The organism is Mycolicibacterium phocaicum (genome assembly GCF_010731115.1).
In the GTDB taxonomy this organism is placed as follows: domain Bacteria; phylum Actinomycetota; class Actinomycetes; order Mycobacteriales; family Mycobacteriaceae; genus Mycobacterium; species Mycobacterium phocaicum.
On the sequence record NZ_AP022616.1, the window covers coordinates 5583285 to 5640955 of the forward strand.

Annotated in this window: 55 protein-coding genes (2 of these 55 cut by a window edge); 36 read left to right on the forward strand and 19 right to left on the reverse strand. The window is 66.2% G+C overall.

Annotated elements, in window-relative coordinates; genetic code table 11:
- Positions 1-940 carry the 5' portion of a 2-phospho-L-lactate transferase gene (gene cofD / locus G6N46_RS26890; protein ID WP_061009600.1) on the reverse strand. Its footprint begins 53 nt before the window's first position, so 940 of the gene's 993 nt are visible here — the first part of the coding sequence; it begins with the start codon at positions 938-940; the stop codon falls past the left edge of the window.
- Positions 941-1476: 536 nt separating this feature from the next.
- Between cofD and G6N46_RS26895 the strand changes: the two genes are divergently transcribed.
- Positions 1477-1740, forward strand: a complete 264-nt coding sequence (locus G6N46_RS26895) for a WhiB family transcriptional regulator (protein ID WP_174557686.1) — start codon at positions 1477-1479, stop codon at positions 1738-1740.
- A 23-nt stretch (positions 1741-1763) separates the two neighbouring features.
- Here the strand turns inward: G6N46_RS26895 and G6N46_RS26900 are convergent, their stop codons facing one another.
- On the reverse strand, positions 1764-2186 hold the full coding sequence (locus G6N46_RS26900; RefSeq protein WP_061000795.1) for a metallopeptidase family protein: 423 nt from the start codon (positions 2184-2186) through the stop codon (positions 1764-1766).
- A gap of 119 nt (positions 2187-2305) precedes the next feature.
- Here G6N46_RS26900 and G6N46_RS26905 point away from each other — a divergent pair, with 119 nt between their 5' ends.
- The 12 genes from G6N46_RS26905 to G6N46_RS26960 all read left to right on the forward strand — a co-directional run bounded on the left by G6N46_RS26905 (position 2306) and on the right by G6N46_RS26960 (position 14036).
- A complete protein-coding gene (locus G6N46_RS26905) occupies positions 2306-2737 on the forward strand; it encodes a DUF3499 domain-containing protein (protein WP_061000741.1) in 432 nt (143 codons plus the stop codon).
- 118 nt (positions 2738-2855) lie between these two features.
- Positions 2856-4235 carry a phosphomannomutase/phosphoglucomutase gene (locus G6N46_RS26910; protein WP_138250079.1) on the forward strand — a complete coding sequence of 460 codons (1380 nt, stop codon included), beginning with the start codon at positions 2856-2858 and terminating at the stop codon, positions 4233-4235.
- On the forward strand, positions 4232-5323 hold the full coding sequence (locus tag G6N46_RS26915; RefSeq protein ID WP_061000736.1) for a hypothetical protein: 1092 nt from the start codon (positions 4232-4234) through the stop codon (positions 5321-5323). Before G6N46_RS26910 ends, G6N46_RS26915 begins: the two co-directional genes overlap by 4 nt.
- Positions 5324-5328: 5 nt before the next feature.
- Positions 5329-6555 (forward strand): mannose-6-phosphate isomerase, class I, encoded by a 1227-nt coding sequence (gene manA / locus G6N46_RS26920; RefSeq protein WP_138250078.1) that lies wholly within the window; start codon positions 5329-5331, stop codon positions 6553-6555.
- A 23-nt stretch (positions 6556-6578) separates the two neighbouring features.
- Positions 6579-7490: a cation diffusion facilitator family transporter gene (locus G6N46_RS26925; protein WP_061000732.1), complete on the forward strand. Its 912-nt coding sequence runs from the start codon at positions 6579-6581 to the stop codon at positions 7488-7490.
- Positions 7491-7634: 144 nt separating this feature from the next.
- Complete coding sequence (locus tag G6N46_RS26930) at positions 7635-8861, forward strand: alkane 1-monooxygenase (protein ID WP_064858205.1); 1227 nt, start codon at positions 7635-7637, stop codon at positions 8859-8861.
- A gap of 2 nt (positions 8862-8863) precedes the next feature.
- On the forward strand, positions 8864-9037 hold the full coding sequence (locus G6N46_RS26935; protein ID WP_082761797.1) for a rubredoxin: 174 nt from the start codon (positions 8864-8866) through the stop codon (positions 9035-9037).
- The gene (locus G6N46_RS26940) at positions 9034-9219 is read left to right on the forward strand and encodes a rubredoxin (RefSeq protein ID WP_061004460.1); all 186 of its coding nucleotides are present in this window, start codon (positions 9034-9036) and stop codon (positions 9217-9219) included. Before G6N46_RS26935 ends, G6N46_RS26940 begins: the two co-directional genes overlap by 4 nt.
- Positions 9216-9836, forward strand: coding sequence for a TetR family transcriptional regulator AlkX (gene alkX / locus G6N46_RS26945; protein ID WP_138250077.1), 621 nt, complete (start codon positions 9216-9218; stop codon positions 9834-9836). The genes G6N46_RS26940 and alkX overlap by 4 nt, the downstream gene beginning before the upstream one ends.
- Before the next feature lie 99 nt (positions 9837-9935).
- Entirely contained in the window at positions 9936-11396 is a 1461-nt protein-coding gene (gene ahcY / locus G6N46_RS26950; RefSeq protein ID WP_138250076.1) for an adenosylhomocysteinase, read from the forward strand.
- A 256-nt stretch (positions 11397-11652) separates the two neighbouring features.
- Positions 11653-12174, forward strand: a complete 522-nt coding sequence (locus tag G6N46_RS26955) for a hypothetical protein (RefSeq protein WP_138250075.1) — start codon at positions 11653-11655, stop codon at positions 12172-12174.
- Between the two features lie 17 nt (positions 12175-12191).
- Positions 12192-14036: a CocE/NonD family hydrolase gene (locus tag G6N46_RS26960; protein ID WP_138250074.1), complete on the forward strand. Its 1845-nt coding sequence runs from the start codon at positions 12192-12194 to the stop codon at positions 14034-14036.
- Positions 14037-14046: 10 nt separating this feature from the next.
- Here the strand turns inward: G6N46_RS26960 and G6N46_RS26965 are convergent, their stop codons facing one another.
- The gene (locus G6N46_RS26965) at positions 14047-14346 is read right to left on the reverse strand and encodes a hypothetical protein (protein WP_064858202.1); all 300 of its coding nucleotides are present in this window, start codon (positions 14344-14346) and stop codon (positions 14047-14049) included.
- 366 nt (positions 14347-14712) lie between these two features.
- Between G6N46_RS26965 and G6N46_RS26970 the strand changes: the two genes are divergently transcribed.
- On the forward strand, positions 14713-16605 hold the full coding sequence (locus tag G6N46_RS26970) for an HNH endonuclease signature motif containing protein (RefSeq protein ID WP_138250073.1): 1893 nt from the start codon (positions 14713-14715) through the stop codon (positions 16603-16605).
- Between the two features lie 94 nt (positions 16606-16699).
- Positions 16700-17131, forward strand: a complete 432-nt coding sequence (locus tag G6N46_RS26975) for a hypothetical protein (protein WP_138250072.1) — start codon at positions 16700-16702, stop codon at positions 17129-17131.
- Positions 17132-17134: 3 nt separating this feature from the next.
- On the opposite strand, the gene G6N46_RS26980 is transcribed toward G6N46_RS26975, so the two are convergent.
- The 7 genes from G6N46_RS26980 to dctA form a co-directional block, all read right to left on the reverse strand.
- Positions 17135-17443, reverse strand: a complete 309-nt coding sequence (locus G6N46_RS26980) for a YrhB domain-containing protein (RefSeq protein WP_138250071.1) — start codon at positions 17441-17443, stop codon at positions 17135-17137.
- A 92-nt stretch (positions 17444-17535) separates the two neighbouring features.
- On the reverse strand, positions 17536-17799 hold the full coding sequence (locus G6N46_RS26985; RefSeq protein ID WP_138250070.1) for a hypothetical protein: 264 nt from the start codon (positions 17797-17799) through the stop codon (positions 17536-17538).
- Between the two features lie 110 nt (positions 17800-17909).
- Positions 17910-18662, reverse strand: a complete 753-nt coding sequence (locus tag G6N46_RS26990; RefSeq protein ID WP_138250069.1) for a hypothetical protein — start codon at positions 18660-18662, stop codon at positions 17910-17912.
- An 85-nt stretch (positions 18663-18747) separates the two neighbouring features.
- Entirely contained in the window at positions 18748-22443 is a 3696-nt protein-coding gene (locus tag G6N46_RS28395; RefSeq protein ID WP_174814095.1) for a putative adhesin, read from the reverse strand.
- A gap of 24 nt (positions 22444-22467) precedes the next feature.
- Positions 22468-22755, reverse strand: a complete 288-nt coding sequence (locus tag G6N46_RS27000) for a WXG100 family type VII secretion target (RefSeq protein WP_138250068.1) — start codon at positions 22753-22755, stop codon at positions 22468-22470.
- Between the two features lie 2 nt (positions 22756-22757).
- Positions 22758-23456, reverse strand: coding sequence for a WXG100 family type VII secretion target (locus G6N46_RS27005; protein ID WP_138250067.1), 699 nt, complete (start codon positions 23454-23456; stop codon positions 22758-22760).
- Between the two features lie 94 nt (positions 23457-23550).
- Positions 23551-24933: a C4-dicarboxylate transporter DctA gene (gene dctA / locus G6N46_RS27010; protein WP_138250066.1), complete on the reverse strand. Its 1383-nt coding sequence runs from the start codon at positions 24931-24933 to the stop codon at positions 23551-23553.
- A 98-nt stretch (positions 24934-25031) separates the two neighbouring features.
- On the opposite strand from dctA, the gene G6N46_RS27015 reads away from it, so the two are divergent.
- The 7 genes from G6N46_RS27015 to G6N46_RS27045 all read left to right on the forward strand — a co-directional run bounded on the left by G6N46_RS27015 (position 25032) and on the right by G6N46_RS27045 (position 31670).
- Positions 25032-25661, forward strand: coding sequence for a dTMP kinase (locus G6N46_RS27015; RefSeq protein ID WP_138250065.1), 630 nt, complete (start codon positions 25032-25034; stop codon positions 25659-25661).
- An 87-nt stretch (positions 25662-25748) separates the two neighbouring features.
- Entirely contained in the window at positions 25749-26435 is a 687-nt protein-coding gene (gene mtrA, locus G6N46_RS27020) for a two-component system response regulator MtrA (RefSeq protein WP_020102929.1), read from the forward strand.
- 43 nt (positions 26436-26478) lie between these two features.
- Positions 26479-28131 (forward strand): MtrAB system histidine kinase MtrB, encoded by a 1653-nt coding sequence (mtrB, locus tag G6N46_RS27025; protein WP_138250064.1) that lies wholly within the window; start codon positions 26479-26481, stop codon positions 28129-28131.
- On the forward strand, positions 28128-29888 hold the full coding sequence (gene lpqB / locus G6N46_RS27030; RefSeq protein ID WP_138250063.1) for an MtrAB system accessory lipoprotein LpqB: 1761 nt from the start codon (positions 28128-28130) through the stop codon (positions 29886-29888). The genes mtrB and lpqB overlap by 4 nt, the downstream gene beginning before the upstream one ends.
- Positions 29889-30047: 159 nt before the next feature.
- Positions 30048-30671: a hypothetical protein gene (locus G6N46_RS27035; RefSeq protein ID WP_138250062.1), complete on the forward strand. Its 624-nt coding sequence runs from the start codon at positions 30048-30050 to the stop codon at positions 30669-30671.
- A complete protein-coding gene (locus tag G6N46_RS27040) occupies positions 30661-31239 on the forward strand; it encodes a DUF6529 family protein (protein WP_138250061.1) in 579 nt (192 codons plus the stop codon). The genes G6N46_RS27035 and G6N46_RS27040 overlap by 11 nt, the downstream gene beginning before the upstream one ends.
- Positions 31239-31670, forward strand: a complete 432-nt coding sequence (locus G6N46_RS27045; protein ID WP_163693049.1) for a QcrA and Rieske domain-containing protein — start codon at positions 31239-31241, stop codon at positions 31668-31670. The genes G6N46_RS27040 and G6N46_RS27045 overlap by 1 nt, the downstream gene beginning before the upstream one ends.
- Positions 31671-31676: 6 nt before the next feature.
- Here the strand turns inward: G6N46_RS27045 and G6N46_RS27050 are convergent, their stop codons facing one another.
- From G6N46_RS27050 to G6N46_RS27070, 5 genes are all read right to left on the reverse strand, one after another.
- The gene (locus tag G6N46_RS27050) at positions 31677-32801 is read right to left on the reverse strand and encodes a hypothetical protein (protein ID WP_138250060.1); all 1125 of its coding nucleotides are present in this window, start codon (positions 32799-32801) and stop codon (positions 31677-31679) included.
- A gap of 132 nt (positions 32802-32933) precedes the next feature.
- A complete protein-coding gene (locus G6N46_RS27055) occupies positions 32934-33854 on the reverse strand; it encodes an immunity 49 family protein (RefSeq protein ID WP_138250059.1) in 921 nt (306 codons plus the stop codon).
- A gap of 22 nt (positions 33855-33876) precedes the next feature.
- A complete protein-coding gene (locus G6N46_RS27060) occupies positions 33877-38871 on the reverse strand; it encodes a DUF8616 domain-containing protein (RefSeq protein ID WP_138250058.1) in 4995 nt (1664 codons plus the stop codon).
- Positions 38872-38892: 21 nt separating this feature from the next.
- The gene (locus G6N46_RS27065; protein WP_322790405.1) at positions 38893-39174 is read right to left on the reverse strand and encodes a WXG100 family type VII secretion target; all 282 of its coding nucleotides are present in this window, start codon (positions 39172-39174) and stop codon (positions 38893-38895) included.
- A gap of 2 nt (positions 39175-39176) precedes the next feature.
- Entirely contained in the window at positions 39177-40010 is an 834-nt protein-coding gene (locus G6N46_RS27070; protein WP_138250056.1) for a WXG100 family type VII secretion target, read from the reverse strand.
- A gap of 92 nt (positions 40011-40102) precedes the next feature.
- On the opposite strand from G6N46_RS27070, the gene G6N46_RS27075 reads away from it, so the two are divergent.
- The 3 genes from G6N46_RS27075 to secA all read left to right on the forward strand — a co-directional run bounded on the left by G6N46_RS27075 (position 40103) and on the right by secA (position 44605).
- The gene (locus G6N46_RS27075; protein WP_138250055.1) at positions 40103-40732 is read left to right on the forward strand and encodes a ComF family protein; all 630 of its coding nucleotides are present in this window, start codon (positions 40103-40105) and stop codon (positions 40730-40732) included.
- Positions 40733-41039: 307 nt separating this feature from the next.
- Positions 41040-41708 carry a ribosome hibernation-promoting factor, HPF/YfiA family gene (hpf, locus tag G6N46_RS27080; protein ID WP_138250054.1) on the forward strand — a complete coding sequence of 223 codons (669 nt, stop codon included), beginning with the start codon at positions 41040-41042 and terminating at the stop codon, positions 41706-41708.
- A 128-nt stretch (positions 41709-41836) separates the two neighbouring features.
- Positions 41837-44605, forward strand: coding sequence for a preprotein translocase subunit SecA (secA, locus tag G6N46_RS27085; protein WP_064858408.1), 2769 nt, complete (start codon positions 41837-41839; stop codon positions 44603-44605).
- Between the two features lie 5 nt (positions 44606-44610).
- Here secA and G6N46_RS27090 read toward each other — a convergent pair whose 3' ends face one another.
- Positions 44611-45111: an Rv3235 family protein gene (locus tag G6N46_RS27090; protein ID WP_060999059.1), complete on the reverse strand. Its 501-nt coding sequence runs from the start codon at positions 45109-45111 to the stop codon at positions 44611-44613.
- 182 nt (positions 45112-45293) lie between these two features.
- Here G6N46_RS27090 and G6N46_RS27095 point away from each other — a divergent pair, with 182 nt between their 5' ends.
- The 6 genes from G6N46_RS27095 to G6N46_RS27120 all read left to right on the forward strand — a co-directional run bounded on the left by G6N46_RS27095 (position 45294) and on the right by G6N46_RS27120 (position 51114).
- Entirely contained in the window at positions 45294-46706 is a 1413-nt protein-coding gene (locus tag G6N46_RS27095; RefSeq protein WP_064858407.1) for a WS/DGAT/MGAT family O-acyltransferase, read from the forward strand.
- Positions 46706-47536, forward strand: a complete 831-nt coding sequence (ppk2, locus tag G6N46_RS27100; protein WP_060999063.1) for a polyphosphate kinase 2 — start codon at positions 46706-46708, stop codon at positions 47534-47536. The genes G6N46_RS27095 and ppk2 overlap by 1 nt, the downstream gene beginning before the upstream one ends.
- A gap of 6 nt (positions 47537-47542) precedes the next feature.
- Complete coding sequence (locus G6N46_RS27105) at positions 47543-48052, forward strand: DUF6912 family protein (protein ID WP_174814156.1); 510 nt, start codon at positions 47543-47545, stop codon at positions 48050-48052.
- Between the two features lie 85 nt (positions 48053-48137).
- Positions 48138-49280, forward strand: a complete 1143-nt coding sequence (locus G6N46_RS27110; RefSeq protein ID WP_060999164.1) for a ferredoxin reductase — start codon at positions 48138-48140, stop codon at positions 49278-49280.
- Positions 49281-49373: 93 nt separating this feature from the next.
- On the forward strand, positions 49374-50633 hold the full coding sequence (locus tag G6N46_RS27115) for a fatty acid desaturase family protein (protein WP_060999066.1): 1260 nt from the start codon (positions 49374-49376) through the stop codon (positions 50631-50633).
- Between the two features lie 70 nt (positions 50634-50703).
- Positions 50704-51114 carry a hypothetical protein gene (locus tag G6N46_RS27120; protein WP_060999067.1) on the forward strand — a complete coding sequence of 137 codons (411 nt, stop codon included), beginning with the start codon at positions 50704-50706 and terminating at the stop codon, positions 51112-51114.
- Here the strand turns inward: G6N46_RS27120 and rsgA are convergent.
- Both rsgA and aroA read right to left on the reverse strand, forming a co-directional pair.
- Complete coding sequence (gene rsgA, locus G6N46_RS27125; RefSeq protein WP_060999069.1) at positions 51111-52088, reverse strand: ribosome small subunit-dependent GTPase A; 978 nt, start codon at positions 52086-52088, stop codon at positions 51111-51113. The genes G6N46_RS27120 and rsgA overlap by 4 nt on opposite strands.
- A gap of 1 nt (position 52089) precedes the next feature.
- Positions 52090-53364 carry a 3-phosphoshikimate 1-carboxyvinyltransferase gene (gene aroA, locus G6N46_RS27130; protein ID WP_138250053.1) on the reverse strand — a complete coding sequence of 425 codons (1275 nt, stop codon included), beginning with the start codon at positions 53362-53364 and terminating at the stop codon, positions 52090-52092.
- An 18-nt stretch (positions 53365-53382) separates the two neighbouring features.
- Between aroA and G6N46_RS27135 the strand changes: the two genes are divergently transcribed.
- Entirely contained in the window at positions 53383-54183 is an 801-nt protein-coding gene (locus tag G6N46_RS27135) for an SOS response-associated peptidase (protein WP_163693052.1), read from the forward strand.
- Positions 54180-55652, forward strand: coding sequence for a DUF7059 domain-containing protein (locus G6N46_RS27140; protein ID WP_138250052.1), 1473 nt, complete (start codon positions 54180-54182; stop codon positions 55650-55652). Before G6N46_RS27135 ends, G6N46_RS27140 begins: the two co-directional genes overlap by 4 nt.
- A 2-nt stretch (positions 55653-55654) precedes the next feature.
- Here the strand turns inward: G6N46_RS27140 and G6N46_RS27145 are convergent, their stop codons facing one another.
- Positions 55655-56413, reverse strand: coding sequence for a class I SAM-dependent methyltransferase (locus G6N46_RS27145; RefSeq protein WP_138250051.1), 759 nt, complete (start codon positions 56411-56413; stop codon positions 55655-55657).
- A gap of 31 nt (positions 56414-56444) precedes the next feature.
- On the opposite strand from G6N46_RS27145, the gene G6N46_RS27150 reads away from it, so the two are divergent.
- The 3 genes in view from G6N46_RS27150 to G6N46_RS27160 are tightly spaced (at most 38 nt apart) and all read left to right on the forward strand, a layout consistent with a single transcriptional unit that may run on beyond the window.
- On the forward strand, positions 56445-56678 hold the full coding sequence (locus G6N46_RS27150; protein WP_138250050.1) for a hypothetical protein: 234 nt from the start codon (positions 56445-56447) through the stop codon (positions 56676-56678).
- The gene (locus G6N46_RS27155; RefSeq protein WP_138250049.1) at positions 56675-57559 is read left to right on the forward strand and encodes an oxygenase MpaB family protein; all 885 of its coding nucleotides are present in this window, start codon (positions 56675-56677) and stop codon (positions 57557-57559) included. The genes G6N46_RS27150 and G6N46_RS27155 overlap by 4 nt, the downstream gene beginning before the upstream one ends.
- Positions 57560-57597: 38 nt before the next feature.
- Positions 57598-57671: the beginning of a hypothetical protein gene (locus G6N46_RS27160; protein ID WP_162563280.1), read on the forward strand. It continues 133 nt past the right edge of the window; only the first 74 of its 207 coding nucleotides appear in the window; the start codon lies at positions 57598-57600; its stop codon lies beyond the right edge, outside the window.

Here is a 57671-nt window from a genome sequence, read left to right on the forward strand (position 1 = left end):
CCGCCGGATCGGTCATCAGCAGCGGCACGGCCTTGACGTTGACGCCGTCGATCTCGGCGTGGTCACCCTCGTCGATGAGCCAGCCGTCGAGGATGCCGGTCGCGCTGCGGGCGCCGTAGTGCGTGCCCACGGCCTCGGAGGTGCTGTCGATGCCGATCACCTTGAGGCAGTCATCGGCCATCCCGCGCAACGGCTTTCCGGCGACGATGGGGGAATAGCCGATCACCTGTGCCGGGGTGGACCGCAGCGCGCTGCGCAGGCCGGGCACCGCCAGGATCGCGCCGATGCTGACGACCGGGTTCGAGGGCGCCACCAGCACGACGTCGGCGCCGGCGATGGCATCGGCGACTCCCGGTGCGGCCTTTGCCTTCTCGGTGCCGATGAACGCGAAGCTGTGGGTGGGGATTTGGGCGCGGTAGCGCACCCACCATTCCTGGAAGTGGATGGCGCGCTGATCGCCCGATTCGGGATCGGTTACCACCACGTGGGTTTCGCTGCGTTCGTCACTGGCGGGCAGCAGCCGGGCGCCGGGCTGCCAGCGGTCACACAACGCCTCGGTCACCTGGGACAGCGGGTAGCCGGCCCGCAGCATCTGGCTGCGCACCAGGTGCGTGGCCAGGTCGCGGTCGCCGAGTCCGAACCAGTCCGGTTGCACGCCGTACGCCGCGAGCTCTTCCTTGGCATGCCAGGTCTCGTCGCGGTGTCCCCAGCCGCGTTCGGGGTCGATGCCGCCGCCGAGGGTGTACATGCAGGTGTCGAGGTCGGGGCAGATGCGGACGCCGAACATCCAGGCGTCGTCACCGACGTTGACGATCGCGGTGAGCTCGTGCGGCGAGGGGTCCGCACCGGGTTCGGCGAATTGACCCAACCCCAGCAGTTTCTGGACGCCGAGCAGAAACCGAGCGCCGCCGACGCCACCGACCAGAACCGTCACCTTCACGTCGACTCACCCTAGGCGATGACGCGCGGGCGGAATGACGCGCCCGGACGGCAATTTGGCGCGCAGCAAACTTAAAACCTCAGTATTCACTTGAGTAACAGCCGCATCAGTTATCGCCATTTCCAACTACGTTGTGCGGCAGCGTGTTATTGGTCACTATCGCGACACGCCGCGGTAACGACGCGCCGTAATCAGGTCACAAGATGGTAGGAAATGCGCTTCATCCGCTTGACCGTGGCAGCTAACCCGTGTGTAATCACAACAGTGTCATTCCCGGTTTGTTTACCGGTTCCGGTGCGGCAGACCGAGATTCGACCGTTTGTTCGAATATTGTTCGCCACTCACGGCACGCAGGGCAAGTAGTTGGACTCCGTTTTGAGAACTACGTAAAGCAGGGGAGGAGGCGGCAAATGTCTTACGAACACGCAGATTTCGATCACGTGGTGCAATTCGACGGGCGGATGCTCGGCTCTGTTGGGACCGCACCGCACACGAACACCGGACCCGTTCAGCACGTCGTCGCCGGACGGCCGCAGCTGAGTCTGGTGCCCGATCACATCGACAACGAACCCGAGCTCACGGAAGACCAGTGGCAGGAGCGTGCCCTGTGCGCGCAAACCGACCCCGAGGCATTCTTCCCTGAGAAGGGTGGCTCGACCCGTGAAGCCAAGCGCATCTGCCAGGGCTGCGAGGTGCGCGACGCGTGCCTCGAGTACGCCTTGGCGCACGACGAGCGCTTCGGCATCTGGGGCGGTCTGTCGGAGCGCGAGCGCCGGCGGATCAAGCGCGGCGTCATCTGACACACCGCGGGTAGATCGACCGACTAGTCGTCAAGGATGGTCGGGTCGATCACCGACGGTTCAACGCCGAGATAAGTGGCTACCTGCGCCACGAGAATTTCGTGCAGAAGGTCGGCGAGGTCAACGGAGTCCTTCGCCCGCCGTTCAATGGGCTTGCGGAACAAGACGATTCGCGCCCGTGTCGAATTACCCCGAACGTCCACGCCGGCCGGGATGAGCCGCGCCAGCGCCACCGGCCCGTCGGCGATCACCTCGGGCGGCCACTGGATGGCATCGGGATCCTTGGGGGAGATCCGCGGAATCTCGTCGACGGCGACGTCGAGTCCGGACACCCGATTGCGCCACCGTCGCTCGATGGGTTCGTAGGCCTCGAGGACCGCCATGTCGAATCGCTCGGCGCGACTGCGCCATCCGGGAACGGTCGGGGGGAGTAGCGGGCCGCGCATGCCGCGACGGCGGCGCACACGCGAGTGGGCCATCGGCCGATAGTAACGGTTGGAGATCGACGTGCCCGCGACGCGCGTGTCCGGCAGTGGGCGCGTCGGCGGCGCGATAATCTCGCCGAGTGAATGTTCCCCGTCGCTGCTGCCGGCCAGGTTGCCCGCACTACGCCGTGGCGACGCTGACGTTTGTCTACTCGGATTCCACGGCAGTCGTAGGTCCGTTGGCCACCGCGTCGGAGCCGCATTCGTGGGACCTGTGTGTGTCGCACGCCAGTCGCATCACCGCGCCCCGCGGGTGGGAGTTGGTCCGCCACGCCGGTCCGCTGCCCACGCCCTCTGAGGACGACGACCTCGTCGCGCTCGCCGATGCGGTGCGCGAGGGGCGCGACGCGCCGTCCCGCGGTGGCATCCCAACAGGTTTCACCGATCCGCTGCCCGGCAGCCACGCCGGCACACCCGGCGGCACCGTCATGGCCCCGCCCGCACCGCGCACGCAGCACAACGGGCGGCGCCGCGGCCATCTCCGGGTGTTGCCGGATCCGCCTGAGAGTTAGCGACACAAGTCCTACCGAACCCCACCGACCGTCCGCGGGCAGATGGGTCAGCCGATAGGCTGACTGTCACAGACCCTCGGTAATGCAGTGGTCTGCGAACGATGAGATCGGGAGGGCTATGTCTCGGCCTGCTGCCTCTGTACAGCGCGTCATCAAGGCATATGACGTGCGTGGGCTGGTCGGCGAGGAGATCGACGAGTCGTTCGTCGCCGATGTCGGCGGCGCATTTGCCCGGTTGATGCGCGCCGAGGGCGCCACCCGGGTGGCTGTCGGCTACGACATGCGGCCCAGCTCACCGTCATTGGCCACGGCGTTCGCCGCTGGGGTCACCGCGCAGGGTCTGGACGTGGTCCGGATCGGGCTGGCGTCGACCGATCAGCTCTACTTCGCCTCGGGTCTCCTCGACTGCCCTGGCGCCATGTTCACGGCCAGCCACAACCCGGCCGCCTACAACGGCATCAAGTTGTGCCGGGCGGGCGCGAAGCCCGTCGGCAAGGAGACCGGTCTGACCGACATCAGCAATGAGGTCATCGACGGCGTGCCCGGTCACGACGGTGCGGCCGGCACGGTCGAGGAGCGCGACGTGCTCGCCGAGTACGGCACCTTCCTGCGTTCGCTGGTCGATGTGTCGGCGCTGCGTCCGCTGCGGGTCTCGGTCGACGCCGGCAACGGCATGGGCGGGCACACGACGCCGGCCGTGCTGGGCACCGTCGGGTCGATCACCTTGCTGCCGTTGTACTTCGAGCTCGACGGCACGTTCCCCAACCACGAGGCCAACCCGCTGGACCCGGCCAACCTGGTGGACCTGCAGAAGCATGTCGTCGAGAACGGCGCCGATATCGGCCTGGCGTTCGACGGCGACGCCGACCGCTGCTTCGTCGTCGACGAGAAGGGCGACCCCGTGTCGCCGTCGGCGGTGACGGCGCTCGTCGCCGATCGTGAGCTGGCCCGTGAGTCCGGCGCGACCGTCATCCACAACCTGATCACCTCGCGCGCGGTGCCCGAGCTGATCGAGGAGCGCGGCGGCACGGCCGTGCGCTCCCGCGTCGGCCACTCGTACATCAAGGCGCTGATGGCCGAGACCAACGCGATCTTCGGTGGTGAGCATTCGGCGCATTACTACTTCCGCGATTTCTGGGGCGCCGACTCGGGCATGCTCGCCGCGCTGCACGTGCTGGCCGCGCTCGGGGAACAGGACCGTCCGCTGTCCGAACTGATGGCCAAGTACCAGCGGTACGAGGCGTCCGGCGAGATCAACTTCACCGTCGCCGACGCGCCGGCGTGCGTGCAGGCGGTCCTCGCGTCGTACGGCAGTGACATCGCCTCGACCGACGAACTCGACGGTGTCACCGTCGACCTCGGCGACGGGCGCTGGTTCAACCTGCGCAGCTCCAACACCGAACCGCTGTTGCGGCTCAACGTCGAATCCCGCACCCGCGTGGAAGTCGACCAGATCGTCGAACACATTGCGGCGCAGATCAGGGCGTCTGCGCCATGAGTGCCGCCCCGGCGACCCTGGACCTCGACGATGTCGAGGGTCTGATCGCGGCCGACCGCGACGGCCTGCTGCGGGCCGCGTCGATGGCCGGTGCACAGACCCGCGCGGTCGCCGCGGCGCTCACTGAAGGCGAACTCGACGAACTGCGCTCGGATCAACGTCCGCGGACCGTCACCTGGGTGTGCGGGCGTGGGATGTCGGGAGCTCCCGGCGCGGCGGGGACCGTGCTGGCCGCGGCACTGGGCGCGACGTCGGCGATCCCGCTCGTCGTCACCCCGGATGTGCCGCCGTGGATCGGCGCGCTGGACGTCGTGGTTGTGGCCGGGGACGATGCGGCCGACCCGGCTCTGGTGACCGCGGTTGCGACCGGGGTGCGGCGCGGCGCGCGCGTGATCGTGGTGGCGCCCAACGACGGCCCGCTGCGCGATGCGGCCGCCGGGCGCGCGGTGGTGCTGCCGCCGCGGTTGGGGGTGCCCGACGACTTCGGCCTCACCCGCTACCTGGCCGCGGGACTCGCGACGATGATGGTGGTCGACCCGGCATTGCGCATCGACCTGGAGGCCCTGGCCGACGAGTTGGACGCCGAGGCCCTGCGCAACAGTGCGGCCCGCGAGATTTTCACCAACCCGGCCAAGAACCTGGCCGAGCGGATGTCCGGCCGGCAGGTGGTGCTTGCCGGTGAGGGCGCGGCGATGCTGGCGTTGGTCCGCCATGCCGCGACGGTGCTGCTGCGGGTGGCCCATCAGCTCGTGACCGCGACCGGCGGCTCCGACGCCCTGGTGGCATTGCACGGTGGGCTCGGCCGCGAGACGGTCGAAATGTCTTACGAGGACTCGCTTTTCCACGATCCCGAGATCGACGGGCCGGTACCGGCGCGGGTCCGCACCGTGGTCCTGTGTGCCGACGAGGAACGTCCCGGCGTGATCGCCCGGATGGACGCGCTCGGTGGGGACGTCGACGTGCTCAGCGCCGACGACGTGCCCGACGCGGGGCTGCAGGTGCCGGGAAGTCGCTTGGAACAACAGATCGCGATGCTGGCGGTCCGGCTGGAGATGACGGCCGTTTACCTGAAACTGGTTCGAGGTTAGACATAGTGCATCTGCTACGAGGCGCGGTCAGGAACTACGCCTGGGGGTCGCGTACCGCCTTGGCCGATTTCGCCGGAAGGCCAAGTCCCTCAGCGCATCCCGAGGCTGAGCTGTGGTTGGGTGCGAACCCCGGGGACCCGGCGCGGCTGGAGACGGCCGACGGCGAGGTGTCGCTGCTCGACGTCATCCGGGCCGATCCCGCGGGCGAACTGGGGCCCGAGGTCGTGGCCCGGTTCGGTGATTCGTTGCCGTTCCTGGCGAAGGTGCTGGCCGCCGACGAGCCGCTGTCGCTGCAGGCCCATCCCAGTGCCGAGCAGGCTGCCGAAGGCTTCAATCGTGAAGAGCGCCAAGGCATTGCCCTCAACGCGCGCAACCGCAACTACCGGGACCGCAGCCACAAGCCCGAGTTGATCGTGGCCCTCGGCCCGTTCGAGGCGCTCGCCGGGTTCCGGCCGGTGGCCCGCACCGTCGAGTTGATGCGGGCGCTGGCGGTGTCCGACCTCGATCCGTACATCAACCTGCTGGCCGGCCAGTCGGACGCGGCCGGGCTGCGGGCCGTCTTCACCACCTGGATCACCCTGCCGCAGCCCGATCTCGACGTCCTGGTGCCGGCCGTTCTCGACGGTGCGGTGAACTACATCCGTTCGGGGGCAACAGAATTCGCACCCGAGGCCAAGACGGTGCTCGAGCTCGGCGAGCGGTACCCGGGTGATGCCGGCGTGCTGGCCGCCATGCTGCTCAACCGCATCAGCCTGGTCGAGGGGGAGGGCATCTACCTGCCCGCCGGCAATCTGCACGCCTACCTGCACGGCATGGGGTTCGAGGTCATGGCCAACTCCGACAACGTGTTACGCGGTGGTCTGACGCCCAAGCACGTGGATGTGCCGGAGCTTCTCCGGGTACTCGACTTCACCCCGACGGACGGCCGGCCCATCCATCCGCGGCCGGCCGATGACGGCGTCGAAGAGGTTTTCGACACGCCCGCACCGGAATTCGCGGTGACGATCCTGCGGATCGACGATGACCGGGTGGGCAGCGCGGTCGAGGTGCCCCAACGGCACGCCGGCCCGCAGATTCTGCTGGGCACGCATGGTCGGGTGCGGGTGCATTCCGCGGGCGGCGAACTGACCCTGAACAAGGGCGCCGCCGCCTGGATTGCTGCCGGGGAGGGTCCCGTGCGGTTGGTGGCTGAAGAACCGTCGACGGTGTTCCGGGCGACGGTCGGGATCTAGAAAAACCTACGAAAGGGCAGGTCATGTCGGCCTCGGGGAGTGCGCGCGCGATCATCGCGGCGCTGTTGGCCAATGCCGGGATCGCGGCGGCGAAATTCGTCGGCTTCCTGATCACGGGCAGTTCGTCGATGCTCGCAGAATCGGTGCACTCGCTGGCGGACACGTCCAACCAGGGGCTGCTGCTGTGGGGGCAACGGCAGGCGCGTAAGGACGCCGACCATCTGCACCCGTTCGGCTACGGCCGCAGTCGCTACTTCTACTCGTTCGTGGTGGCGCTGGTGCTGTTCAGCCTCGGCGCGATGTTCGCGCTGTACGAGGGCTACCACAAGATCACCCACCCGGAGCCGCTGTCGTCGCCCGTCGTCGCCGTCGCCATCCTCGTCGTGGCGATCGGGCTGGAGGGCTACAGCTTCTACACCGCGGTGAAGGAATCGCGTCCGCTCAAGGGCGCCGGCAGCTGGTGGCGATTCATCCGGACCTCGCGCAACCCGGAGCTGCCGGTGGTGCTGCTGGAGGACAGCGGTGCGCTGATCGGTCTGGTGCTGGCCCTGGGCGGTGTGGGCCTGTCGATGTTGACGGGCGACCCGGTGTGGGACGGCATCGGCACCGCGGCCATCGGTGTGTTGCTCGGCATCATCGCGGTGGTGCTGATGGTCGAGATGAAGAGCCTGCTGATCGGTGAGGGCGCGACGGTCGACGAGACCGGCGCCATCCGCAACGCGCTGGAGCAGACGCCGCACATCGACCGTGTCATCCACCTCCGGACCCAGTACCTCGGGCCGGAAGAGATGCTCGTCGGGGTGAAGATCGCGCTGGCGCCCAACACCGATCTGGCGACCGTCGCCGCAACGATCGACGCCGCCGAGGTGACGATCCGGGCCGCGGTGCCGAACGCCCGCATCATCTACATCGAGCCCGACCTCTATCGCGGCTGAGGCCGCCAGAACCCGCAGTCACCTGCGGCGGTGACGGCTACCACAAGTCGTTTTACAAAATCGCCTCCATTGTCTAGACCGGCGACAAAATGCGGTCTATAGTCAAGATCACAAGTTGTCGGCCCAACCAATGGAGGTGGACCCGTGTCAGTCGAGGTATCCGACGTCAACGTTGAGCAATGGCGCGATCGCAAGCGTCACCTGTGGCTCATGGGCCTGATCGCGCCCACCGCGCTGTTCGTGATGCTCCCGCTGATCTGGGCACTGAACCAGGCCGGCTGGCATGCGCTCGCGCAGGTGCCGCTGTGGATCGGTCCCGGCCTGCTCTACGTGCTGCTGCCGATCCTCGACCTGAAGTTCGGGCCCGACGGGGAGAACCCGCCCGACGAGATGATGGAGCAGCTGGCGAACGACAAGTACTACCGCTACTGCACCTACGTCTACATCCCGTTCCAGTACGCCAGCGTCATCCTCGGCGCGTACCTGTTCACCGCCAAGGACCTGAGCTGGCTCGGCTTCGACGGCGGGCTGGCCTGGTGGGCCAAGCTCGGTGTCGCGTTGTCGGTCGGTGTGCTGGGCGGCGTCGGCATCAACACGGCCCACGAGATGGGACACAAGAAGGAGAACCTGGAGCGCTGGCTGGCCAAGATCACCCTGGCGCAGACGTTCTACGGCCACTTCTACATCGAGCACAACCGCGGTCACCACGTCCGCGTCGCGACCCCGGAGGACCCGGCGTCGGCGCGCTTCGGTGAGAACTTCTGGGAGTTCCTGCCGCGTACGGTGTGGGGCGCGCTGAAGTCGTCGGTCGAGCTGGAGGCCCAGCGCATCCGTCGTCTCGGCCGCAGCCCGTGGGACCCGCGCACCTACCTCAAGAACGACGTCCTCAACGCGTGGCTCATGTCGCTGGTGTTCTTCGGCATCCTGATCGCGGTGTTCGGCCCGGCACTCATCCCGTTCGTCCTGATCCAGGGCATCTACGGATTCAGCCTGCTGGAGTCGGTCAACTACCTGGAGCACTACGGCCTGCTGCGGCAGAAGACCGAGAGCGGTCGCTACGAGCGCTGCGCGCCCGTGCACAGCTGGAACTCCGACCACATCGTCACCAACCTGTTCCTGTACCACCTGCAGCGGCACAGTGACCACCACGCCAACCCGACGCGGCGCTACCAGACGTTGCGCAGCATCGACGGCGCACCGAACCTGCCCAGTGGCTACGCGACGCTGATCGGGCTCACCTACATCCCGCCGCTGTGGCGCCGGATGATGGACCACCGCGTCATCGAGCACTACGACGGCGACATCACCAAGGTCAACGTCCACCCGCGGGTGCGCGACAAGGTGATGGCCAAGTACGGGGCGGTGGCCTGAGCATGAGTGCCTACGCTTGCCCCGGCTGTGGTTATGTCTATGACGAGGCCAAAGGCGCTCCGCGTGAAGGATTCCCGGCGGGCACGGCGTGGGACGATGTCCCCGACGACTGGTGCTGCCCGGACTGCGCGGTCCGCGAGAAGGTCGATTTCGAATCGGTAGGAGTGAGTTCATGAGCGAGCCGTTCAAGAAGTTCGTCTGCCTGCAGTGCGGCTTCGAGTACGACGAGGAGAAGGGCTGGCCGGAGGACGGCATCGCCCCGGGCACCCGCTGGGCCGACATCCCCGAGGACTGGAGCTGCCCGGACTGCGGCGCCGCCAAGGCCGACTTCGAAATGGTGGAGGTCGTGGCGTCGTGACCGCCGCGGCCGCGCCGAGGGTGCCGTACGCCGAGGCCTCCCGGGTCCTGCTGCGGCACTCGATCCTGGACGGCATGCGAGAGCTGTTGCTGGCCAAGGACTGGTCGTCGATCACGCTGTCCGACGTCGCGCGTGCGGCCGGCATCAGCCGCCAGACCATCTACAACGAGTTCGGCTCGCGCCAGGGCCTGGCCGAGGGGTACGCGATGCGCCTCGCCGACCGCCTGGTCGACGCCGTCGAGCACGCCATCTACGCCAATGTCGGTGACATCGAGTCCGCGTTCCTGCAGGGCTTCCGGATGTTCTTCACCGAATCGGCGTCCGATCCGCTCGTCATCTCGTTGCTCACCGGCGTCGCCAAACCTGATCTGTTGCAGATCATCACCACCGACAGCGCGCCGATCATCTCGCACTGCTCGCAGCGTCTCACCGAGGCGTTCCGCGGCAGCTGGGTACAGATTTCGGACGACGACGCCGGCGTGCTGGCGCGCGCGATCGTCCGGCTGGCGATCAGTTACGTGTCAATGCCGCCGGAAGCGGACCATGATGTGGCCGCTGACCTGGCCCGGCTCATGACGCCGTTCGCCGACCGTTACGGTAGTGGGGAAGCCCCGTAGCCGTCAGCGCGCCATTCGAGCAGGATTCCTGGCGCCTGTCCCGCGAGCCCGCAGGCCATGGGGTCACTCCAGTGGAACGAATGAATGGGGCTCTAATCCATGACGGAATTGAAGGCAGACGTCCGTAACGGCATCGACTACAAGGTCGCCGATTTGTCCGAGGCCGAGTTCGGCCGCAAGGAGATTCGCCTCGCGGAGCACGAGATGCCCGGTCTGATGGCGCTGCGGCGCGAGTACCACGACGTGCAGCCGCTCAAGGGTGCGCGCATCTCCGGCTCGCTGCACATGACGGTGCAGACCGCGGTGCTTATCGAGACGCTGACCGCTCTGGGCGCCGAGGTGCGCTGGGCGTCCTGCAACATCTTCTCCACCCAGGACCACGCGGCCGCGGCCGTCGTCGTCGGCCCGCACGGCACCGTCGAGGAGCCCCAGGGCACCCCGGTCTTCGCCTGGAAGGGCGAGACGCTGGAGGAGTACTGGTGGGCCGCGGAGCAGATGCTGACCTGGCCGGGTGAACCGGCGAACATGATCCTGGACGACGGCGGCGACGCCACCATGCTGGTGCTGCGCGGCGCCCAGTGGGAGAAGGCGGGCGTCGTGCCCCCGGCCGAGGAAGACGACTCGGCCGAGTGGAAGGTCTTCCTGGAGCTGGTGCGCAACGGCTTCGAGAACGACAAGACCAAGTGGACCAAGATCGCCGAGTCGGTCAAGGGTGTCACCGAGGAGACCACCACCGGCGTGCTGCGGCTGTACCAGTTCGCCGCCGCGGGTGAGCTGGCATTCCCGGCCATCAACGTCAACGACTCGGTCACCAAGAGCAAGTTCGACAACAAGTACGGCACCCGCCACTCGCTGATCGACGGCATCAACCGCGGCACCGATGTGCTGATCGGTGGCAAGAAGGTGCTGATCTGCGGCTACGGTGACGTCGGCAAGGGCTGTGCCGAGTCGATGGCCGGCCAGGGCGCGCGTGTCGCGGTCACCGAGATCGACCCGATCAACGCGCTGCAGGCGCTGATGGACGGCTTCGACGTCGTCACCGTCGAGCAGGGCATCGCCGACGCCGACATCGTCATCACCGCGACCGGCAACTACGACATCATCCTGCTCGAGCACATGAAGGCCATGAAGAACCAGGCCATCCTGGGCAACATCGGCCACTTCGACAACGAGATCGACATGGCGGCCCTCGAGAAGTCGGGCGCCACCAAGCTGAATATCAAGCCGCAGGTCGACCTGTGGACCTTCGGTGACACCGGCAAGTCGATCATCGTGCTGTCCGAGGGCCGTCTGCTCAACCTGGGCAACGCCACCGGCCACCCGTCGTTCGTGATGTCGAACTCGTTCTCCAACCAGGTCATCGCCCAGATCGAGCTGTGGACCAAGAACGACGAGTACGACAACGAGGTCTACCGCCTGGCCAAGCACCTCGACGAGAAGGTCGCGCGCATCCACGTCGAGGCTCTCGGCGGCACGCTGACCAAGCTCACCAAGGATCAGGCCGAGTACATCGGCGTCGACGTCGACGGCCCGTACAAGCCGGAGCACTACCGCTACTGAGTCTGTTTGCGCTGTTCGCGCGAGCACACGCGAAAACCCTCAATTCCCACGGGAATTGGGGGTTTTTGCGGGTTTCGGGCCCGGCACATCTCGCTGAATTAGCTGGCCGCCGGCAGATTCACCGCCCACATATTGCATGGCGCGACAATATTGTGTTCGGCGCCACATTCGGATGTTTGCTGAAGATCTGCTGGCGAGCGGATGTCGGCGTTAGAATTTCCGCACACCAGGGCACCCTCGTGAAGGGACGTCGGCAATGCGGAAGAACCGATGGGGAACACACCTCGCGTTGCTGGCTGTGGTCGGCGTCACGCTGACCGGCTGCGACGGGGTCAATCTCGGCAGCCTCGACATCTTCGGCTCCGCCTCGCCTGCGGTGAAGGGTCCACCGATACCGCCGGAGATGGTCCGGCATGACGTACAGCAATTGGTCTGGCAGTTCCCGCAGTTGCGCAAACCCGACGAGGCGGTGTGGGTCACCTGGAACAACAGTGGCGATCCCAGCCTGGCCGGCAAGGTGAACTGGATCGACGCGGTGGTGAAGCTGCCCCCTGCGGAGACCGCTCGACTGCTGGCGGAATACCACCCGGCCGATACCGACCGGCAACCGACGGTGCAGAAGATTCTGCAGTCGGAACTGCCCGGCGGCCCGTACCTGTCTGGGCCCGAACTCGACAACCACTTCTCCGGTCCGGCGATGTCCACACAGGCGTTCCTCGACCGCGACGCGAACGTCCTGGTGCTGACGACGAAGTCGGGCGGACCGGCGCCGTCGTAACCGTCTAGCGTGGTGGCGTGCGCGCTCTGATCCGTGTGACGGCGTTCGTGGTGGTGCTGGTTGTGCTGGCTGCCTGTGGCGCGGACCGTCCGCCTGCTTCGCCATTCCCTGCTGCGACGGGTCGGGGCTCGTGCGCCGTCGATACCGAACGCGACGTCGGTGCCACCATGCGCGACGGCGTCGTGCTGCGCGCCGATGTCTACCGTCCCCGGACCTCTGAATCTGTCCCGGTGCTGCTCATGCGCACGCAGTACGGTAAGTCCGGGGCCCAGACCTCGCCGGAGCGCTACGAGCCGCCGGACTGGTTCGCCTCGCACTGCTATCTCGTTGTGGTGCAAGATGTCCGGGGCCAGGGGAGCTCCGGCGGGGTGTTCAGCGAGTTCACCAACGATATGGCCGACGGCTATGACACCGTCGAATGGGCCGCCGGGCTGCCCGGCGCAAACGGCAAGGTGGCCATGTACGGATCGTCGTATGTCGGTGCGACGCAATGGCTTGCAGCGGTGACGGCGCCGCCGCATCTGGTGACGATCGCGCCGGCCAACACCGCGTCGGACTACTACGACGGCTGGACCTATGAGGGCGGCGAGTTCCGGCTGGCGTTCGTGCAGCCGTGGGCCATCGAGTCGATTGCGCTCGGGGCCGCCCAGAACCGTCGGGACGCAGAGGCGGAGCGGCTGTTGCGGGACGCCGGGGCCGACCCGACCCGATGGCTCAATTTCCGCCCGCAACAGGACCTTCCACCGATGCAGCCGCACAATCCGGCGGTGGCGCCGTGGTACTTCGACTGGGTTCGGCACAACACCCGCGACGGCTTCTGGCAGCAGGTCAGCATTCGCGACCGGTACCCGGCGGTGCGAATCCCGGTGCTGCACTTCGAGGGCTGGTACGACGCGTTCCTGGCCGGCGGTGTGGAGAACTTCGCCGGGATGGTGGCCCACGGCGCCAACGACTTTGCGCGCACGAACCAGCGTCTGGTGATCGGGCCGTGGGACCACGTCGCGTGGGGGCGCGCTGATTCCGAGCCGGCGCCGATGCTCAAGGACATCGGAGCGGTGGGCAACAGTCCGATCAACGAGCTGATGCTGGCCTGGTTCGATCACTTCCTGAAGGGCGTCGACAACGGTGTGGCAGGCAAGCCACGTGTCGACTACTTCACCATGGGCGCCAATACGTGGAAGACGGGAGTGAATTGGCCACTGCCGCAGACGCAGTGGGTCAACTACTACCTCTCCGGTGCCGGGGGCATCGCGGACCGCGACGGCAAGCTGTTGCCGGTGCTGCCAGGCCCGCAGCCGCCCGACACCTACACCTACGATCCGCTGAATCCGGCGCCGAGCCTGGGTGGGCACTCTTGTTGTGGCGCCAAGTCCGGTCCGCAAGGGCCGTACGACCAGACGCCGGTCGAACAACGATCCGACGTACTGGTGTACACCGGCGACCCGGTGGCCCATGACACCGAGATCACCGGGGCGGCCACCGTCACCCTGTGGGCCCAATCCTCTGCTGTGGACACCGATTTCACTGCCAAGCTGGTGGTGGTCAAGCCCGATGGAACTGCCATCAATCTGAACAACGGGATTCTCCGGGCGTCTTTCCGGGACTCGCTGTCGGCGCCTACGCCGATCGTCCCCGGGCAGCCGTACCAATACCGCATCCAAATCTGGCCCACCAGTTACCAACTCAGCCCCGGTGACCGGGTGCGGGTGGAGATATCCAGCAGCGACTACCCGCAGTTCGCGCCGAATCCCAACACCGGTGCGCCATTTGGGCGGGATGCGGCGACCGTCGTTGCGACGCAGACGATCCTGCATGACGCTGCGCATCCGTCGTCGATCACGTTGCCGGTGATCGCGAACTGAGTGCCGGGCGCTAGCGGCTGCAATCCAGCGACACGGTGATGGTCCGTCGGACCACGACGCGGATGACCTGATCGCGGTTGCCGGGGCCGTCCACCCGAATGAGCCTGGTCTGCTCCTGTGGGTTGCGGACGCTGGTCACCACGCACTGATCCAGCGGTGCGCTGCCGACCCGGTCGACGTTCACGTGGAATCCCTCGGCCTCCAGTTGGCCGATCGTGACGATCGCCGACTCAGCGGCCGCCGGCGCGGCGGGGGCCAGGATGGCACCAGTTGCGGTGAGAGCTATGAGAGTTATTAGTGCAGTACGCATCTCAGGGTCCTTCCGGTCCTATGCCCGATGACACGTAGGAGCGATGGAAAACGTTCGATGGTGTCCTGAAGGGGTTATCGATGTTTTCGGCGTTTTCGTGACATCTGCCGAACCTTTCGGTCAAGGCTCGGTCGCGATCGACCACTGTTGCTTCAGTTGGTCACCGCTTCGCGCCGGTCATCTCCGAGCGAGCACCGCCAGCGCCAGGCGCGAGTTCTCTTCAGTGGGGACCGTCGTTCGCCGTGGCCGCACCATCGCGCGATACGGCTTCCAACCGGGGCCCTGATTTATCCACAGATCCGCATTCATCCACAACGGACGCCTGCCGGGAAGCTTAAGTCAGTAGCTCGGAGTACTATCGAAAATATGTTCGAACACGTGGGAATCGGGGTCGGCGGTGTGCTGGTCCACGATGTCGGCGTGGTCGACTTGATGATCCATTTTGCGCGGGTGTCGAACGTCGCCGAGTGCGGGAAATTCCGCGCTATCGCTGATCTGGCGATGTTGCGTATCGATGACCAGGATGGCCGGCAGTGGTGGGCCTGTGATGGCTGGGATGCCGCGGTCGCCGAAGTCGGCGCCGCACTCGGCATCGGGAAGCGCGAAGCCTCGGGGCAGTTGTCGATCGCCGTGGCGTTGCGGTTCCGGCTGCCGCGCGTGGCGGCGGTGTTTGCCGATGGTGGGGTGTCGGCACGAACGGTCGGCGCGATCTGCTGGCGCACCCGGCTGGTGGAGGACCCCAACACTCTGGCCGTCATCGACGCCGCGCTCGCGGGAGCACTGTGCGAGTGGGCGGGGTTGTCTCGCAAGAAGATCGAGAAGAAGATCGACGGCTGGGTGCAGAAGTTCGATCCCGCCGCGGTGTTGAAGGTGCGCTCGGCGGCGCGCCGCCGCGGCGTCGGGGTGGGCAAACCGGACGATGAGACTGGGGTGGCGTCGATCTGGGGTGCCCTACTCGCGACTGATGCCGAGTTGTTGGATCGGGTGCTGACCGAGATGGCGCGGCAGGTGTGTGAGAACGATCCGCGTACGTTCGGGCAGCGCCGCGCTGATGCCCTGGGGGTGCTGGCTGCGCGCGGGGACCGGTTGGCCTGCCAATGTGGTGACCCGGATTGCCCGGCGGCCGGGCCCGATGCCCGGGCGACGGCGGTGATGATTCATGTACTCACCGATGGCCTGCCCGTGCCGGTGGCTGACCCGCTGCTGCACGGGGATCCGGCCGCGCCTGCGACTCCGGCATCGACCCGGTCAGCGTCTGAGCCGGTGTTCACGCCCGAGCCTGTGCCCGCGTCTGAGCCGGCCTTCCCACCCGCACCCGAGCCCGCGTCGAATGCCACGCCAGAGCCGGGTCCGGTCGCCACGCCCGCGCATACTCCGGCGCCGGCGACGGATTCGCAGCCCGCCGAAGCCCCGGCCACTGCTGCGGCCGCTCCGGCCAGCGACCCTGCGCCCACGCCGGCAGCTCCCGCGGCGCCCGTTCCCGCTTCCGTCCCCGCCGCTGCGAAGCCTCCGGCGCCGGTGCGTACCCCGGTTGGTTATGTCCTCGGCGGGGGTGTGGTGCCTCCGGCGGTGTTGGCGGATCTGGTGGCGCGCGGCGCGAAAGTCCGCACCGTCGCTTCCGCCGCTGATTTGGATGAGGTGCCGCGGTATCGGCCGTCGGCTGCGATGGATGAGTTCGTGCGGATGCGGGCGATGACGTGCATGTTCCCCGGCTGCGACCAGCCCGCCACCAACTGCGATGTGGACCACACGGTTCCCTGGCCGGCCGGGCCGACTCATCCAGGGAACCTGAGCCCGAAATGCCGCAAACACCACCTGTTGAAAACGTTCTATGGCGGGCCGGATGGCTGGCGGGACCGTCAACAACCCGACGGCAGCATCGTGTGGACCGCACCGACGGGCCACACCTACATCAGCGTGCCTGAGAGTCGAATCTTGTTCCCCCGCAAGGTCACCGACACGCCGCTGCCGAATCCACCACCAGATGCCACCGACCTGGACACCGCCGCAACGGCCCCCGGCCGGGACATCATGATGCCCCTCCGCCGCCGCACCCGCGCCCAGAACCAGGCCCAGCAGATCACCTACGAGCGTGCCCTCAACCAAGCCGACATCGACGCTCAAGAGGCCGCGCAAGAAGCCTTCGACCGCCAACGCAAAGAACGCCAAGAACGAGAAGCCCGCCGGGCCGAAGAACAGCAGTCGCACGAGACGACCGAGCACCGGCCTGTAGACAGCGATATCCCACCGCCGCTCTGAGCGACACGTGAATACTCCTGAAAGAGCAAGACTTTCAGGGGTATTCGAGAGTGCCACCTGGCGCAACATCGCTACCGGAAGTGAGAATGGGTAGGTGGAGAGCACTTTGCTTTTGTCGGCGTGGGCGGCGAAGGTTGGGATGTTGCTACCCGCCTCTGGCCCGCAGGTCGCACACGGTTGGTCGAACTTGGAGATCGGGTACGAGGTCCGAGACGGTGACAATGGCTATCTCGTAGTCAAAACCGATCGCGGAACCATCTCGACGTGGGGGCGCTTTGACGCTCTCGTTGACGCGGACAAGTTTCTTCTCATGTGTCTTGGGAGCATTTGGCGTGCCGACCACAACGTGGGTGATGTGTTTCCAGTCGGCGCCGCAGACGGTTGGACGGCTAGTCCAGAAATTGACGGCTGGTCCGTGGTTGTCTCAGAGCGGCGGGCTGTGTTCGCGGACCAGTTCCACGCTGACCGCTACACCCACCTGATGGGCATGAACCTTGCCGAAGTCGCAGCCCTCATGGCCAGCTGATTGTCACGCGCCTGAACCAGTCCGGTCGGCGCGAATGCGCTTCATTTGCACCGCCGCCGGTAGTGCGCTGGAAAGCTGGAATGGGGCCGAGCCGTCCTTCGGAACAACTATCGGCCCGTTGCCTGCGAGCGCGGCATTCTCGTCGCCATCTTCAACGAACGCACGACTCTGATATCCCTGCACCCACCAAGATTCGTAGTCGACAGGCTCGCCGACCAGTACAGGCGGCACGCTTCCATTGGGTGTTTGTTTGACGAGAATCGCTTCCACGATACTTTTTGCTTGCTCGGCGCTGATACCGAGTTCAGTCATGCGTTGTCTGCCTGATCACTTCAGTGGACGAGTTTCTGGTCGGCGCGGCTGGCGCCGCGCCGATAGTTGGGTCCTCAGAATGGCCGTGTGGGCTATACGGGAGTGCCACGGTTGCTTCCTGGTTTTTGTATTAGGAGTTGATCATGTTCATGATTTCGACACGCGTCGATGAATTTGAGCGCAGCACTTTGATCGGTCAAGAAGCGTTGGTATTGACTTGAATCAAGTTCGTAGTATTCCTCGTAGTCGACGATTCCGTTGCTGACAGGTATCGATGCGTAGTACTTTCCCGAGGTTGTTTCGACGCCGAGCGAATACCTGTGTTCTTTGGAAAAGTATGTGTCCGCGAAGTTCATGGTTTTCCTTTTCGGTCTGGGCTGTGGCGCCTTGAAATCGCACTAATTATATTTGATCTACGCTGGTGTTTCCTGAGCGTTGGCCGTGATCGGTGTCGAGTTCCGGCGAGTCACATGACATCGCGACCGAGGACGATCCAATCGTCCGCGTCGTTGACCACTTGAACTCCCGGCACGTTTGGGTTTTCTCGGACCATGTTCACGAGAGCCTCCCACGTTATTCCCCCGTACCGTATTCCCGGGCGAGACCGGGTGGTGAACGTTCGAATCCAGCCTTCGCGGCCGCCAACGTTTGAAGTGAGCATGGTTGGCTGTCCTCCGGGCGAGTAGCCGTCGGCCAAGTGGAGGTACAGCTCACGGCTGCGCAGCTGGGTCAGTACAGGGTCGTACCAGGTTTCCGAGTCAGTCTGGACGGCTTGTGAGATCGCTCGTTCCAGCTCAATTGACACAGCAGCTCCAGCGGCTTGAGAAGCGTTCTCTGATGCCTGTGGTGCGATGAACATGCCGCGCAACTGATCGCGCGAGAACGCAACAAGGTCGTTTTTGAGGTTGACGATGACTAGCCAGTCGGCGTCAACCAAGTCGGTTGCGATACTGAACAGCTCCGGGCATCGCGCACCTACGAAAGACCGGGGTAGGTCTGGATGCTTCTTCGAGGTAAATGCGCGCATGGCGTAGCTACCATCGTTCAGCTTTCGGACTGGAGTCGAGGTCATCTCTCGGCCATCGATCGTCTTCTTGTCTGCCTGGTAATAAAGCTCGACTCCGATTAGCTTCTGGAAGAGCTCGAAGCGTGCGTCCCCTGTGTTATCTCGCGCTGCGGTGGAAACAAGAAGTTCGATAGCTGAGCGGTCGTCGGTCATGTTGTGCCCTGTTTGTTGCTGAGAGTTGATTGTTTGCGGGACGTATAGGCGCGATCGATTGGTTTACCTCGGATCTCCATGTCGACTACCAGTCGTCGTTATCGATTAGAGGTGGGTCGTACCGGTGAATGGTGTCTTTTGTGACGTCGTTGTAGATCCTGTCAACGTCGTACACCGCGTCTTCCCAGCGGCCAAGACACGCGGCATAGTCGACAATCCCCATACCTGGGCGAAGTAGATCATTCAACTGCGTTGGTCGGTCGACGGTATACGGATTTCCCTTGATGTCGAGGTCGTCGGGCGGTAGAAGCGTGTAGTTGGGCATCTTGTCCCCAGCTTCGAAGGTGCGGGAATATACCCGTGAGAAATCGCCGCCGGTTTCGATCAGATTACCGAGGTCCTCACTGATTTTTGCGCCATGCTCGGCGAAGACTCTGACTGTCGTTCCTGGTGGCACAGTTAGGTGTCCGTCCAGTTCGCTGTAGATACCGTGCCCGCTGATTTTCGTCCGGCCATCTGGAGCGACATGTTCTGCTGTCGGCCCCTCTCGGGTGTTCTCATGGTCACCGCTTCGTTGATACGGCTCATGGTGAGCGTCGTAAGGCGCACTTCGATGCTGCGTGGCGGTCGGTTGATCGGATTGCGGTCGATGGTGTCCATCAGCGTTTACATCCGAAACGTTGTACCGGTCGGGACCAAGTTTGCCTCCGTCAATAACAGCTTCCGAGGCGCCGTCGGGCAGCTTTCCGCCGGGGATCCACTGATCGTTGGCTCCGGCTTCGTTGCCTGAGGGGACGCGGAGGTTGGCGTCACCGGGTTGCGGGATGTCGATGCGAGCCAGCTTGTGGGAGTCCAAGAATCCTTCCGGCAGGCCCAATTCGCGCTCCATTGCACGTGGGTCGCCACCGGTTCGGGCGAGCATGGCGTCGGCCTCGGACTTCGGCATTACAAATGACGTGCCGTCCCGCTGCGCGATCCCGTACTTCTCAAGATTGCTGTGAGGCATGAAGCGCGTTGCGCCGTCTTTGAATTGATCGAGGTGGTGCGCGATGTACTCAGGTGAAAGGTATTCAGACGGATCGGGCCTGCTGCCTTTTTCTGTGGCCAGGATTTCGGCGCGTTTCTCGGGGCTGAGTCCGCTCGCGTCCCGGACGTCATGCTCGTTCCTGGGCTCCACGTTATGTGAACCAGCGTTTGGCGACGTCGTATCCGCGTGATGTTCTGGTGAGCGCGTGCGCCCAGCTCCTGCTTCGCGCGGCTGTTCGCGTGCAGCAGGTGGTTCGTGATGCGTCGTAGACGTTGGCCCGCGGTCGACAGGCCGTTGTGTCTGAGCTTCTCCAGGTGTCCAATTTCGTTCATGTGCCGTCGAATTAGCTTGCGTCGCAGCAGGTTTTACTGGTGGGCTGGGATTCGTATCTCGGGCTGGGCCGGCGACGCCTGACCGGTCTTGTGGACGTTCGGTTGTTGTGCTTGCGCTATTCGTGGTTGCGCGGTTCTGCGGTGCGCTGTCAGGTTTTTCTGTCGGCGTATGGCTTCCGGCGGGGCTGTGGCTTGGTCCATGGCTCGGCGTTGGACCGTGGAGTCCCGCCCCCATCGCGTTGGCAAGCCCGGACGAGGCTGTGCCGGAGTCGTGGCGCTCAGCAGGGTTGTTGTCCGGCAAACTTGAGTGCTCCCGCGAGTGATCAACGGGCTGCCCGTTGCGGTCGTGCGCCGAGTCGGTCGGGCGTGGTTCGTGGGTGGGCTGATGCTCAGTGGGAGAGTGGCTTTCGCTCCGGCCGCCATGTTCGGTGGCGTTCGGGCGATGGTCGGCATTGGGAGTGTGGTCACCGGTCTGTCGGCCATCTTGGGTTCCGCGATCGGCGCCGTGCCCCGCATCGTTGGTCGCGTGCCCACCGGTGTCGCGTGCCGAAGGGGTGTCGTGCGCAGACGGAGCGCGTCCTTCGTCGGCACCGTTTGGGCGAGTTGATGATTCGGGCGAGTGCTGGCCTCCGGCAGACGGCGAATCTCCCGACGGTGTGTGGTTTGTGGCCGGCGGCTCGGTCGACCGTGGACCGTCTGCCGATCGCGGACCATCACCCGACCCCAGGGAGTCTCCAGAGTGCGCAGGCCCATTGGACGACGAGTTGGTCGGTGCGTCGTGTTGGCGTGGACCGGAATCTGTAGGCCCCGTTGGTCGCTCGGAATGGCCACCACCTCCGTCACCCTTGACCGGAGTGTGGTCGGGCCCTGGTGGATCATGGGATCCACCGTCGAACCCCCGCGGGCCGGAAGGCGGATCGGAAACCGTGGGAACCCTTGGCGCGTCCGGAGATCCGGGCATCGCACCGGGTTTGAATTCCGGTACTTCGGGCATCTTGGAGCCCAGGCCGCCGAGACCGCCGACGTGATCGAGCTCATTGAGTTTGGTTGTCTTTCCAGACAAGTCGGACAACTTGTCACCGAGCTTGACCAGATTCTCCGAATCCAACGCGCGCCCCACGCGACTTGCAACCTTGCCCGCCATGCCCGCCTTCGATGCTGCGCTGCTCGGATTGAGCATCGATGCGATGTTGAACCCGGCCTCGCCGATGCCGCGGCCCGGATGATCGCCGGTGATCGCGTCGTACGCGATGAACTGCTTGCCCATTTCCAACAGCGTGCCGGGGATTTTCGACGGGTCTTCGGCGAGCGCAGTCGCGAGATCGGCCATGCCTTTCCACGTATCGGGGTCGGCCATCGCCACGACACCTGAAACGGTCCCGATGACACCGTTGACCACACCGACAGCGAGATCAATTCGGAAGATGGCGTAGTCGGCGATGGCTCCGCCGACTTCCTCACCGAGCAAGGAGACCAGGGTCGGTTTGAGCCACTTCTCGAGGCGGTCTGCCCATTCACTGAGCTTGCCTTTGATGAAGTCGAGAACACTAGTGAGGGCCTTGACTTGCCGCTGAAAGTTGTTCAGCAGGGTCGAGGCATCGCGGGCGACCTCCTCCAGGACCTTCTTGCCCTTCCCTGTGAGGAGGTCTTTGAGCGTGTTGAACGATGTCAACCTGTCAAGTATGCGGCGGATGCCGTCTTGGGCTTGTTGCACGCCGGCAGCGAATTCGTCGATCTTTGTCGCGATGGTCGAGCTGTCTTGGACCAATTGCTTCATGGTGCCGTCCAGGGTGTCAAATCCCGACGAGATGGCGGCGGCCTCAGGAATCTTCTGCGCAGCGATAAGTGTGCGGGCCGGGCCCAGTAAGTTCTGCAGCGCGTTCAATCCAGTGTTGATGTTGTGCCATTGCGCGGCTGTGACTTTCATCAGGCCGGAGTCGCCGGTCGGCCAGGCCATAGCGACGCCCAGGGCCGTTCCTACCCCTGAAACCATGAGTAGCGGCTCTACCAGAAACCATTTCGGCGGGGGTGGCACCAAGCCCATGTTCATGTGTACGTCGAGATGCGCGTCGGTCGTGCTGGGTACGTCACCCGGTGTGCCACTGGGGCCTGGACCGCCGACCGTCGACGCCTGGTCGGCATGGAGGTAGTTGTATCCGGAGACCTGGACCATGAATCCGATGTTCTTGAACGCGGTGGCGCCTTTGGCCAACGTTGTCGCGAACGTCTCGGCCTGCTGCTCGTAACTCAGGCCGAACGCCAGGCCGGTCCCATCGATTCCGGAGGCCAGACCGCTGCTGAAAGCGGCGCTCAATGCGCCTGACAGGGCGGACAACTGCTCGCCGACTGACTTGATCATCGCTCCCGCGGAGATCAACGCCTGCGGCTCTACCTCAATTCGCACGGAGACCTCGACGGGCACCGAGGCGTGGTGCGTGGACGCCGGTTATGTGGCACCCCACATCTGACCGTTGTTCTTGACCGCATCGGAGTAGTTCTTCTGCGCTGCCGTCAGGACCTTCTTCAGAGCCTGAAGTGACTGATCCATTTGTTCGGCACCGGTCTTCCACTGCTGCTGTGCCTGTGCCTGTGCGTCGGACGCCTCCCCATGCCATGACGCGCGCAACATGGTCATGGTCCGTTCGACGTCTTCCAAGACGCTCTTGACCTTGTTGTGAAACGCTTCCACATCATTGGCAGCGTGGGTCAGCTGATCTGGGTCCACCACGAACATGATCAGGCTCTCCGGTTCTCACGACGGTGGTCCGCGTCTGACGTCGGGGTCGGCAGCGGCGGTGCGCCGGGCGAGGTGGGGTCGCCGGCCGCGCCATCCTTAAGGGCGTCGGCCTTTTCGTCCTGTTCCTTCTCGGCGCCACCTTGCGCCGCTTGCTGTCCAGCCTGGGCCGCCGCGGTCGCAATCTGTGCGCCCGCCTGCGCGAGGCCGGCAGCCATCTGGCCGACCTGCGACAGCGGCTGTGTCAGTGAGCCCATCATCTGTTCGGCAAGGCTGGGCAGCTGCGAGGCCAGACCGTTCGCGCCGTCCCCGGCGCCGGATGACGCGCCTCCGGTTTGCGACGCAGCTGCCGTTGCGGGCGCACCGGTTGGACTGCCGCCACCTGCAGACCCGCCGCCGTCCATGGATGAACTGATCGCTGCGCCGCCCTGCGCATCAGCGTTGCCGTACTGCTGTCCGGCCACAGAGAGCAAGCTCGACATGGCCTGCAACCCCTGAACCACCTGGCCTGCGCCGTTGTGCCACTGGTCCCATACCTTGCGGAAGGCCGAAGCGGCGTCGCCCTTCCAATCTGATGTCAGCAATTGAGAAACGCTCAGGTCCACGTGCGACAGCCCATCCTGCAATTCCTGTGCGGAGTGGCTCAGGCTGTTCGAGGCAGCCGAAAATTCAGATTGGACGAGTTCGAGTGGCCGTCCCATAGGTCCCCCCCTACGGCGCGAGTCAGTGCTTGCCGACTGTTCAGTCTATTGCCACCTCGGCGTACGCCAGGGCGGCAATAGCGCGCCGCCGTGTTTACGCAGGGGCGTGACCACCCGCCGCCGCATCCACCATGGGGTCAGGCTCGTCGAGCGGCGGAAAGTCTTGGCCGTCGAGGACCTTGCGCATGCGGTCCTTGTCGAGCTGTCCCTCCCAATTGGCCACCACGAACGTCGCGACGCAGTTGCCGAGCAGGTTTACCGAGACGCGCATGGAGTCCATGATGCGGTCGGCACCCAGGAGCAGGGCCACCGCGGTGACCGGGATGGCGCCGTGGCCGATGGCGGCGACGGTCGCCGACAGCGCGAGGAATGACGAACCGGGAACTCCGGCCATGCCCTTCGACGTCAGCATGAGCACCAGCACCGCGGTGATCTGTTCGCCGAGGCTCAGGTTCACGCCCAAGGCCTGGGCCAGGAACAGCACACAGATCGAGAGGTAGAGCGTCGCTCCGTCGAGGTTGAACGAGTAGCCGGTCGGCACCACCAGGCCCGTTGTGGTGCGTGAACAACCGGCGTTGGTCAGCTTGGTCATGATGCGCGGCAACACCACCTCTGTCGAGGCGGTGCCGAGCGCGAGGAACAGCTCGTCCTTGATGTACACGACGAACTTCCACAAGTTCACCCCCGCAAAGACCCTGGCGACGACCCCGAGCACCACGATGAAGAGCGCAGCCGCAAGATAACAACAGCCGATCAGCTTCGCGAAACTGCTCAGGGAACCGATGCCGTACTGGCCGATGATGTAGGCCATCGCCCCGAACGCGCCGAGCGGCGCAAGTCGCATCACCCAGCCGATCACGGTGAAGAACAGGTGGCTCAGGTGGTCGACGATCTCGAGGATGACGGGCGGCCCCTTCTCGCCGAACTTGGCCAACGCCAGTCCGAACAGGACGGCGAAGAACAGCACCTGCAGCAGGTTGTTGTCGGTGAATGCCTTGAACAACGACTCCGGGATGATGTTCAGCAGAAAGTCGACGGTGTGCGGCAGTTCCTTGTTCTGGGTCTTCTTCGCGATCGCGTCGGCCCCGGCCGCCAGCGTGGCGGCGTTGACGTGGAAACCTGCCCCGGGTTTGACGATGTTGCCGACCACCAGCCCGAAGAGCAGCGCGAAGGTGGTCACTGCTTCGAAGTAGATCAACGCTTTGACGCCGATCCGGCCGACCGACTTGAGGTCACCGACGTGTGCGATGCCCAGCACGACGGTGCAGAAGATGATCGGCGCGATCAGCATCTTGATGAGCTTGATGAAGCCGTCGGCGAGTGGCTTGAGGTCCGCGCCGACTTTGGGCTGCAGCCAGCCCACCAGGATCCCGGCGACGATCGCGACGAGCAACTGCACGAAGAGCGACGTGTACCAGGGTGGCTTGTTCGCGAGCCGGATCATCTCGCTTTTGGGAGGTTCGATCTTGGTCGCCATCGCGCGAAAGTACTGATCAGGCGTCACCGTCCGATTTCTGCGATGTTTCTGTGACGTCGCGCAGCAGATATATCCAATTCAGCAATTAGTCTCGCCACGTGCTGATCGCAATCGAAGGCGTCGACGGTGCCGGGAAGAACACCCTGACCCAGGGGCTGCGGGCGCAGTTCGAGGCCCGCGGCAAGTCGGTGACCACCGTGGCGTTCCCGCGGTACGGCCGTTCGGTCGAGGCCGACATCGCGGCCGAGGCGCTGCACGGCCGGCACGGCGACCTGTCGGAGTCCGTGTACGCGATGGCGATGCTGTTCGCGCTCGACCGCGCGGGCGCCAAGGCGGAGATCGCGGAACTGAGCGACGCTCATGATGTGGTGATCCTTGACCGCTACGTCGCCTCCAACGCCGCCTACAGCGCAGCCCGGCTGCACCAGGACGCCGACGGGGACGTCGTCGCCTGGGTGCGGGAGCTGGAGTTCGAACGGTTGGCGCTTCCCGTGCCGGACTGGCAGCTCTATCTCAACGTGCCGACCGACCTCGCGGCGGAAAGGGCGGCGCGCCGGGAAGCTCAGGACGCGACGCGAACCCGCGACGCCTACGAGCGCGACGGCGGCCTGCAGGGCCGCACCGCGGCGGTGTACACCGCGCTGGCGGCCGAAAACTGGGTCGGCCGTTGGGCTTTGGTCGCGCCCGACGTCGACCCGGGAGAGCTGGCCACCACGTTGCTGGGGTGATCGGGCCACGTCGCTTACCAGCAAGTTGTCAGGTAGAAGGCAAAACGCCCATCGGAGATCACAGCTTTATCGCGATCTGGTGACACCATGGACGCCATGAGGCAACGCATTCTGGTCGTCGACGACGACCCATCTCTGGCCGAGATGCTCACCATCGTGCTGCGGGGCGAAGGCTTCGACACCGCCGTCATCGGTGACGGCAGCCAGGCGCTGACCGCGGTCCGCGAGCTGCGTCCGGATCTGGTGCTGTTGGACCTCATGCTGCCCGGAATGAACGGCATCGACGTCTGCCGTGTGCTGCGCGCCGACTCGGGCGTGCCGATCGTCATGCTGACCGCGAAGACCGACACGGTCGACGTGGTGCTGGGCCTGGAGTCCGGCGCCGACGACTACGTCATGAAGCCCTTCAAGCCGAAGGAACTCGTGGCGCGGGTGCGCGCGCGGTTGCGCCGCAACGACGACGAACCGGCAGAGATGCTGTCCATCGCCGACGTCGACATCGACGTGCCGGCACACAAGGTGACGCGTCAGGGCGAGCAGATTTCGCTGACGCCGCTGGAGTTCGACCTGCTGGTCGCTCTCGCCCGGAAGCCGCGCCAGGTATTTACTCGTGACGTGCTGCTCGAACAGGTGTGGGGCTACCGCCACCCGGCGGATACCCGCCTGGTGAACGTCCACGTGCAGCGCCTGCGGGCCAAGGTCGAGAAGGACCCCGAGAACCCGCAGGTGGTGCTGACCGTTCGAGGAGTGGGATACAAGGCCGGACCGCCGTGATCGGACGGCTCGTCACGCCCGAGCCTGAGACCGTAGGGCGCCGGTGATCTGGGGATCCCGACGGCGTATCCGTGGCGGTTTCGGCTCGGGCGCTTTCGTGCGCGGGCTGGGTGCTGTCGGCCGGGTGGTCGGCTATGCCTGGCGCCGCTCGCTGCAACTTCGCGTGGTGTCCCTGACGCTGGGGTTGTCCCTTGCGGTCATTCTCGTGCTCGGTTTCGTGCTGACCAGTCAGATCACCGACCGGATCCTCGAAGCCAAGGTCCGCGCCGGTACCGAGGAGGTCGAGCACGCCCGCACGACGGTGAGCGGCATCGTCGGCGGCGAGGAGACGCGCTCGCTCAACAGCAGCCTGCAGTTGGCGCGCAACACTCTCATCGACCGCAAGGTCGATTCGGGCTCGCGGCTGGCCGGTGCGTTCGACGCGGTGCTGGTGGTGCCTGGTGACGGTCCGCGGGCGGCCACGTCGGCCGGGCCGGTGGGCGAGATTCCGAACTCCTTGCGGGACTTCGTCAAAGCCGGCCAGGTCAGCTATCAGTACGCGACGGTCCACACCGACGGGTTCTCCGGTCCGGCGCTGATCGTCGGTAGCCCGACGTCGTCGCAGGTCACCAATCTCGAGCTGTACCTGATCTTTCCGCTGAGCAACGAAGAGAGCACCATCGCTCTCGTACGCGGCACCATGGCGACCGGTGGCATCGTGCTGCTCGGCCTGCTCGCGGCCATCGCCTTGTTGGTGGCGCGGCAGATCGTGCTGCCGGTGCGCTCGGCGTCGCGCATCGCCGAGCGGTTCGCGGAAGGGCACCTCACCGAGCGCATGCCCGTGCGCGGTGAGGACGACATGGCGCGCCTGGCGGTGTCGTTCAACGACATGGCCGAGAGCCTGCACAAGCAGATCACTCAGCTCGAAGAGTTCGGAAATCTGCAGCGCCGCTTCACTTCTGACGTCAGTCACGAGCTGCGGACGCCGCTGACGACGGTGCGCATGGCCGCAGACCTGATCTACGACCACAGCGAGGAACTCGACCCGGCGCTGCGGCGCTCGACCGAGTTGATGGTCAACGAGCTCGACCGCTTCGAGACGCTGCTGGCCGATCTACTGGAAATCTCCCGGCACGACGCCGGTGTGGCCGAGTTGTCGGTGGAGTCGGTCGACCTGCGTGACACCGTGCAGAGCGCGCTCGACAACGTCGGCCACCTGGCCGACGACGCGAACATCAAACTCGCCGTGCATCTCCCCGACGAGGCCGTCATCGCCGAAGTGGATCCGCGCCGCGTCGAGCGCATTCTGCGCAACCTCATCGCCAACGCGATCGACCATGCTGAGAAGAAGCCCGTTCAGATCAAGATGGCCGCCGATGTGGATACCGTGGCAGTGACGGTCCGCGATTTCGGCGTGGGTCTGCGACCGGGCGAGGAGAAGATGGTGTTCAGCCGGTTCTGGCGCTCTGACCCCTCGCGGGTGCGGCGCTCCGGCGGCACCGGCCTCGGTCTGGCCATCAGCATCGAGGACGCGCGCCTGCACCAGGGCCGGCTGGAGGCCTGGGGCGAGCCCGGTCACGGCGCCTGCTTCCGGCTCACGCTGCCGCTGGTGCGCGGTCACAAGGTGACCACCAGTCCGCTGCCGCTCAAACCCACTGGGCCCAAATCGGTTACGGCCCTCTCGTCCGGCGAACTGCCCGCGGGGGAGCCGTCATGAAAGGGGCACTGGCGCTCTGCGCGGTGCTGATGCTGGTCCTGACGGGATGTGCCGGCGTACCCAGTTCGTCGGCACCGCAGGCCGTGGGCACGGTCGACCGGCCGGCCCCGCGGAATCTGCCGACGCCGTCGCCGGGCATGGACCCGGACCTGCTGCTGCGCGAATTCCTCAAAGCGACCGCGGATCCCGCGAACCGGCATCTCGCGGCACGCCAGTTCCTCACCGAATCGGCCTCCCGCTCCTGGGATGACGCCGGTAGTGCCCTGCTGATCGACCGCGTCGTGTTCGTGGAAACCCGTGGCACGGACAAGGTTTCGGTGACCATGCACGCCGACATCCTGGGTTCGCTGTCGGATGTCGGGGTGTTCGAGACGGGCGAGGGCGCGCTGCCCGATCCCGGTCCCATCGATCTGGTGAAGACGCCGCGGGGCTGGCGAATCGACAAGCTGCCCAACGGGGTTTTCCTGGACTGGCAGCAGTTCCAGTCCACCTATAAGCGGGACACGCTGTACTTCGTCGACCCGACCGGCAAGACCGTCGTGCCCGACCCGCGCTACGTCGCGGTGTCCGACCCCGACCAACTCGCCACCGAACTCGTCACCAAGCTGCTGTCCGGGCCGCGCCCCGAGATGGCCAGCAGCGTGCGGAATCTCATGGCCGCACCGCTGCGGTTGCGTGGTCCCGTGACGCGGGCCGACGGCGGCAAGACCGGTGTCGGGCGGGGCTACGGCGGCGCCCGTATCGACCTCGAGAGCTTGTCGACCACCGACCCGCACAGCCGGCAACTGCTTGCGGCACAGATCATCTGGACGTTGTTCCGCGCCGGGGTGAATGGCCCGTACGTGATCAACGCCGACGGCGCCGCCCTCGATGACCGGTTCGCCGAAGGCTGGAACACCTCCGACGTCGCGGCCACCGATCCGGGTGCCGATCCCGGTGCGGCGGCCGGTCTGCATGCCCTGGCCGGGGGATCGCTGGTGTCTCTGGAGGGCGACAATGCGCCGCGGGTCGCCGGCGCGTTCGGGCAACTGCCCGGCCAGACCTCGGCCGCCCTGTCGCGCAGCGGGCAGGAAGTCGCCTCGGTGGTGACCTTGCGGCCCGGAGCCCCGGACATGGCGCAGTCGCTGTGGGTGGGTCCGGTCAACGGCGACGCGGCACAGGCGCTCGACGCGCACACGCTGACGCGTCCCAGCTGGTCGCTCGATGATGCGATCTGGATCGTCGTCGACGGCATCAACGTCGTGCGCGCGATCCAGGAGGCAGCGTCGGGCCAGCCCGCCCGCATTCCCGTCGACTCGTCGGCCGTGGCCACCAAGTTCCCCGGTCCGATCAGCGCGCTGCAGCTGTCCCGGGACGCCACTCGTGCCGCCATGGTGATCAACGGCCAGGTGATCCTGGCGAGCGTCGAGTTGCGTGAGGGCGGCCAGCTCGCGCTGACCTATCCACGCCGGCTCGGTTTCGGTCTGGGCAACACGGCGCTGTCGCTGTCCTGGCGCACCGGCGACGACATCGTGGTGACCCGCACCGACGGCGCGCATCCCGTGTCATACGTCAACCTCGACGGCGTGAACTCCGACGGACCCACCCGGAACCTGGTCGTTCCGGTGTCCACCGTGGCGGCCAATACCTCGACGGTGTACCTCGCCGATCAGCGCGGGATTCTGCAGCTGTCGGGTTCGGCAGCGGACAACAACCTGATGTGGACCGATATCCGGCCGCTGATGGTCGCGGGCGCGCTGCCCGTGCTCCCTGGCTGAAAAGTCGCTTTGAACCTTCTGTGACTCGGCTCCGTTGTTCCGGTTGAGTCGGCCAATCGTTAGCTGAAATTGGCCCGGTATGTCACCGAATCCGATGAGCGCGTGTCCCCGCGGGTGGATCATTGTTGCCATCGGGTTCACAGCCGATGAGGAGTGAACATGAAGGTAGCGGGCCCGCTCGTCACCCTGGGCGCGGTCGCCGCCCTGGGCGTCGGGATCTACGCGGTGAACGTGTCCAAGGAATCTGGGCCGGCGGCACCGACGACCTCGACCAGTCAGGCCGCGCCGCCCACGAGTCAGGCCGCACCGAGCACCCCTGCCGCCCCAGCTGCCGTGCCGTTCCCCGCGGCCGCGGACTACCAGGGCAAGGTCGCGACCAAGACCGGCGTCATCACGCTGGACATCTCGGTCAAGGGGGCAACCGCCCGCGCCTACGCGTGCGATGGCAACGCCGTCGAAACCTGGCTGAGCGGGCCGGCCGACGCCGGCACCGTCACCCTGACGAGCAAGGACAAGACCAGCCGCCTCGAGGGCCGCCATGACGGCAAGAGCGTGGCAGGCACCTTGACGATCGGCGAAAAGAGTTGGCCTTTCACCGCTTTCGCGGTGCAGCCACCGGCCGGCCTGTACGTGAGCCAGAACAACGGTGTGCGAAACAGTTGGATCGTCGGCGAGGACAAGGCGGTGACGGGCGTGCAGCGTTCGGCCGACGGTGCGACGTCACCGGCCCCTGAACTGAGTCCGGACGCCAAGCGCGTGGAGGGCGACAGTGATGGCATTTGATCCCTCGGCGGATGCGCCCACGCAGCGCGCGCAAATCCCGGTACGCGGAGTCGGATTCGTCGCCGTGCTGTTGGTCGGGGCCGTCGTGGCGGTCGGGCTTGGCGTGTTCGGGTCGGTCCATGAACCGAAGTTCTTCTCGGTCAACTTCGCAGGCTTCTCGAGCGGGCTGTACGCGAAGGCGTGGCTGGCCACGTTGGCCGCGGTTCTTGGCCTCTTCCAGGTGTTCTCGGCCCTGGTGATGTACGGCAAGCTGCCGGTGAAGGCGCCGACGTGGATCGGTGCCGCCCATGTGTGGTCGGGTCGGCTGGCCGTGTTGGCCACCGTCCCGGTCGCGGTGCACTGCCTGTATGCCGTGGGTTTCCAAACCACCGATGTCCGCGTGCTCACCCATTCACTGCTGGGATGCTTCTTCTACGGCGCGTTCGTCGCGAAGATGCTGTTGTTGACGCGCAAAGGTGTGCCGGGCTGGGCGATCCCAGTCCTGGGCGGCGCGGTGTTCACCAGCCTGGTGTATCTCTGGCTGACCTCGGCGCTGTGGCTGTTCGTCGGAGAGGGGCTGAAGTTCTGATGGCTGAGAAGGTGGGCCGCCGTGAGGTGCTGGCTGGTACGGGAATCGCTTTGGGCGCCACGGTGATAGCGGGCTGCCAGACCTACGGCAAGCCGCCCGCCGCCAGCCAGGCGCCGGCCCCGACGCCCGACGGCGGGACGACCCCGACGGCCGACAGCGCGCTGGTCAAGACCTCCGCGGTGCCGGTGGGCTCGGGCGTGATCATCGGCGAGGTGGTGGTGACGCAGCCGACGGCCGGTGTGTTCAAAGGTATGTCGGCCATTTGCACCCACCAGGGCTGCACTGTGAGCGAGGTCGTCGACGGAACCATCAAGTGCCCGTGCCATGGCAGCAAGTTCAATCTCGACGGGTCGGTGGCGCAGGGGCCGGCCAAGAAGCCGCTGGAGGCCAAGACTGTCAAGGTGCAGGGGGACTCGATCGTCCTGGGCTGATTTGGCTCAGTCGAAGATGTCGGTTCCGGTGTCGTGGGCTGGTGGTGGGTTCTCGATGGGGTGGCGGTTGCGGAATTCGGCGGACATTTGGCTGGCGATGTGGAAGGTTGGTGCGGTTGCCGGTGCGGTGATGATGTGTTTGTCGTCGGTGATGTAGTAGATGGTTGGTGTCTCGGTGGTGGGGTTGAGGCGCCATCCGTCGCGTAGTCGTTGGGGTGTGAGTCCGGTGGTGGGGTAGCTGGGGTCGTGGGCGGCGAGGTGCGCGGTGATGGTGGTGATGGCGTCGTTGGCGGGCAGGAATGGGCTGTCCTGTGGCGACGGGAAGTAGAAGATTTCGTCGGCTTTCGGTACAGCGACCCCTGCACCCGTCACGTCTCGAACTGGCTTCAGGTGACCACCGACTTGGTGGTACGGGACGATCGCCATGGTCAGACGGGCGGCCTCCTGAATCTCGATGGTGGCCCAGACGTCACCCTGGCCCAGGACCTCGGTGTTCGGGAACTGCGAGATTTCCTTGAGTGTTGGGTGTGGCGGCTCGGGAATGGTGCGTTTTATCCGACGCCCGCCGTCTAGGCTGAGTCGCAGGCGTGGCCCGTCAATCCGCCTGATTGAGTATGGGTCGCCCTTGTACCAGCAAGTCGTGATTGCACGGTAGAAAGCCTCGATGTCATCAGCGGGCACGCGTTTGTAGGCAATCGCCTGAACAAACTGATCACGGTCATCTCTGCGCTCAAACCCCTCAGGAATGGGTTCTCCCGGGGGAACGAATAATTTGACTTGCGAAGGGCTGACGTCACAGCGAAAAGCCCGGCCCTGATAAATGCAGTAGTAGTCGCGGGCCAGTAGCTGTGTGCCGTCCAGAGCGAGCCGGGGTTGTGGCGTTTGGGTCGGGTTGCCGAAGAGTTCGTCGATGACGGCGCTGACCTGTTCGGGGCTGACGGTGGGTGGGGTGAAGTTGCGTTGGTGTAGGTAGTTGAGGAATTCGGCGCCTGGGGAGAGTCCGTAATTGCGGACGTAGTAACTCACTTCATCGTCCCAGCGCCAGGTGCCGTCGGTGCGTTTGGTCAGTGGAACTCGGGCCGCGGGCGGGTTGAGCCAGGGGTCGATGGCCCGTGCGGTGGTGCGTGCCACGACCGCACCGGCGTCGAGGTAGTCGGCGACCCGTGCGGCGTCCTCGCGTGAGAGTCGGGGGAGCGAAGCGTCGGGCGAAACTCCGTCTGGGGCACCGGGATCTGGCCGGGACACCGATAAGGCTTTTGTCACCTACATGTCTCCTTCGGCCTGGCCATTCGTCGATGATTCTCGGCCTTGACGGCTTTCTCTGATGAATTGTGATTCGGTTGCGCGGCTGCCGAGTACGAGGTGCTTGGGTAGGTACGGCGTTTCGACCGTAATTGCCATACCCATGTCGTGGGCGATGCACGTCATCGCCAGCGGGCCCCACGCGATGAAGCCTTCGACGTCTCGGCGTCGGTCGGCCGTTTTCGACCAGTATTTCTTGTGGTCTTCGACTGCTCGAGCCAACCGGGTATTGAATTCTTCGGCGTTGCCCTGGGTGATGAAATACAGCAATTCGATCGGCGGATACAGCAATAGCAAAAGCAGTTCTGGTTTGGCAATCTCCACGCGTTCCGGGTCTGCGCCCTCCATTGCGGTGATGATCGCTCGGACAACGTCGTCGTCTCGGTGGAAGAACTTCTGGAAAGCGGTCACCCAGTCGTAGATGTACTCGTCGTACACCGCACCGGAGGCCCGCAGCGTCTCGACGGAGGTGGCGCAGAGGGACGTTATGCGGTCATGTCGGCGGCAGACGATCGCGAAGTACATTGCAGCGAGCCATTTTCCGGCTGTAGCGCTGGAGTTCGGACCGGTGCCGGCGGTGGTGACCTTGTCATCGAAGCCGAGCGTGAACTCGATTTCGCGGTCCTTGTTGTTTGCGTTGAGGAACATCGCTGAGCCGGCTTGCATCGCCATCCACGTCGCATCCCAGATGCGTAGCAGTGCCCCGTCAGGATCCTCAACCGATGAGTAGTTCGCGATCCACGTTGCGTCGGTAAATAGTTCTTTGGTTAATCGAGGTTTCGATGCGATCAGTTTTCTGGTGAAGTCGATGTCTTCGAACAGTTCCTGGATCCGTTGTTCAATGTCATCCAGCTCGATCGGGTGTCGCTCAATGACAACCACCGCGGAATCACTCTCCTGTGTTCTAGTCCAACGCGAATCGGTCCATGCGGTACCCGCCGTACTCGGCACCGCCTGAGGTGATTTCCACCTTTGCTGTTACCAAATAATAATCGAGCTGATCGGTCAGCAGCGCTTCGCGAAGGCGCCACGCCAATTGTCGTCCTTCCGGACCGCTTTTGAGCATTGCGTTGATGACACTTGCCGCATACTCGCGATGTCCTTGTTGGTAGTCAACCCCGTCGACGCCTTGGCGTGTGCCGAGGTGTCCGCTGGGTCCTTTGGCCTCCACGACGACTACACGCGTTTCGCCGCTCTCGCAGTCCCGAACTTCGTAGACGTGGTCGAAAGTGCCTGGGCCCTTTAGTCCTTCCTGCAGTGGTGTCACGTCGAACCGGCTGCCGGGGAATGTGTTCTCCATGGCGTGGGTCGCCGCATGCTCGCCCAACGCCTCACCGGCGGCGGTCTGCTCAGTGAACGCGGCCTGGCGCTCACTGAGCGTCTCCGGGGACGCCTCACCACCGTCGGCTCGCTCCGCCTGGTACGCGGCATCCGCGGTGACAACGTGTTCGCGGGCAGCTTCGCGGCGGTCGATCAGCTCTTGCGCGGCGTGGCGTTCTTGTGGATTGGCCTCATGAACAAGCGTCTCGCCGTCTGCGATGGTGGCGCGCTCGTAGCCGTCGGGCACCGCGACCGGGGCGCCGACTTCGTCGCGGCGGATCAAGGGTACCTGGTCACCGTCGAAGTCGAGTTGGTTCTCGTTTCTGCGCCGGTATTCCGGCTCGGTGGACGAATCCCGAGTGCGCACCTCGTCGTAATACTTCTCCCGGTAACGGGCGTCGTCGACCTTTTCCTGAAGGCCGGCTGGTGGGTGCCGCCCCTCCAAGCCATCGATCGGATCGTCGGAGATCTCCCGCCCGGCACGGCTCTGTGGGTCCGCGCTGTCGGGGCTCTCGTTGCCGTGATGGGCGTCAGGCTGGGCGTGGTCCGGACCTGGCAAGTCGGGTGCCTGCCGTGTGGTGCCGTCGGGCTCGAATTGATGCCAACTACCGTCCGGTGGGATCCGCGGTACGCGTTCGCCGTCGGGGCCGCGATCGAAACCAGTGACCACGGGTGGGCGCCCATCGGGATAGCTCCATACCGGCCGGTCCGGTGCCGTGACCCGTACCCCGAGCTCGCGGGCAAGGTCGGCGGCGAACGAATGGTTTCCACTGCCGGTGTCACAGGACATCAGCCGGATGGGCGTCTGTCCGTCCCATCCGCTGTTGCGAATCGCATCGGCGAAATCGTGTGGCGAGAGCTGATGCTGATTTCCGGCGCTGTCGTACACCGAGACGCTGTGGTGATCGCCGTGTACGTCAACGGTGAACTCACCGGGGAATCTCGGAACATCGCCGGCCGCAGCCCGCATGTGTGCATCCGCTGGGTCGAAGAAGGCGGCACCCGCGGGAGTTTCGAAAGTGGAGTGCCGGAACGCATCTGCGGCCCCGGCGCTGGAATGTCGATCAGGAGGTGGCCCAGTGTCGCGGAATTCGGGGCTTCGATGCGTGGCATCGGGCGGTTCGGGGTGTGGCCCGTGCTGTGTGGAATCAGGGAAGACCCAGTCGCCGCCCTTGTGCTGTGGCCAGCCGTCGACGACGTGATCGTCTGGAGCCTTGGCTGGTACCCAGGTGTCCTCGTCTGCCAGACGTGCCACCGTGTGTCGCGATCCGTCGGGGTCGATGCGGACCAACTCCGCGCCGGGGGCCCACTGGCCGTCGATCAGTTGGTATTCCGGGTTGAGTCCATCGCCTGCGCCCGTGTAGCCGGTGCCAGTGTGCGGAGGGTCGCCGAAGCGGAGGTCCCTGGTGTAGGGATCGGCAATCCCGAGACGATCGGTAATCCGGCCGTTGGGCACCCGGAGTTCCCCGGTGGTCACTCGTCCTTCGACAACGTAGGCGTGATCAGTGGTAGTGAATACCTCGTAAGGAGACCCGTCCCCATAGTCCAGACGCAATGCGTGCAACAGGTCTGAAGGCGTGCGGAGTTTCGCCGCGTCGGAGGCGACGGAAACGCACCCACCCGCGCCGTTGGCCCTGTACTCGCCGCCACCGCCGAATCTGGAGCCGGGGTTGGCGATCTGTTCAAGAATGGACTTGACGGCTCCTTCGCCGACGACCTTCTGAATGGTGTCGTTGGGGCCGGGGTGCGGATGGGCCATCCGCGCCTCGTACATCACCTGCAGTTGCTGATGACTGAAGTGTTCGGCCAGGTGTTCGCGACCGACGACCGCGGCCGTTCGTTGCCAATCGATGAACTCGTCGAGGGTCACGCCGTGCCGGTCGAGCACCGGCGTCACCGCATCAACCGGGTCCGGCCGCGGCGCGTCGGATCGGTCGCCGGCGTGGTTTGGCGTGCCGCTTGGAGGGTGGTCCTCGGTGTGTGGACCGCTCGGCGCGGGTTGCGGGTGCTCGGCGGCGGGCCGCGGATGCTCCGCTCCCTGACCGGCCCGTGGGCCCGGGTCGTGGTCCGGCTCTCTCGGGCTCGAGGGTCGCTGGGGTTGCTCGGTGCTGGGCTGTTTGTGCTCGGGGGCGTGTGATTCTCCCTGCGCGGCAGCGGGTTTCACCGGCGGGCTGGGATTGGTGTCGCGGGCCGGTCCGGCGGCAGCGCGGTCTGTTGGACGCTGCGGAGGCGGGTTCTTCGCGGTCGTGTCGCGTGGCGTCGGGGTCCCCGCGGGTCTCTCCGTGTTGGGGGTGGGAGTGTGACTGCCGGTCGGGTTCGCGCTGTGGCCGCCACCGGGTGTGCTGTGGCCACCGGGTGCGTGGTGGCCGACGGGGCCCATGGGGCCGCCCATGTTCATCGCGTTGGCCAGCGAGTTGGTGGAGGCGTTGGTGCCGGTGTCACGGTGAGCAGGAGCATCGGTCACGTGCGACGGCGCGGTGTGGTCGGCGCGGTGCGCACCGTCGGTGGTGGGCGAGTCGTGAGTACGGGAATGATCTGTGGGGGAAGGATTTTCGCGGCTACCGGGATGTTCGCCGTTACCGGAGTGGCGCTCCGCGCCGGAGGTGTGATCACCGGGGCGACTGTCGGCATCGCCGCGGTGCCCGGCGTCGCTTGGCGTGTGGCCGCCGCTGTCGCGGGAGCCGGTCGTGTCGTGGCTGCCCCGCTGGTCGTGGGCGGGCGAACTATTGCCCTGGTCGTGTGTGCTTGTGTCCGTGGAGTTGTGCGGGGAATGCTGCGATTGCGATGGCCCATGCGACGAATCAGATGGAGTGTGGGCGGCGGCGGGTGGTTCACTCGATCGCGGACCGTCAGAGGTGGGGCCGTGAGAGCCCTGGCCGTTGCTGCCCGGGCCACTGCTCGATTGCGGCCCGTCGCCGGAATGTGTTGGCCCACCAGAGGACTGAGGACCATCGTGGCGGGACGGCCCCGCATCGGCGGGTCCTGATGAGCGCTCCGGCGGGCCCGAATGCTGCCCGGGACCATCCCCGCCGGGCCGCACCGGGGTGTGATCAGGGCCGGGCGGGTCCGGCGGCCCACCCAGCCCGCGCGGTGTGCCCCCAGGCGGGTCACCGATCGTGGGTGGCCGTGGGGCGTCACCGATCTCGGGCATCGCGCCGGCGTCAAAGCGTGGGGCCTGGGTGTGATTGCCGAGATCGCTGAGGCCCTCTAGGCCGTCGTGGTCTCCGGCATCGACCGAACCGCGGCTGCGGGGCCCCAACCTGGCGAGGTCGGACAGCTTGCGTTCCCCGCTGGCCAGATCCTTGGCGAGCTTTGCGCCCTTGGCCACCGACCCGGTCTTGCTGAGCGCGCCGCCGGGCACGAACAACGACCCGATGTTGAAGCCTGCTTCACCCAACGCGCGCCCAGGATGATCGCCCGACCATTTGTCCCACGCGACAAACTGTTTCCCCATGGCGATGAGCACGTCGTCGGTCTTGGACGGATCTTTGGCGATCATCGTGGCGACGTCGTACATCCCTTTCCAGGTGTCGAAATCAGCCAGCGACACAAGCCCCGAGACGGTCCCGACCAGTCCTGATATCAAGCCGACCTGTACATCGGTGTAGAACTTGATCCCGTCGGCCAACGCGCCGCCGACGTCGTCGCCGAACACAGCGATCAGCACCGGACGGATCATTCTCTGGAATGCGTCGGCCGCTTCGCCGAGCAGTGTGAGGGCTTCACCCAGCAGTCCCGTGACCGCTTTGACGTTGGTTTGGAAGTTGTGCCACAACGCCTTGATGTTGTCGGCGACCTCCCGCACGAGTTTCATGCCGTCACCGGTGAGGATGTCTTTCGCGGCGTCGAACAGACCGTCCAGGGACAGCCGGTTCAGAATTCTGCGGATCGCGTTCTGGGTTTCCTGCACCTGGTTGGCGTAATCCTCGACCGCCTTGGCGACGCTGTCGGAAATCTCCGTCAAGGACTTGATGTTCTCGCCGAGGGTGTTGAGCGACTCCTTCATTTTCCCGGACTCGTCGATGTGTTGGGCGCCGACCACTGCTTTCGGTGCTGTGAGCATGGAATCGAAGACTTTGAACCCGTTGGCGAAGTTGCGCCACTGCGCAGCAGTGACTTTCATCAAACCGGCATGGCCGTTGGGCCACGTGTTCACCGGCAGGAACATCGTGATCAGGTTCCATTTCGGCGGCGGCGGAACCAGCAAGTTCTGCGGCATTCGCGCGGCCTGACCCGGATGGGATTCCTGCGGCGCAGGGCCGAGCCCTCCAGAAGGCCCCGACCCGCCGATCGTCGATGCCGCATCGGCATCGCGGTAGTTGTAGCCCGATGCCATCAGTCGGTAGCCGACACTCTTGAATGCGTTCGCCGCGCCCGCCAACGTGTTGGTGAATTCCTGGCTTTGCCGCCCGTACTGCACGCCCATGTTGAATCCGGCGAGGTCGAAACCCGAGGCCAAACCCTCGGCGACCATGGGCTTGACCGCCTCCGACAGCGCACCCAACTGCTCGCCGGCAGCCAGCACAATCTGACCCGCGGCGATCAGCGCATCGGGTTCAACTTCAATGCGGCCGGGCACCGCATCCCCTGTCGACCGCGGCTAATCCCACATCTCTCCGTTTCGGGAGGCAGCGTCGGTGTAGTTCTTCTTCGCCCCGGCCAGAACGTCCTTCAACTTCGTCAGCTGCTCGTTCATCAGGCGAGCGCCGTCCTCCCACTGCTGCTGAAACTGGGCCTGGGCGTCCGAGGCCTCGCCATGCCAGGTGGCGTGCAACACCGCCATCGCCTGGTCGACGTCCTCCAACACTTCCTGGACGGATTTCCCGAACTGCTCCAGATGGGTGATCGCGCCCTCCATTGCCGCGAAATCGACGACAAGCACGCTCACACCTCCCGGCCATCAGCGGGTCGCGTCTGCGGCCGGGCCGGCTGTGGGCCGGCGGGCGCTGTGGATTCGGACAGCCCATCGACGATGGGGGCTTTCAGCCCCGGTTGCTCAGCCGATGGCCCTGCCGCGCCATCGGTTTCGCTGCCGCGATCCTTCTCGGCTTCGGCTTTCTCCTTCTCGGCCTTGTCCCTGTCGTCTTCGTTGCCGCCGGTCGTGCCGTCGTCGGCACCATCCTCGCCAGCGGACGCCGCGCCACCTTGTTGGTCCTGCGCCGCAGCTTGCGTCGAGGCCTGCACGATCCCGGTCGCCAACTGGGCGGCCTGTCCTACGGCCTGGGACAACCCTTGGCCCAACTGGCCGACCTGCCCCAGCGCGCCCACCATCTGCTGGGCCAGACTCGCCAACTGCTCAGCTCCACCAGCGCCGCCAGGCGAACTACCGGACTGGGCCGCACCGGCACCCGAACCGGACCCGGCACCGGAGCCCGGGCTACCGCCGGAACCACCTCCGCCGGCAGCAGCACCGCCGCCGCCCATCGCCGACTGCAGCGCTGCCGCGCTGTCCGAGTCGGTCTTGGCGTATTCCTTGCCGGCCAGCGACAGCATGTCACCCATCGACTGCAAACCGCGCACAACCTGGCCCGCGCCGTTGTGCCAGCCGTCCCATGCTGTCCCGAAAGCTGTTGCCGCGCCGCCCTTCCATCCCGATCCCAGTAACTGCGTGGTTTCCAAATCCACGCTGGAAAGCCCGTCCTGCAGTCGCTGCGCCGCGTCTTTGAAACGTGCCGAGGCTGCCATCAACGCCGACACTTCAACTTCGAGCTGCCCCATCTGCCCCCCATTCAGCTGATTCCCAGCATATGGCCAGGGGCGGGGGTGAACCGGCACCAACTGCTGTCGTACCCCACCGGCATGCTGACGTCATGCTCGACCTGGTCCTGCCCGTCGAATGCGGTGGCTGTGGCGCACCGGCGACCCGCTGGTGTCCCGCCTGCGCGGCCGAACTGACGGTCCGTCCCGACGAGCCGCACGTCGTCACGCCGCGTGAGGATCCGGGCGTGCCCGTCTTCGCGCTCGGGCGCTACGCCGGGGCCAGAAGGCGGGCCGTCGTCGGGATCAAGGAGCACGGCCGCACCGATCTGGTCGTGCCGCTGGCCGACGCGGTCGCGGCTGCCCTGCGCACCCTGATCACCTGGGGCCTGATCGTGCCGCCGCTCACGGTGGTGCCGGCCCCGACCAGATCGCTGGCCGCGCGCAGACGCGGCGGCGACCCCGTCGCGAAGATCGCCCGCGCCGCGGCCGCGGCTCTCCCGGGAGTGACGGTCCAGCCGGCGTTGGTCATGCGGGCCTTCACCAGAGACTCCGTCGGCCTCTCCAGCGCGCAACGACAGCGCAACATCCGCGGCCGGGTTCGGCAGCGCACACCGGTGGCGGGGGAGACCGTCGTGTTCGACGATGTGGTGACGACCGGTACGACGGCGGCCGAGGCCGTTCGGGTCCTGCAAACATCCGGAGCACAGGTGGCGGCGGTGCTCGCAATAGCACACGCGTGAGCCTCGAGACGGTACGACACGGCCGGAGCAGTACCTACATCAACTCGATATGAAGTTCTCAAAACCGGTATGCGAAATCGGTGGCACGACTAGGTGAACTCGGACTACCGTCGGCTGCAACCACCCGTGAAGCCTCACGGCGGTACCGACATATTCACTCGGTACCAAATCGCTGACAGCGGTAGGAGGTGAGTACTCAACACCTTGCGCCGGGCTGCGGCGACTTGCAGACCCGCTCGGCGCGTAGTTCAGACCGTGTGCAAGAAGAGCCACACGTGCACTGCGAGAGAGAAGCGAGTTGCTAAGCATGACAACCCAATCCGTGGATTCTGCCCGCTCGACCATGTTTGCCGACGACACCGAGCCTGCGCCCGAGCCGCACGCCGACGTCGTCGTCAAGGGCCGCAACGTCGAGGTCCCCGAACACTTCCGCATCTACGTTTCCGAGAAGCTCGCTCGATTGGAGCGCTTCGATCGCACCATCTACCTGTTCGACGTCGAACTCGACCACGAGAAGAACCGCCGCCAGCGCAAGAACTGCCAGCATGTCGAGATCACGGCACGCGGTCGCGGTCCGGTGGTGCGCGGCGAAGCGTGTGCCGACAGCTTCTACGCCGCCCTCGAGGGGGCCGTGAGCAAACTCGAGAACCGGCTCAGGCGCAGCAAGGACCGCCGCAAGATCCACTATGGCGACAAGACGCCGGTGGGGCTCGCCGAGGCGACGTCCATCGTCCCGCCCGAGGACCTGCCCGAGGTGCCGAACCAGACCGCAGCCGCCGAGGTCGACGACCACGTGCCCGGTCAGGTGGTCCGCGTCAAGGAGCACCCGGCCAACCCGATGACGGTCGATGATGCGCTCTACGAGATGGAGCTTGTCGGACACGACTTCTTCCTGTTCCACGACAAGGAGAGCGACCGGCCGACGGTGGTCTACCGCAGACATGCCTACGACTACGGATTGATCCGTCTGTCCTGAGGTCCCGCTGATGCGCCCCCGGCCGAACCGCCGGGGGCGCACTCTTATCTGCCGATTCCGCCGGTCACCTACGATGGTCACGTCTAACCCGCTGACGTATATCCGTTCCAGACCCACAGGGGAAAAGCGTGCTGTCGAAGTTGCTCCGCATCGGTGAAGGCCGCATGGTCAAGCGCCTGCAAAAGGTCGCCGACTATGTCAACACCTTGTCCGATGACGTCGAGAAGCTGTCGGACGACGAGCTGCGCGCCAAGACCGAAGAGTTCAAGAAGCGCATCGCCGGTGGCGAATCGCTCGACGACCTGCTGCCCGAGGCCTTCGCCGTCGCTCGCGAGGCGGCCTGGCGCGTGCTGGACCAGCGCCACTTCGACGTCCAGGTGATGGGCGGCGCCGCGCTGCACTACGGCAACGTCGCCGAGATGAAGACCGGTGAGGGCAAGACCCTGACCTGTGTACTCCCGGCCTACCTCAACGCGCTCTCCGGCAAGGGTGTGCATGTCGTCACCGTCAACGACTACCTGGCCAAGCGCGACAGCGAGTGGATGGGCCGCGTGCACCGCTTCCTCGGCCTGGAGGTCGGGGTGATCCTGTCGCAGCTGACGCCGGAGGAGCGTCGCGCCGCGTACAACGCCGACATCACCTACGGCACCAACAACGAGTTCGGCTTCGACTACCTGCGCGACAACATGGCGCACTCGGTCGACGACATGGTCCAGCGCGGCCACAACTTCGCCATCGTCGACGAGGTCGACTCGATCCTCATCGACGAGGCCCGTACCCCGCTGATCATCTCCGGCCCCGCCGATGGCGCGTCGAACTGGTACACCGAGTTCGCGCGCATCGCGCCGCTCATGGAGAAGGACGTCCACTACGAGGTCGACATCCGCAAGCGCACCATCGGTGTGCACGAAGCCGGCGTGGAGTTCGTCGAGAACCAGCTGGGCATCGACAACCTCTACGAGGCCGCCAACTCGCCGCTGGTCAGCTACCTGAACAACGCCATCAAGGCCAAGGAACTGTTCCAGCGCGACAAGGACTACATCGTCCGCGACGGCGAGGTCGTCATCGTCGACGAGTTCACCGGCCGCGTGCTGGTCGGCCGCCGCTACAACGAGGGCATGCACCAGGCCATCGAGGCCAAGGAGCACGTCGAGATCAAGGCCGAGAACCAGACCCTGGCCACCATCACGCTGCAGAACTACTTCCGGCTCTACGACAAGTTGTCCGGCATGACCGGTACCGCGGAGACCGAGGCCGCCGAGCTGCACGAGATCTACAAGCTCGGCGTGGTGCAGATCCCCACCAACCGGACCATGATCCGCCAGGACCAGTCCGACCTCATCTACAAGACCGAAGAGGCCAAGTACATCGCCGTCGTCGACGACGTGCAGGAGCGCTACGAGAAGGGCCAGCCGGTCCTGATCGGTACCACCAGCGTCGAGCGGTCGGAGTACCTGTCCAAGCAGTTCACCAAGCGCCGCATCCCGCACAACGTGCTCAACGCCAAGTACCACGAGCAGGAGGCGAGCATCATCGCCGAGGCGGGCCGGCTGAAGGCCGTCACGGTCGCCACCAACATGGCCGGTCGTGGTACCGACATCGTGCTGGGCGGCAACGTCGACTTCATTACCGACGCGCGGCTGCGCAAGCGCGGTCTGGACCCGGTCGAGACCCCGGAGGAGTACGAGGCGGCCTGGCACGAGGAGCTGCCGAAGGTCAAGCAGCTGGTCGAGGAGGAGGCCAAGAAGGTCCGCGAGGTCGGTGGCCTCTACGTGCTGGGCACCGAACGCCACGAGTCCCGTCGTATCGACAACCAGCTCCGCGGTCGCTCGGGCCGTCAGGGTGACCCGGGCGAGTCCCGGTTCTTCCTGTCGCTGTCCGACGAGCTGATGCGCCGCTTCAACGGCGCCACCCTCGAGGCGCTGCTGACCCGGCTGAACCTGCCGGACGACGTGCCGATCGAGGCCAAGATGGTGACCCGCGCGATCAAGAGCGCGCAGACCCAGGTCGAAGGGCAGAACTTCGAGGTCCGCAAGAACGTCCTCAAGTACGACGAGGTGATGAACCAGCAGCGCAAGGTCATCTACCGCGAGCGCAAGGCGATCCTCGAGGGTGAGGACGTCCAGGACACGGCGCACAAGATGCTGGTCGACGTCATCACCGCCTACGTCGACGGCGCCACCGCCGAGGGCTACGCCGAGGACTGGGATCTGGCCAAGCTGTGGGACGCGCTCAAGACGCTGTACCCGGTGGGCCTGGACTATCACAACCTGATCGACTCCGACGAGGTCGGCGAGCCGGGCGAGCTGACGCAGGACGAGCTGCGTGAGGCGCTGATCGCCGATGCCGAAAAGGCTTATGCCAAGCGCGAAGCCGACCTGGAGGCCATCGCCGGTCCCGGTGCCATGCGGCAGCTGGAGCGCAGCGTCCTGCTGAACGTCATCGACCGCAAGTGGCGCGAGCACCTCTACGAGATGGACTACCTCAAGGAGGGCATCGGCCTGCGGGCCATGGCGCAGCGCGACCCGCTGGTCGAGTACCAGCGCGAGGGCTTCGACATGTTCACGGGCATGCTCGAAGGCTTGAAGGAGGAGTCGGTCGGCTTCCTGTTCAACGTGCAGGTCGAGGCTCAGCAGGCGCCGCAGGTGGCCCCGGTCGCCGCGCCGCAGGGGCTCGCGCAGTTCGCCGCGGAGGCCGAGCAGAACGCCGCCCAAGAGCAGGCCGCACCGGCCGCGTTGCGCGCCAAGGGAATTGAGGACAAGGCCCCGGCCATGACCTACAGCGGTCCAGCAGAGGACGGGTCCGCGGAGGTGCGTCGCGAGGGTGGCCGGCACGCGGCGGGCCCGGGCTCGCGTCGGGAACGCCGTGAGGCCGCGCGCAAGCAGAAGCGGCGGTAACCCGCTCAACCCAGCTGCAGGGCCACGAATTGCCAACGCCCGCCGAGCATTTCGATGCGTCCGGCGGCGGCGTGCAGACGTGGCCCGCGGCTGAAGGTGGCGAACACCTCGGCGGCCGTGGGCAACCCGTCCTGTTCACGGGCGGTGCGTAGCCGCACCTTGCGCAGCGCTGCCGTGCCGTCGCTCCGGTTGTGGTGGGGCCATGACGACATGGCGTCGAACAGTGTCGAGGTGACCAGCGGACGCAGCTGCGCCATCGGCCGGCGCCGGTCGCTGACCTCCAGGACCCGGCGCAGGGCGGCGTCGGCGAACATCAGCGCGGCCGTGGGCGGCGCGACCTCGTGCCGAGATACGACGGCGGATACGGTCGCGCAGTCCGGTTCGGGATCGGCCACCACCTGCAGTCGGTTGGGGGCACGCACCGCCGCGCCGGTCTCGATCGGCGCAGGCTCGTAGTCGACGATCGGCGCCGTGAGGTCGATGTCGATGCGGGTTGATGCGGTCATGAAATCTCTCCAGCCGTCGGTCAGGTGCGTGACGCATCTGCTGGAGAGTTGCAGACCGCTAAATCATCGCACCGGTTTCACCAGGTGCTCGACGCCAATTCGCCGATCCGGTGCTGCGGGGGACCGGTCCCGGGGATACCGTGACGGGGTCGATCCGCCAGGGGTGAAGGAGAGCGGGCTGCATGGTGACCCGGTTGTCGGCGTCGGACGCGTCGTTCTACGGGCTGGAAGACTCATCGACACCCATGTACGTCGGGACGCTGTCCATTCTGCGTAAGCCGCGGGCCGGCCTGAGCTACGAGACGCTGCTGGCGACCGTCGAGGCCAGGCTGCCGCAGATCCCGCGCTACCGGCAGAAGGTCCGCGAGGTCACGCTCGGCCTGGCCCGGCCGGTCTGGGTCGACGACCGCGACTTCGACATCACCTATCACATCCGGCGCTCGGCGCTGCCGTCCCCGGGCAGTGACGCTCAGCTTCATGATCTGGTGGCCCGGCTGGGCTCGCGACCGCTGGACAAGACCCGGCCGTTGTGGGAGATGTGCCTGGTCGAAGGCCTCTCTGACAATCGCCTGGCGATCTACACCAAGACCCACCAGGCGCTCGTCAACGGCATGACGGCGCTGGAGATTGGGCACGTCATCGCCGACCGCACGCAGAAGCCGCCCGAGTTCGGCGAGGACATCTGGATCCCGGGCCGCGAACCCAGCGACGCCTCGCTGCTGCTGGGCGCCATCGGGGAGTGGATCACACGCCCGACGGCACAGCTGGCCGCCGTGCAGTCGGCGGCGGCGGACATGATCTCCAGCACCGAACAGTTCGTCGAGGCCGGCCGGCGCGTCATCGACATGGCCCGCACGCTGGTCCGGGGCACCGCCCCGAGCAGTCCGCTGAACGCCACCGTGTCCCGCAACCGGCGATTCACCGTCGCCAAACACGAGCTGGAGGAGTACCGCCAGCTACGGACGCGCTTCGACTGCGACGTCAACGACGTGGTGCTGTCGGTGGTGACCGGCGCGCTGCGGAACTGGCTGATGTCCCGCGGTCAATCGGTGTCGACGGGCCTGACAGTGCGGGCCATGGCGCCGATGTCTGTCTATCCCGAAACCGACCATCTGGAGACCGCCGGCCCCGGCCAGGCGATCAGCGAGGTGACACCGTTCCTGGTCGACCTGCCGGTGGGCGAGAACAACGCGCTCGTCCGGCTGTCCCAGATCGCGCACGCCACCGAGACCCAGGCCACGACGACCACCCCGGTCGACGCGCGCACCATCGTCACGCTGTCGGGTTTCGCGCCGCCGACGCTGCACGCCATGGGCACCCGGGTCGCGACCAGCTTCCCGGCGCGCCAGTTCAACCTGTTGATCACCAACGTCCCCGGCGCGCAGAAGCAGATGTACGTCGCGGGCACCAAGCTGCTGGACACGTACGCGGTGCCGCCGCTGCTGAACAACCAGGTGCTGGCGCTCGGCATCACGTCGTACAACGGCAGCCTCTACTACGGCATCAACGCCGACCGCGAGGCCATGAGCGACGTCGACGTGTTCCCGAGCCTGTTGCGCGAGGCGCTCGACGAGCTGCGCGAGGTGGCGCGCTGATGGCGTCCAGGAAGGCCCGCAAGATTCCCAACGAGGTGTACGAAGCCGAGATCTTCCGGCTGCAGACCGAGTTGGTGAAGCTGCAGGAGTGGGTGCGTGCCACCGGTGCCCGCATCGTCATCGTCTTCGAGGGGCGCGATGCCGCGGGCAAGGGCGGCACCATCAAGCGCATCACCGAATACCTGAGTCCGCGTATCGCGCGCGTCGCGGCGCTGCCGGCGCCGAGCGACCGGGAGCGGGGCGAGTGGTACTACCAGCGCTACATCGCGCACCTGCCGGCGAAAGGCGAGATCGTGCTGTTCGACCGGTCCTGGTATAACCGGGCCGGCGTCGAAAAGGTGATGGGGTTCTGCACCCCGCAGGAGCACGCGCTGTTCCTGCGGCAGACCCCGATCTTCGAGCAGATGCTGATCGATGACGGCATCATCCTGCGCAAGTACTGGTTCTCGGTGTCCGATGGCGAACAGCTGAAGCGGTTCCGGTCGCGCCTGAACGACCCCGTCCGGCAGTGGAAGCTCTCGCCCATGGACCTCGAATCGGTGTATCGCTGGGAGGACTACTCGCGGGCCAAGGACGAGATGATGGTCCACTGCGACACCCCGCAGAGCCCGTGGTTCGTCGTCGAATCCGATATCAAGAAGCACGCGCGGCTGAACATGATCGCGCATCTGCTGTCGACGATCCCGTACGAGCCGGTCGACCATCCGAAGGTGGAGCTGCCGGAGCGTCCGGTCATCACCGGGACGTACATCCGGCCCTCACGCGAACTCACCACCTATGTGCCAGATCACGTGGCCGAGCTGATGGGCGATCCCGAGAGATCCCTCTAGAGTGCCCTGGTGCGTGTCTATATTCCGGCGACCCTGGCGATGCTGTCGCAACTCGTGGCAGACGGGGTGATGCCGGCCCGCAGCGGTACTGCGTTCGCCGTGACGCCGACGTTGCGTGAGGCCTACGCGCACGGCGACGAGGACGAGCTCGGCGAGATCGCGCTGCAGGAAGCCGCGCTGGCGTCACTGCGGCTGCTGGCCGGCGAAGGGGTCGGCGAGGAAGCCGGGTTGCCGCCGCGGCGGGCGGTGCTGGTGGCCGAGGCCGAAGAAGTGACGGTTCGCCCGGATCTGGACGACGCGGTGGTGCGCCTGGCCGGGCCGGTCAAGCTGGCCGACGTGATCGCGGCGTACGTCGACAACTCGGCGGCCGAGCCGGCGGTGCTTGCTGCGGTGGCCGTCGTCGACGCCGCCGACCTCGGTGACGAGGACGCCGAGCTCACTGTCGGAGATGCTCAGGATCATGATCTGGCGTGGTACGCCGCTCAGGAGTTACCGTTTTTGTTGGAGCTTCTATAGCCCTTGTCCCTGGCTTGCAGGGGTAGCTACTTGTGCGTAGGTTACGGTACCGTAGGTTAGGACGACCAACCGAGCGGGAGTGAACGTGGCCAAGAACACCATCAAGGTCTCGGCCAATGTGGTCGACACGGTGCGGCCCAAGGTTGCCGGCGCCAAGGAACGGCCGGGGTGGCACGCGCTGCGCACGCTCGTCGGGCGCATCACCACACCGCTGCTGCCGGATGACTACCTCAAGCTGGTCAATCCGCTGTGGTCGGCACGGGAGCTGCGCGGCAAGGTCGTCGAGGTGCGCCGCGAGACCGAGGATTCGGCAACCCTGGTGATCAAGCCGGGCTGGGGCTTCTCGTTCGATTACCACCCGGGGCAGTACATCGGCATCGGCTTGCTGGTGGACGGCCGTTGGCGGTGGCGCTCGTACTCGCTGACCTCGAGCCCGGTGGAATCGCGCGGCGACCACACCATCACCATCACGGTGAAGGCCATGCCCGAGGGCTTCCTGTCGACCCACCTGGTCGGTGGCGTGGCGCCCGGCACCATCGTGCGGCTGGCCGCGCCGCAGGGCGAGTTCGTCATGCCGGATCCCGCGCCGGGCAAGGTGCTGTTCCTGACCGCCGGGTCGGGCATCACCCCGGTGATGTCGATGCTGCGCACCCTCGCGCGCCGGGACCAGATCACCGACATCGTCCACCTGCACTCGGCCCCGACCGCGGCCGACGTCATCTTCGCCGACGAGTTGGCGAAGCTGGCCGAGGCTCACCCGAGCTACCAGTTGCGGGTGCGGGCCACTCGTACCGAGGGACGCCTGGACCTGTCGAAGCTGGACGAGGAAGTCGCCGACTGGCGGACGCGCGAAGCGTGGGCGTGTGGCCCGGAGGCCATGCTCCACGACGCCGAGCGTGAATACGCGGCGGCGGGGCTCGGGGTGCGCCTGCACCTGGAGCGCTTCGCGGCGTCCCGGGCTGCGGTCGAGGGCACCGGTGGTTCGGTGACCTTCGAACGCAGCGGAAAGACCGTCGTCGCCGACGCGGCGACATCGCTGATGGAGGCCGGCGAGCAGGCCGGCGTGCAGATGCCGTTCGGTTGCCGGATGGGTATCTGCCAGTCCTGCGTGGTGAGTTTGCTGGAGGGTCACGCACGCGATCTGCGGACCGGAGCGGAACGGGAACCGGGCAGTCGGGTGCAGACGTGCGTTTCGGCTGCGGCCGGCGACTGTGTGTTGGATATTTAACAAAACCGCAGATCTGGGAAATATAGAATTTGCTGTCTAGCAACCTACGGTTGAGTAGGTTACGCTAGCGTAGGTAACTGGAAGGAGGTCGATATGGCAGTCACTGACGTACCTGAATTCACGCACTTGACCGAAGCCGATATCGAGGCTCTGGGCGTCGAGCTGGACGCGATCCGGCAAGACATCGAGGAAAGCCGCGGCGTTCGCGACGCGCGCTACATCCGCCGCACCATCGCGGCACAACGTGCTCTCGAAGTGGCCGGCCGCCTGCTGCTGTTGCGCAGCTCGAAGCGGTCGTACTGGTGGGCCGGGGCAAGCACCCTGGGCGTGGCCAAGATCATCGAGAACATGGAGATCGGCCACAACGTCATGCACGGCCAGTGGGACTGGATGAACGATCCCGAGATTCACTCCTCGACGTGGGAGTGGGACATGAACGGCGTCTCCAAGCACTGGCGGTTCACCCACAACTTCATGCACCACAAGTACACGAACATCCTCGGGATGGACGACGATGTGGGCTACGGCCTCATTCGCGTCACCCGGGACATCCGCTGGAAGCCCCATCACCTGTTCAACCTCGGGTTCAACACCGTCCTGGCGTTGTTGTTCGAGTGGGGCGTGGGTCTGCAGCACCTGGAGCTCGGCAAGATCTTCAAGGGCCGCGACGACCGCAAGGCCACGATGATCCGCGTGCGTGAGTTCGGCACCAAGGCCGCGCATCAGCTGGGCAAGGACTACGTCGCGTACCCCGCGCTCACGTCCCTGTCACCGGGCGCCACGTTCAAGTCGACGATGAAGGCCAACTTCCTGGCCAACGTCATCCGCAACGTGTGGGCCAACGCGGTGATCTTCTGCGGCCATTTCCCCGATGGCGCCGAGAAGTTCACCAAGACCGACATGGTCGGCGAATCCAAGGGCGAGTGGTACCTGCGCCAGATGTTGGGCAGCGCCAACTTCAACTCGGGTCCCGTGCTGCGCTTCATGAGCGGCAACCTGAGCCACCAGATCGAGCATCACCTGTACCCGGACCTGCCCAGCAACCGGCTGTACGAGATCTCGATCCGCGTTCGGGCGCTGTGCGAGAAGTACGACCTGCCCTACACCACCGGGAACTTCCTGGTGCAGTACGGCAAGACGTGGCGCACCATCGCCAAGCTGTCGGTGCCGAACAAGTACCTGACCGACACCGTCGACGATGCCCCGGAGACCCGGAGCGAGCGGATGTTCGTCGAGCTCGACGAGAGCTTCGGCGCCATCGACCCGGCGACCGGCAACAAGCGCGGTCTGAAGACGGCCATCGCCGCCGTGCGCAGCCGCCGTCGGGCCAAGCGCGCCGCAGCCGCCGCGTAAAGCAGTCGTGAAAACCCCCAAAACCGCCCGGTTTTGGGGGTTTTCACGTTTCCCTGCGGTCCTTCTGGCAGTGGCGCTCGCCGTCGCCTGCTCGCCGGGGCAGGCGCGGCCCGACACCGCCGCCGTGCAACTGGGCCACGAGTTCGTCCTCGCCGGCGGGCAGTCCGCGGTAATTGACGGCTCAGCGGTCGACACCGCGCCACTGCGGCTGAAATTCGATCGGGTGCTCGATGATTCGCGCTGCCCGAAGCGAGTGTCGTGTGTCTGGACGGGTGCGGCCCGGATCGCGGTCACCGTCACGCCCGACGGCCGGCAGCCGGCCACGCTGGAGTTCAACACCAACCCCGCGCCGGGGCAGACTCACCTGACCGAGACGGTCGGCGGGTTCACCGTCGAATTACGGTCGCTGGACCCGTATCCCGAGACGCCGGGCACCATCCCGCTGCCGGACTACCGCGCGACGATGCTGGTGACGCGTTAGTACGTCGGCTCGTTCAGGACCGCGAGGAGACGACGGGCCGCCGCGACGCGGTCGACGGCCGGTCCGGTGAGCGCGTCCAGCGCGCACTCTGGGTCCGCCGGTGGGCCCATGTGCCCGCAGCCGCGGGGGCAGTCCTCGATGGCCTCGGCGAGGTCGGAAAAAGCCATCAGCACGTCGTCGGGCTTGATGTGCGCCAGCCCGAACGAGCGGATACCCGGTGTGTCGACGACCCAGCCGTCGTCGAGCGGCAGCGCCACCGACTGCGTCGAGGTGTGCTTGCCCTTGCCGACGCCCGACACGTCACCGGTGGCCCGGTCTGCTTCTGGCACAAGGCGATTCACCAGCGTCGATTTGCCGACACCGGAGTGGCCGAGCAGCACCGTGATCTGACCTTCGAGCAGGGGCGCCACGGCGTCGAGCGGGTCGTCGCGGCCGGCGGTGATGATCGTCAGATCCAGGCCGGTGAACTCGGCGGCGAACGGTTCGGCGGGAGCCAGGTCCTGCTTGGTCAGGCACAGGATGGGCCGCAGCCCACCGACGTACGCGGCGATGAGGGCACGCTGCACCAGCCCGGCACGCGGCGGCGGATCGGCCAGCGCGACCACCATCAACAACTGGTCGGCGTTGGCGACCACCACGCGTTCGGTGGGGTCGGTGTCATCGGCGGTGCGGCGCAGCACCGTTCGGCGCTCGTCGCGGCGGACGATGCGCGCCAGGGTGTCGGGCTTGCCGGACAGATCGCCGACGATGCCCACCGAGTCGCCGACCACGATCGGGGTGCGGCCCAGTTCGCGGGCCCGCATCGCGGTGACAATGTGGTCGGGATTGCCGTCCAGCGCACAGCCCCACCGGCCGCGGTCGACGGTGACGACCATGGCCTCGCGCGCGTCGGCGTGGGTCGGCCGGTTCTTGGTACGCGGCCGCGAACCTTTGCCCGAGCGCACCCGGACATCGGATTCGTCGTACTCCCGCAAGCTATTTCCCGGCCAGCAGGTCGGCCCACATACCGGGGAAGTCTGGCAGTGTCTTGGCCGTGGTGGCGATGTCCTCCACCTGGACGCCGGGCACCCGCAGCCCGATGATCGCGCCGGCGGTGGCCATGCGGTGGTCGGCGTAGGACCGCCAGAGGCCGCCGTGCAGCGGCACCGCCGTGATCACCAGACCGTCGTCGGTCTCGCGGCACTGGCCGCCCAGCCCGTTGATCTCGGCGGTCAGCGCGGCCAGGCGGTCGGTCTCGTGCCCACGCAGATGCGCGATTCCCGACAGCGTCGACACCGAACCCTCGCTGGCCAGCGCGGCGAGCGCGGCCATCGACGGCGCCAGCTCGCCGACGGCCTTCAGGTCGGCCTCGAAGCCGCCGTAGCTCTGCGCGCCCCGGACCTCCAGGAACGAATCGACCACCTGGACAACGGTATTCAGCTTGCCCAGTAGCTCCAGGACGTCAGCGGTCGGCTGCACGCTCTGCTGCGGCCAGTGGGCCAGCCGCACCGTGCCGCCCGTCACCGCGGCGGCGGCCAGGAACGGCACCGAATTCGACAGGTCGGGTTCGATGGCCCAGTGCCGCGCCGCGATCGGGCCCGACGCCACGTGCCAACGGTTCGGCTCGCTGTGGTCGACCTCGACGCCCGCCTCGCGCAGCATCGTGATGGTCATCTCGATGTGCGGCTGCGACGGCACCGTCGCACCCGTGTGGATCACTGTCAAACCGTCGCGGAAAGTGGCTCCCGCCAACAACAGTCCGGACACGAACTGCGACGACGACGACGCGTCGATCCGCACCTCGCCGCCGGCCACCGACCCGGTGCCCGACACGGTGAACGGCATGCCGTCGCCGTCGATGTCGACGCCGAGACCGCGCATCGCGTCCAGCAGGGGCGTGATGGGACGGGTCTTGGCCTGCTCGTCGCCGTCAAAGATGACGCGTCCGGTGCCTTGCGCGGCGACCGGCGGGACGAACCTCAGCACGGTGCCGGCGAGCCCGCAGTCGATGCGCACGTCGCCGGTGGGGGAGATGGCGCCACCGACGGTCAGTTCGGTGCCGTCACCGGTGATCGTCACGCCCAGCGCCTGCAGTGCGCCGATCATCAGGTTGGTGTCGCGGCTGCGCAGCGCGCCGCTGATGGTCGAGGTGCCCTGCGGTGTGGCCAGGGCTGCCAAGATCAGCGCTCGGTTGGTCTGCGACTTCGATCCCGGCACGGTGACAGTGGCCTGCACCGGACCGGTCACCGACGGTGCGGGCCAGAGTTCCATGCCCCTATCCTGCCTGGTATGTGCGGGCGATTTGCAGTCACCACCGACCCGGCGCTGCTGGCCGAGAAGATCCAGGCTCTCGACGAGACGAATGCCAAGGCGTCGGACGCCGCCAAAGACGGCGGTGAACAGGGCGGCACCCTGCCGTCGGCCAACTACAACGTGGCGCCCACCACGACGATCAGCACCGTGGTGCGGCGGCATTCCGAGCCTGACGACGAGCCCACCCGCCGGGTGCGGTCGATGCGCTGGGGCCTGATCCCTCCGTGGGTCAAGACCACGGCCGACGGCGCGCCGGACACCAAGGGGCCGCTGCTGATCAACGCGCGTGCCGAGACGCTGACCACGTCGCCGGCGTTCCGCGGATCGGCGAAGTCGAAGCGCTGCCTCGTCCCGATGGACGGCTGGTACGAGTGGCGGCCCAACCCGGCCGCCGACGGCAAGAAGGCCACGAAGACGCCGTTCTACATGCACGCCGCGGACGACGACCTGCTCTTCATGGCGGGTCTGTGGTCGACGTGGCGGCCGGCCGGCGCGCCCAAGGACAGCCTGCCGCTCGTCAGCTGCACCATCATCACGACGGAGTCGGTCGGGCCGCTGGCCGGTATCCACGACCGCATGCCACTGACCATCAGCGCCCGTGACTGGGACCGTTGGCTCGATCCCGACGCACCCATCGACGAGGGGCTGTTGCGCGGGCACGGCGACCTGGACCGCATCGTCACCCGTGAGGTGTCCAAGTTGGTCAACAGCATTCGCAACAACGGCCCCGAACTCATCGAGCCCGCCGACAACGAATCCGAAGGGACGCTGTTTTGACCGCCCTGGACCCGCTGTTGGTGGAAGCCCTCGGCGCTGACCTGCGCTCGGCCGGCTACACCACCGACGGCGTGGCCGAACTGCTCGGCGACGACGCGAACGCCGCGATGGGCCGGGGCGTGTGGTGGCCGGCGCTGCGCGCGACTGCCGGCGGCGGCCGCCTGGCCACGCTGGTGCGATTGTTCCTGCTGGGCACCGACGAACCGGCCGATCAGGTGCGGGCGGCGTTCCCGTCGGCCGGTCTGGCCGAATTGGCGGCGGCCGGCGTGCTGGAGGAGGTGGGCGACACCGTCAGGGCGGCCCTCGACATCCGGCCGCACAGTGATGGTGAACGCGATTTCTACGTCGTCTCCGACCAGGATGCCGCTCTGCGCGGCGGGCCGGTCGAGCATGAGCACGTGCTCGGCATCGGTGGTGCGTCGATGTCGTTGGCGCGGGCCGTGATTCGCACCCCGGTGCAGCGCGCGCTCGATCTGGGTACCGGCTGCGGCATCCAGGCGCTGCACCTGAACGGGCACTGCGCCGACATCGTGGGCACCGACACCAACCCGCGGGCACTGACACTGGCGCGGGCGACCGCGGGCATCAACGGCATGTCCTGGGACATGCGGCCCGGCAGCCTGTTCGAGCCGGTGGCGGGGGAACGGTTCGACCTGGTCGTGTCCAACCCGCCGTTCGTGGTGGGCGCGGGCGCCCAGGACTACATCTACCGCGATTCGGGGGTCGCCGGAGATGGGCTGTGCCGCACCATCATCGAGAACGTCGGCAACTACCTGACCCCCGGCGGCACCGCGCAGATCATGGCCAATTGGATTGTCCGGGAAGATGATTGGCGGTCCCGGGTGCAGGAGTGGCTGGCGGGTACCGGGTTGCACGCCTGGGTGGTGCAGCGCGAACTGGCCGACCCGGTCAGCTATGTGTCGCTGTGGCTGGCCGACGCGGGGGAGTCCGCGGAACAGATCGCGCAGCGCGGCGCCGACTGGCTGGACTGGTTCGACGCCGAGGGCATCACCGGGATCGGCATGGGACTGATCTCGCTGCGTGTGCCGCGTCCCGGTGAGGCACCCGAGCAGATCCTCGAGGAGATCACCGACGAACCCATCACGGGCATCGAGGTGGAGGCGTTCTTCGCCCGTCGCGCCTACCTGCGTGACACCTCGGACGACGCGCTGCTGGCTGCCCGCCTGTCGACCGCTCCGGTACTGCTGGAACAGCATTCACTGCCGGGGCCGGACGGCTGGCAGGAGATCGGATGCGCGGTCCGTCGTCCCGGCGGGCCGGGTGCGGTGCTCGGGGTGGACGAGGTGTTCACGGCGCTGCTGGCCGGGTGCCGCGGTGAGGTGCCGCTGGGCACGCTCATCGGACTGCTGGCCGCGCATCACGGGGTGGACGCCGACGCGCTGGCCGAGGCCGCGCTGCCGGAGATCCGCGAGGCCATCGCCCGGGGAATTCTCTACCAGGCCAACTGATTTCAGCGGCGGCGTGCCGTGATCACCGCGTACGGCGCGTCGAAGGCGACGGTGCCGTCGGCGGCTTCGTGTGCGGTGAACGCCGCGGTGAAGGCCCCGATGAGCCGGCTCCTGGTCTCGTCGTCCAGGTAGGTCAACGTGGTGACGTGCATGGGTGATTCGTCGGTGACGAAGCGGACGGCGTCGTCCACCGAGCCGAATCTCCAGGTGAGGGTGCCGCTTTCGATGGCGACATCGGCGAAATCGGGATCGAGCCGCTCGTGGACGAGCTCGGGCACGCCCCACTGATCGGGTGAGTACGGGCCCGGCTCCGGTTGGCCCAACACCTCGACGACCGGGGTGAAGAACGGGTTGTCGCCGGCCTTGACCCATGTCGAAAACCCGAGAGTGCCAGCGGGTTTGAGCAGCCTCGCCAGCTCGGCGACCATCGCGGTCGGTTCGACGAAGATGATGCCCATGTTGGACACCGCGGTGTCGAAGGAGGCGTCGGGCAGGCCGGTGGCCGACGCGTCGGCGGCCACCCACTCGACGGCGTCGCCGCCGGGCTTGGCCTCGGCGATGGCCAGCAGCTCCGGCGTGATGTCGACACCTGTGACCCGGGCACCGAGGCCGGCGGCGTGCAGCGACGCATTACCGGTTCCACAGGCCAGATCGACCAATGCGGTGCCGGCGCCGTGCGGTACCGCGGCCACCACCTCGACGGCGATGGGGGAGATGAATTCGGCGACGGCTTCGTACCGTCCGACTGACCACGTCGACATGCCGCCACTGTATGCCTAGGTTGAAAGCACCATGACCGACGACGAAGAACCCGCACCGGGCATATTCAGTTTCGAGATGACGATCGCGGAGTGGCTCGGCACCGCAGCGATGCTCGCCGCGCCGTACCTGGTGCTCGGTGTGCTGTGGGCCGTGACCCACACCGGCGCCTTCGAGGCGGCGCACGGCCTCGAGCGCGTACTGGTCTTCGCCCGGACCGTGGTGTTCTGGCCGATGCTGCTGCTGACGAACATGTGCCTGCCATGACCGGCGATTCACCTGCCCTGGCCCTCGCGGACTGCCGTATCCAGATTCGGCGCCGCACCGCGCGCTGGGACGAGTACCCGGTGACCATCGCCGACGCCGCCGATTTCTGGGGCGCGGCGGCCAGTGCGGCCAACGTCATCATGCAGCTGTCCTGGCCGGGTGTCGGGCACGGTGTCGTCGAGAGCAAGGTCGATTCGGGGAACCTGCTCAAACATCCGTGGAAGCGCGCCCGCACCACGTTCCAGTACCTCGCGGTGGCCATCCTCGGCAATGACGAGGACCGCACGGCTATGCGCAAGGCCGTCGACACCGCGCACCGCCAGGTGCAGTCCGGTCCGGACAGCCCGGTGCGCTACAACGCTTTTGACCGCGACCTGCAGATGTGGGTCGCCGCGTGCCTGTTCGTCGGCATGGAGGACGTCTACCAACTGCTGCGCGGCGAGCTGACACCCGAACTGGCCGAACAGTTCTACCGGTCGGCCGCCCCGCTGGGCACCACGCTGCAGGTCACCGCCGACCAGTGGCCGGCCACCAGGGCCGAGTTCGACGACTACTGGACCGCGGCCTGCGCCAAGGTCGCCATGGATGACACCGTCCGTGCTTACCTGACGGATCTCGTGCGCCTCAAGATGATCAATCCGGTTCTGGCCCTGCCATTTCGGCCACTGCTGGCATTCCTGACCGGAGGCTTCCTGGCGCCGGTGTTCCGCGACGCGATGCGCATGTCGTGGGGCAGCGGCCGGCAGTATCTGTTCGAAACGCTGTTCCGGCTGGTCGCTCTCGTCAACCGGTTCCTGCCGCTGTTCGTGCGGCAGGCCGGAAGCTACGTGCTGCTGGCCTACGTACGCAGGCAGATTCGCCGGGACGGGGCGCTGATCTGATGCGCCGCTTGCTCAGCCGGCGCGTCAGCGTCGGTGCGATGACCGAATTCCTGCTGTGGCTGGCGCTGCCGTACCTGCTGATCGGGATGGCCTGGACGTTTCTGCACCCCCA

Coding starts and splice junctions, on each gene's coding strand:
- G6N46_RS26980 (WP_138250071.1), bottom strand. CDS start 17,443: ATGACTGAACTCGGTATCAGCGCCGAGCAAGCAAAAAGTATCGTGGAA.
- G6N46_RS26965 (WP_064858202.1), bottom strand. CDS start 14,346: ATGCGTACTGCACTAATAACTCTCATAGCTCTCACCGCAACTGGTGCC.
- G6N46_RS26985 (WP_138250070.1), bottom strand. CDS start 17,799: ATGAACTTCGCGGACACATACTTTTCCAAAGAACACAGGTATTCGCTC.
- aroA (WP_138250053.1), bottom strand. CDS start 53,364: ATGGAACTCTGGCCCGCACCGTCGGTGACCGGTCCGGTGCAGGCCACT.
- mtrA (WP_020102929.1), top strand. CDS start 25,749: ATGGACGCCATGAGGCAACGCATTCTGGTCGTCGACGACGACCCATCT.
- G6N46_RS27145 (WP_138250051.1), bottom strand. CDS start 56,413: ATGTCGACGTGGTCAGTCGGACGGTACGAAGCCGTCGCCGAATTCATC.
- G6N46_RS26910 (WP_138250079.1), top strand. CDS start 2,856: ATGTCTCGGCCTGCTGCCTCTGTACAGCGCGTCATCAAGGCATATGAC.
- G6N46_RS27150 (WP_138250050.1), top strand. CDS start 56,445: ATGACCGACGACGAAGAACCCGCACCGGGCATATTCAGTTTCGAGATG.
- G6N46_RS27135 (WP_163693052.1), top strand. CDS start 53,383: ATGTGCGGGCGATTTGCAGTCACCACCGACCCGGCGCTGCTGGCCGAG.
- G6N46_RS27115 (WP_060999066.1), top strand. CDS start 49,374: ATGGCAGTCACTGACGTACCTGAATTCACGCACTTGACCGAAGCCGAT.
- G6N46_RS26990 (WP_138250069.1), bottom strand. CDS start 18,662: ATGACCGACGACCGCTCAGCTATCGAACTTCTTGTTTCCACCGCAGCG.
- G6N46_RS26970 (WP_138250073.1), top strand. CDS start 14,713: ATGTTCGAACACGTGGGAATCGGGGTCGGCGGTGTGCTGGTCCACGAT.
- dctA (WP_138250066.1), bottom strand. CDS start 24,933: ATGGCGACCAAGATCGAACCTCCCAAAAGCGAGATGATCCGGCTCGCG.
- G6N46_RS26940 (WP_061004460.1), top strand. CDS start 9,034: ATGAGCGAGCCGTTCAAGAAGTTCGTCTGCCTGCAGTGCGGCTTCGAG.
- G6N46_RS26935 (WP_082761797.1), top strand. CDS start 8,864: ATGAGTGCCTACGCTTGCCCCGGCTGTGGTTATGTCTATGACGAGGCC.
- G6N46_RS27090 (WP_060999059.1), bottom strand. CDS start 45,111: ATGACCGCATCAACCCGCATCGACATCGACCTCACGGCGCCGATCGTC.
- G6N46_RS26955 (WP_138250075.1), top strand. CDS start 11,653: ATGCGGAAGAACCGATGGGGAACACACCTCGCGTTGCTGGCTGTGGTC.
- G6N46_RS27155 (WP_138250049.1), top strand. CDS start 56,675: ATGACCGGCGATTCACCTGCCCTGGCCCTCGCGGACTGCCGTATCCAG.
- G6N46_RS27040 (WP_138250061.1), top strand. CDS start 30,661: ATGGCATTTGATCCCTCGGCGGATGCGCCCACGCAGCGCGCGCAAATC.
- G6N46_RS27045 (WP_163693049.1), top strand. CDS start 31,239: ATGGCTGAGAAGGTGGGCCGCCGTGAGGTGCTGGCTGGTACGGGAATC.
- G6N46_RS27095 (WP_064858407.1), top strand. CDS start 45,294: ATGGTGACCCGGTTGTCGGCGTCGGACGCGTCGTTCTACGGGCTGGAA.
- hpf (WP_138250054.1), top strand. CDS start 41,040: ATGACAACCCAATCCGTGGATTCTGCCCGCTCGACCATGTTTGCCGAC.
- G6N46_RS26925 (WP_061000732.1), top strand. CDS start 6,579: ATGTCGGCCTCGGGGAGTGCGCGCGCGATCATCGCGGCGCTGTTGGCC.
- G6N46_RS27075 (WP_138250055.1), top strand. CDS start 40,103: ATGCTCGACCTGGTCCTGCCCGTCGAATGCGGTGGCTGTGGCGCACCG.
- G6N46_RS27000 (WP_138250068.1), bottom strand. CDS start 22,755: ATGTTCGTGGTGGACCCAGATCAGCTGACCCACGCTGCCAATGATGTG.
- ppk2 (WP_060999063.1), top strand. CDS start 46,706: ATGGCGTCCAGGAAGGCCCGCAAGATTCCCAACGAGGTGTACGAAGCC.
- G6N46_RS27005 (WP_138250067.1), bottom strand. CDS start 23,456: ATGGGACGGCCACTCGAACTCGTCCAATCTGAATTTTCGGCTGCCTCG.
- G6N46_RS27070 (WP_138250056.1), bottom strand. CDS start 40,010: ATGGGGCAGCTCGAAGTTGAAGTGTCGGCGTTGATGGCAGCCTCGGCA.
- ahcY (WP_138250076.1), top strand. CDS start 9,936: ATGACGGAATTGAAGGCAGACGTCCGTAACGGCATCGACTACAAGGTC.
- G6N46_RS26900 (WP_061000795.1), bottom strand. CDS start 2,186: ATGCGCGGCCCGCTACTCCCCCCGACCGTTCCCGGATGGCGCAGTCGC.
- G6N46_RS27035 (WP_138250062.1), top strand. CDS start 30,048: ATGAAGGTAGCGGGCCCGCTCGTCACCCTGGGCGCGGTCGCCGCCCTG.
- G6N46_RS26915 (WP_061000736.1), top strand. CDS start 4,232: ATGAGTGCCGCCCCGGCGACCCTGGACCTCGACGATGTCGAGGGTCTG.
- lpqB (WP_138250063.1), top strand. CDS start 28,128: ATGAAAGGGGCACTGGCGCTCTGCGCGGTGCTGATGCTGGTCCTGACG.